Origin of the sequence: Kitasatospora aureofaciens (assembly GCF_019192735.1) — a bacterium.
Classification (GTDB): domain Bacteria; phylum Actinomycetota; class Actinomycetes; order Streptomycetales; family Streptomycetaceae; genus Kitasatospora; species Kitasatospora aureofaciens_A.
The window spans coordinates 222,802-275,492 of the sequence record NZ_JAHTKP010000006.1 but is presented as its reverse complement, the minus strand read 5'-3'; the positions used below and the strand labels follow the sequence as shown (position 1 = coordinate 275,492).

General features: G+C 70.2%; 41 protein-coding genes and 4 pseudogenes (1 of these 45 running past the window's edge). 27 read left to right on the top strand and 18 right to left on the bottom strand.

Annotated features, from left to right (window positions below):
• Positions 1-193: 193 nt before the first annotated feature.
• Positions 194-979, top strand: a complete 786-nt coding sequence (locus tag KV557_RS09755; protein ID WP_218199369.1) for an aminotransferase class IV family protein — start codon at positions 194-196, stop codon at positions 977-979.
• 144 nt (positions 980-1,123) lie between these two features.
• Here KV557_RS09755 and KV557_RS44835 read toward each other — a convergent pair.
• Both KV557_RS44835 and KV557_RS09745 read right to left on the bottom strand, forming a co-directional pair.
• A pseudogene (locus KV557_RS44835) lies at positions 1,124-1,966 on the bottom strand (IS110 family transposase); the annotation flags it as partial.
• Positions 1,967-2,193: 227 nt separating this feature from the next.
• On the bottom strand, positions 2,194-2,943 hold the full coding sequence (locus KV557_RS09745) for a hypothetical protein (RefSeq protein ID WP_218199368.1): 750 nt from the start codon (positions 2,941-2,943) through the stop codon (positions 2,194-2,196).
• A 73-nt stretch (positions 2,944-3,016) separates the two neighbouring features.
• Between KV557_RS09745 and KV557_RS09740 the strand changes: the two genes are divergently transcribed.
• A complete protein-coding gene (locus KV557_RS09740; RefSeq protein WP_218199367.1) occupies positions 3,017-3,664 on the top strand; it encodes an HAD family hydrolase in 648 nt (215 codons plus the stop codon).
• A complete protein-coding gene (locus KV557_RS09735) occupies positions 3,661-4,506 on the top strand; it encodes a DUF1932 domain-containing protein (protein ID WP_218199366.1) in 846 nt (281 codons plus the stop codon). The genes KV557_RS09740 and KV557_RS09735 overlap by 4 nt, the downstream gene beginning before the upstream one ends.
• On the opposite strand, the gene KV557_RS09730 is transcribed toward KV557_RS09735, so the two are convergent.
• Both KV557_RS09730 and KV557_RS09725 read right to left on the bottom strand, forming a co-directional pair.
• Positions 4,503-5,054: a guanylate kinase gene (locus KV557_RS09730; RefSeq protein ID WP_218199365.1), complete on the bottom strand. Its 552-nt coding sequence runs from the start codon at positions 5,052-5,054 to the stop codon at positions 4,503-4,505. The two genes, KV557_RS09735 and KV557_RS09730, sit on opposite strands and share 4 nt — an antisense overlap.
• Positions 5,051-6,091 (bottom strand): AAA family ATPase, encoded by a 1,041-nt coding sequence (locus tag KV557_RS09725; protein ID WP_374106610.1) that lies wholly within the window; start codon positions 6,089-6,091, stop codon positions 5,051-5,053. Before KV557_RS09725 ends, KV557_RS09730 begins: the two co-directional genes overlap by 4 nt.
• 286 nt (positions 6,092-6,377) lie before the next feature.
• Between KV557_RS09725 and KV557_RS09720 the strand changes: the two genes are divergently transcribed.
• From KV557_RS09720 to KV557_RS09705, 4 genes are read left to right on the top strand one after another with little or no spacing between them, the layout of a single operon-like run.
• The gene (locus KV557_RS09720; RefSeq protein WP_218199364.1) at positions 6,378-7,379 is read left to right on the top strand and encodes a hypothetical protein; all 1,002 of its coding nucleotides are present in this window, start codon (positions 6,378-6,380) and stop codon (positions 7,377-7,379) included.
• On the top strand, positions 7,376-8,377 hold the full coding sequence (locus KV557_RS09715) for a hypothetical protein (protein ID WP_218199363.1): 1,002 nt from the start codon (positions 7,376-7,378) through the stop codon (positions 8,375-8,377). Before KV557_RS09720 ends, KV557_RS09715 begins: the two co-directional genes overlap by 4 nt.
• Positions 8,374-9,294, top strand: a complete 921-nt coding sequence (locus tag KV557_RS09710; RefSeq protein ID WP_218199362.1) for an NAD-dependent epimerase/dehydratase family protein — start codon at positions 8,374-8,376, stop codon at positions 9,292-9,294. Before KV557_RS09715 ends, KV557_RS09710 begins: the two co-directional genes overlap by 4 nt.
• A complete protein-coding gene (locus tag KV557_RS09705) occupies positions 9,278-10,321 on the top strand; it encodes an FAD-dependent oxidoreductase (protein ID WP_218199361.1) in 1,044 nt (347 codons plus the stop codon). Before KV557_RS09710 ends, KV557_RS09705 begins: the two co-directional genes overlap by 17 nt.
• A gap of 12 nt (positions 10,322-10,333) precedes the next feature.
• Here KV557_RS09705 and KV557_RS09700 read toward each other — a convergent pair whose 3' ends face one another.
• The gene (locus tag KV557_RS09700) at positions 10,334-11,353 is read right to left on the bottom strand and encodes a tryptophan--tRNA ligase (RefSeq protein WP_218199360.1); all 1,020 of its coding nucleotides are present in this window, start codon (positions 11,351-11,353) and stop codon (positions 10,334-10,336) included.
• Positions 11,354-11,652: 299 nt separating this feature from the next.
• Positions 11,653-12,817: pseudogene (locus KV557_RS42435) on the bottom strand (mobilization protein); the annotation flags it as partial.
• Between KV557_RS42435 and KV557_RS42430 the strand changes: the two are divergent.
• From KV557_RS42430 to KV557_RS09675, 5 genes and pseudogenes are all read left to right on the top strand, one after another.
• Positions 12,793-12,996 (top strand): annotated as a pseudogene (locus tag KV557_RS42430) (hypothetical protein); the annotation flags it as partial. The pseudogenes KV557_RS42435 and KV557_RS42430 overlap by 25 nt on opposite strands.
• Positions 12,997-13,015: 19 nt before the next feature.
• The gene (locus tag KV557_RS09690) at positions 13,016-13,207 is read left to right on the top strand and encodes a hypothetical protein (RefSeq protein ID WP_218199358.1); all 192 of its coding nucleotides are present in this window, start codon (positions 13,016-13,018) and stop codon (positions 13,205-13,207) included.
• Positions 13,208-13,392: 185 nt separating this feature from the next.
• Positions 13,393-13,863 carry a hypothetical protein gene (locus KV557_RS09685; RefSeq protein ID WP_218199357.1) on the top strand — a complete coding sequence of 157 codons (471 nt, stop codon included), beginning with the start codon at positions 13,393-13,395 and terminating at the stop codon, positions 13,861-13,863.
• Positions 13,860-15,434: a multicopper oxidase family protein gene (locus KV557_RS09680; protein WP_308129827.1), complete on the top strand. Its 1,575-nt coding sequence runs from the start codon at positions 13,860-13,862 to the stop codon at positions 15,432-15,434. The genes KV557_RS09685 and KV557_RS09680 overlap by 4 nt, the downstream gene beginning before the upstream one ends.
• 135 nt (positions 15,435-15,569) lie before the next feature.
• Positions 15,570-16,928 carry a DUF2252 domain-containing protein gene (locus KV557_RS09675; RefSeq protein WP_218199356.1) on the top strand — a complete coding sequence of 453 codons (1,359 nt, stop codon included), beginning with the start codon at positions 15,570-15,572 and terminating at the stop codon, positions 16,926-16,928.
• Here the strand turns inward: KV557_RS09675 and KV557_RS09670 are convergent.
• The gene (locus KV557_RS09670; protein WP_218199355.1) at positions 16,906-17,847 is read right to left on the bottom strand and encodes an LLM class flavin-dependent oxidoreductase; all 942 of its coding nucleotides are present in this window, start codon (positions 17,845-17,847) and stop codon (positions 16,906-16,908) included. The two genes, KV557_RS09675 and KV557_RS09670, sit on opposite strands and share 23 nt — an antisense overlap.
• Before the next feature lie 86 nt (positions 17,848-17,933).
• Between KV557_RS09670 and KV557_RS09665 the strand changes: the two genes are divergently transcribed.
• A complete protein-coding gene (locus KV557_RS09665) occupies positions 17,934-18,686 on the top strand; it encodes a helix-turn-helix domain-containing protein (protein WP_218199354.1) in 753 nt (250 codons plus the stop codon).
• On the opposite strand, the gene KV557_RS09660 is transcribed toward KV557_RS09665, so the two are convergent.
• On the bottom strand, positions 18,655-19,071 hold the full coding sequence (locus KV557_RS09660) for a hypothetical protein (RefSeq protein ID WP_218199353.1): 417 nt from the start codon (positions 19,069-19,071) through the stop codon (positions 18,655-18,657). The two genes, KV557_RS09665 and KV557_RS09660, sit on opposite strands and share 32 nt — an antisense overlap.
• 304 nt (positions 19,072-19,375) lie before the next feature.
• Here KV557_RS09660 and KV557_RS09655 point away from each other — a divergent pair, with 304 nt between their 5' ends.
• Both KV557_RS09655 and KV557_RS09650 read left to right on the top strand, forming a co-directional pair.
• A complete protein-coding gene (locus tag KV557_RS09655) occupies positions 19,376-20,296 on the top strand; it encodes a DUF6891 domain-containing protein (protein WP_218199352.1) in 921 nt (306 codons plus the stop codon).
• 3 nt (positions 20,297-20,299) lie between these two features.
• Positions 20,300-20,470 carry a hypothetical protein gene (locus tag KV557_RS09650; RefSeq protein WP_218199406.1) on the top strand — a complete coding sequence of 57 codons (171 nt, stop codon included), beginning with the start codon at positions 20,300-20,302 and terminating at the stop codon, positions 20,468-20,470.
• A gap of 37 nt (positions 20,471-20,507) precedes the next feature.
• Here KV557_RS09650 and KV557_RS09645 read toward each other — a convergent pair whose 3' ends face one another.
• Together KV557_RS09645 and KV557_RS09640 are read right to left on the bottom strand one after the other, a co-directional pair.
• Positions 20,508-21,416: a diacylglycerol kinase gene (locus tag KV557_RS09645; protein ID WP_218199351.1), complete on the bottom strand. Its 909-nt coding sequence runs from the start codon at positions 21,414-21,416 to the stop codon at positions 20,508-20,510.
• A gap of 73 nt (positions 21,417-21,489) precedes the next feature.
• Positions 21,490-23,112, bottom strand: a complete 1,623-nt coding sequence (locus tag KV557_RS09640; RefSeq protein ID WP_374106609.1) for an FAD-binding oxidoreductase — start codon at positions 23,110-23,112, stop codon at positions 21,490-21,492.
• 20 nt (positions 23,113-23,132) lie between these two features.
• Here KV557_RS09640 and KV557_RS09635 point away from each other — a divergent pair, with 20 nt between their 5' ends.
• Positions 23,133-23,732: a TetR/AcrR family transcriptional regulator gene (locus KV557_RS09635; RefSeq protein ID WP_218199350.1), complete on the top strand. Its 600-nt coding sequence runs from the start codon at positions 23,133-23,135 to the stop codon at positions 23,730-23,732.
• Positions 23,729-25,300, top strand: a complete 1,572-nt coding sequence (locus tag KV557_RS09630; RefSeq protein WP_218199349.1) for a glycerol-3-phosphate dehydrogenase/oxidase — start codon at positions 23,729-23,731, stop codon at positions 25,298-25,300. The genes KV557_RS09635 and KV557_RS09630 overlap by 4 nt, the downstream gene beginning before the upstream one ends.
• Positions 25,301-25,370: 70 nt before the next feature.
• Here KV557_RS09630 and KV557_RS09625 read toward each other — a convergent pair whose 3' ends face one another.
• A complete protein-coding gene (locus tag KV557_RS09625) occupies positions 25,371-25,664 on the bottom strand; it encodes a hypothetical protein (protein WP_218199348.1) in 294 nt (97 codons plus the stop codon).
• 239 nt (positions 25,665-25,903) lie between these two features.
• On the opposite strand from KV557_RS09625, the gene KV557_RS09620 reads away from it, so the two are divergent.
• The gene (locus tag KV557_RS09620; protein ID WP_218199347.1) at positions 25,904-26,479 is read left to right on the top strand and encodes a TerD family protein; all 576 of its coding nucleotides are present in this window, start codon (positions 25,904-25,906) and stop codon (positions 26,477-26,479) included.
• A 15-nt stretch (positions 26,480-26,494) separates the two neighbouring features.
• On the opposite strand, the gene KV557_RS42425 is transcribed toward KV557_RS09620, so the two are convergent.
• On the bottom strand, positions 26,495-27,814 hold the full coding sequence (locus KV557_RS42425; RefSeq protein WP_308129825.1) for an FAD-dependent monooxygenase: 1,320 nt from the start codon (positions 27,812-27,814) through the stop codon (positions 26,495-26,497).
• 238 nt (positions 27,815-28,052) lie between these two features.
• Here KV557_RS42425 and KV557_RS09610 point away from each other — a divergent pair, with 238 nt between their 5' ends.
• The 3 genes from KV557_RS09610 (at position 28,053) to KV557_RS09600 (ending at position 31,483) form a co-directional block, all read left to right on the top strand.
• Entirely contained in the window at positions 28,053-30,083 is a 2,031-nt protein-coding gene (locus tag KV557_RS09610) for an NADPH-dependent 2,4-dienoyl-CoA reductase (RefSeq protein WP_218199400.1), read from the top strand.
• 29 nt (positions 30,084-30,112) lie between these two features.
• A complete protein-coding gene (locus KV557_RS09605) occupies positions 30,113-30,646 on the top strand; it encodes a PadR family transcriptional regulator (RefSeq protein WP_218199345.1) in 534 nt (177 codons plus the stop codon).
• A gap of 90 nt (positions 30,647-30,736) precedes the next feature.
• The gene (locus KV557_RS09600; protein ID WP_218199344.1) at positions 30,737-31,483 is read left to right on the top strand and encodes a hypothetical protein; all 747 of its coding nucleotides are present in this window, start codon (positions 30,737-30,739) and stop codon (positions 31,481-31,483) included.
• Positions 31,484-31,567: 84 nt separating this feature from the next.
• Here the strand turns inward: KV557_RS09600 and KV557_RS09595 are convergent, their stop codons facing one another.
• The gene (locus KV557_RS09595) at positions 31,568-36,019 is read right to left on the bottom strand and encodes a LamG-like jellyroll fold domain-containing protein (RefSeq protein WP_218199343.1); all 4,452 of its coding nucleotides are present in this window, start codon (positions 36,017-36,019) and stop codon (positions 31,568-31,570) included.
• A gap of 223 nt (positions 36,020-36,242) precedes the next feature.
• Between KV557_RS09595 and KV557_RS09590 the strand changes: the two genes are divergently transcribed.
• Both KV557_RS09590 and KV557_RS09585 read left to right on the top strand, forming a co-directional pair.
• Positions 36,243-43,973: a polymorphic toxin-type HINT domain-containing protein gene (locus KV557_RS09590; protein WP_218199342.1), complete on the top strand. Its 7,731-nt coding sequence runs from the start codon at positions 36,243-36,245 to the stop codon at positions 43,971-43,973.
• Positions 43,974-43,982: 9 nt separating this feature from the next.
• On the top strand, positions 43,983-44,261 hold the full coding sequence (locus tag KV557_RS09585; RefSeq protein WP_374106608.1) for a DUF6959 family protein: 279 nt from the start codon (positions 43,983-43,985) through the stop codon (positions 44,259-44,261).
• Between the two features lie 344 nt (positions 44,262-44,605).
• On the opposite strand, the gene KV557_RS09580 is transcribed toward KV557_RS09585, so the two are convergent.
• From KV557_RS09580 to KV557_RS09570, 3 genes are read right to left on the bottom strand one after another with little or no spacing between them, the layout of a single operon-like run.
• Positions 44,606-45,925 (bottom strand): tyrosine-type recombinase/integrase, encoded by a 1,320-nt coding sequence (locus KV557_RS09580; protein WP_218199340.1) that lies wholly within the window; start codon positions 45,923-45,925, stop codon positions 44,606-44,608.
• Positions 45,925-46,110 carry a helix-turn-helix domain-containing protein gene (locus KV557_RS09575; RefSeq protein ID WP_218199339.1) on the bottom strand — a complete coding sequence of 62 codons (186 nt, stop codon included), beginning with the start codon at positions 46,108-46,110 and terminating at the stop codon, positions 45,925-45,927. The genes KV557_RS09580 and KV557_RS09575 overlap by 1 nt, the downstream gene beginning before the upstream one ends.
• Positions 46,107-47,837: a replication initiator gene (locus tag KV557_RS09570; RefSeq protein WP_218199338.1), complete on the bottom strand. Its 1,731-nt coding sequence runs from the start codon at positions 47,835-47,837 to the stop codon at positions 46,107-46,109. The genes KV557_RS09575 and KV557_RS09570 overlap by 4 nt, the downstream gene beginning before the upstream one ends.
• 340 nt (positions 47,838-48,177) lie before the next feature.
• On the opposite strand from KV557_RS09570, the gene KV557_RS09565 reads away from it, so the two are divergent.
• Positions 48,178-48,558 (top strand): winged helix-turn-helix domain-containing protein, encoded by a 381-nt coding sequence (locus KV557_RS09565; RefSeq protein ID WP_218199337.1) that lies wholly within the window; start codon positions 48,178-48,180, stop codon positions 48,556-48,558.
• 504 nt (positions 48,559-49,062) lie between these two features.
• Here the strand turns inward: KV557_RS09565 and KV557_RS09560 are convergent.
• Positions 49,063-50,082, bottom strand: a complete 1,020-nt coding sequence (locus KV557_RS09560) for a transcriptional regulator (RefSeq protein ID WP_308129824.1) — start codon at positions 50,080-50,082, stop codon at positions 49,063-49,065.
• Between the two features lie 373 nt (positions 50,083-50,455).
• On the opposite strand from KV557_RS09560, the gene KV557_RS09555 reads away from it, so the two are divergent.
• The 3 genes from KV557_RS09555 (at position 50,456) to KV557_RS09545 (ending at position 52,358) form a co-directional block, all read left to right on the top strand.
• On the top strand, positions 50,456-50,875 hold the full coding sequence (locus KV557_RS09555; protein WP_308129823.1) for a hypothetical protein: 420 nt from the start codon (positions 50,456-50,458) through the stop codon (positions 50,873-50,875).
• Positions 50,875-51,126, top strand: a complete 252-nt coding sequence (locus KV557_RS09550) for a DUF7848 domain-containing protein (RefSeq protein WP_218199335.1) — start codon at positions 50,875-50,877, stop codon at positions 51,124-51,126. Before KV557_RS09555 ends, KV557_RS09550 begins: the two co-directional genes overlap by 1 nt.
• 614 nt (positions 51,127-51,740) lie before the next feature.
• Positions 51,741-52,358 carry a hypothetical protein gene (locus tag KV557_RS09545; RefSeq protein ID WP_218199334.1) on the top strand — a complete coding sequence of 206 codons (618 nt, stop codon included), beginning with the start codon at positions 51,741-51,743 and terminating at the stop codon, positions 52,356-52,358.
• Between the two features lie 82 nt (positions 52,359-52,440).
• On the opposite strand, the pseudogene KV557_RS09540 reads toward KV557_RS09545, so the two are convergent.
• Positions 52,441-52,691 (bottom strand): annotated as a pseudogene (locus KV557_RS09540) (site-specific integrase); its annotated part runs 424 nt beyond the window's last position; the annotation flags it as partial.

The window sequence follows — 52,691 nt, the reverse complement described above, 5'->3', positions numbered from 1 at the left end:
AGGCATCGCCACCCGGTATGACAAGACCCCGGAAAGCTACCTCGCCGGCCTCCACCTCCGTGGCGCGATGATCTGGATCAAGGACCTCACCCGGACCCACTGATCACGACCGAATACGCGCCCTAGGCCGGCGAGCTCCTGGACCGGTGCGCCTCTGGGGAAGCCCTTGGCGGCAGGCTGGCAGACTCGCGCCATGGCTGAGATCGAGATCGACGGCGAGCCCGCCGACGCGGCGCGGGTGGCGGCGCTGGGGCTGCTGAACTACGGGCACTTCACCACCCTGCGCGTCGAGGCGGGCCGGGTCCGCGGCCTGGCGCTGCACCTGGAACGGCTGGTCCGGGACTGCCGGGTGCTGTTCGCCGCCGAGCTGGACCCGGCGCGGGTCCGCGAGCGGATCCGCGCGGTGCTGCCGGACAACGGAACGGCGATCGTCCGGGTGACCGTGTACGACCCGGAGCTCGGCCTGGAGCGACCGTCCGGCCCGGCCGTTCCGCGCGTGCTCGTCACCACCCGCCCGGCCCCGGCCACCGCGCCCGGCCCGCTGCGGGTGCGGACGGTGGCGTACGTCCGGGAGCTGCCCGAGGTGAAGCACGTCGGGCTGTTCGGCCTGATCTGCCACCGTCGGAGTGCCCAACTGGACGGCTACGACGACGCGTTGCTCGTGGACCGGGTGGGGCGGGTGACCGAGGGCGCGACCTGGAACATCGGCTTCTTCGACGGCCGACGCCTGGTCTGGCCGGAAGGCCCGAGCCTGCCGGGCGTCACCGCCGCGCTGCTCGCCGGCGCCTACGGCGGGCCCCAGGGCCGCGAGCCGGTGGGCGCCGCCGGGGTGGGGCGCTTCGAGGCCGCGTTCGCGGTGAACGCGGGGGTCGGCGTCCGCCCGGTGGCAGCGATCGACGACGTCCGCTTCGACCCCGCCCATCCCGTCCTCGCCGAGCTGCGCGCCGCCTACGCGGGGGTGCCGGCCGACCGGGTGTGAGCGGACGGTGGGGATGACCCCACCCCAAGTCCGCCAGCGGCCTCCATAGTTCGCGCGCCTCCGACTTCCTGGCGTGGAACTCGTCGACGACCAGCGACGATCCCCGAGGGAAGGCCCACCATGGCACGCCGCCTTGGCGGGCTGGGCGGCCTCACACAGGATCCACCGCAGCCAGGCGGAGCCCTGCTTGGAGATGTGCCCCTGGTGGACGGTGAGGTCCGAGGCCCGGACGGTGGGGGTCAGGCCGGCCCAGGCGGCGAGCTTGCGCGCGGAGGGGAACCGGGTGACGTCGCCGACCTCGGCGAGGATCACGAGCGCGGTGAGCGTGCCGACGCCGGGCAGCTCCATGAGGCCCTTCACCCGCGGATCGCCCCGGGCGTGCGCGGCGAGCTGCTTGTCCAGGGCGTCGATCGGGACCTGCAGTGCGTCCATGACCTGCAACAGGTCGTCCACCACGCGACGGGAGGCGTCCGGGAGTTCCAATGACGCGAGCCAGTTGCGGCCGGGACCGGTGAAACAGCCGCCGGGCCGGTCCTGGCCGAGGTCGGCCAGGACCGCGTGGACCCGGTTGCGCAGGAGTGTGCGCAACCGCACCAGCTGGAAGCGGTGGCGGAGCAGGGCGCGTTGCTGGCGTACGTCCAGTGGGGCGATCCATGCCTCCGGGAGGAGATCGGCCCGCAGCAACTGGCCCAGGATCGCGGTGTCGACCTTGTCGTTCTTCAGCCTGGCCGAGGCGATCGCCTTGCACCGCAGCGGGTGGACCAGGTGGGACTCGTAGCCGTAGTCCTCCAGGAGTTCGACCAGCCGGCCCCAGCCGTAGGCGGCCTCGAACGCGACCGGGGTGCCGATCGGCAGGTCCCCGATCACCCCGAGGACCGTCTCCACGCCGTTGGGGACGTTGCGGTTGACCCGCACCGCGCCGTCCTTGTCGATCACGGCGATCTGGGACCTTTTGCGGTGCACGTCGATACCGACGTAGACAGACATTGAGGGCCTCCTTCCCGAGCCCGTGTGCATACCCGGACGATAGGCATCGCCCGGCTGAGCAGGGAAGGGGACCCGGCCCCCATATGGTCAGGTCAGAGGCGGTGTCAGGGGTGCTAGCGGTCACTGCCGGACGGCCTGGTTGCTGTACTTTGCTGCTGTACTTTCGCCCTGAGCTGCTGGCTGCAAGGTCGCTCAAGGAAGGCTCACAGACTCCTGGGTAGTGTCGGCTACCGGTTCTTCTTGCGCGATGCCCTTGCCTGCTTCTGCTGCCGCTTCTTGCTCTGCGCCGCCCGCTTCTGTGCCGCCAGCGCTTGCCTCTCCACCGGGCTGAGCATGGCCTGACGGAAGGCGGACTCCAGTAGCTGCTCGTCTTCCCCGAGCCAGGCCGGGCTCTTCCCCGTAACCGTCTCGTCGTTGCTGAGGGCGGCAGCGAGCTCGTCCTGCAGATCTTCGGCCCGGTCGTAGGTGATGATCTCGATGGGCTTGCCATAGACGACTCCAGGCCCGGCAGGGGTCTGCTTGAACTCGTAGTCCTGGTAAGCAACGATCGCGCCTCCGGCACCTCGGGCATCGCCCTTGGGTAGGTTGGCCCCGTACATGTTCGAGGCTTGGCCTCTGCGGCCCTCCGGGCTACTCAGGAACGGACAGACCATGGCCGCGTAGATCATGCATGTGCGGTGGCCCGGAGCCTCACCGGTTGGGGCCGGGTTGAGGAACTCCTTACCTATGCCAAGGACGGCATCGATCATCCCCGCTTCATCGCCGTCGACGACCCTCCAAACCGGCCCAGGGGACATCTCTCGGCCGCAGACCGTGCATCGACGCTCCTCGACGCAGAGGAACACCCGGCGCATGCTGGTTTCGGCGAACTGCGGGGCTCCGCCTTCCCAGGGTGTGATCGCTGGAACGGGGTACCCACGGCCGTCGCGCGGGCGGGTGGCGATGCCGGACGGCATGGTGATGTCGGTGACTCGCATTCCGCGACTATATGACTTTGCTGTGTCACCGAGACGCAGTTCGAACTCCCCAGCCCAGCAGTAGAGTCTCGGTGTGCAGCGACTGGCATTCTTCGACCTGGACGACACTCTCGCTGATCGCACTCTGGGCTTCCGGACGTGCATCCGCAGCTTCTGCTCTGATCTTGGCTTCGCTGAGGACGTTGAGCAGTGGCTGCTGAAGGTGATGTATGAGCGTGCTTACCGCAGCGACTTCGAGAGGCTGCGGGAGCGGTTCGCCGTCTCAGCTCCAGTCGAGGAACTGTGGCAGCGGTACTGCGGCGGAATGGCCGATGCCGTGACCTGTACCCCAGCTGTGCTGTCCGGGCTTGAACGACTTCGTTCGGCCGGGTGGTCAGTCGTCGTGGTGACCAACGGTGCTGGCGATATCCAACGCGCGAAGCTCGCGCGGACGGGAATCGACGTGCGGGTCGACGCTGTCTGTATCTCGGAGGAGGTCGGGATCCGTAAGCCCGAGGTGGGTATCTTCCGCGAGGCGGCCCGCCTGATGGGGGCCGATGGCCTGTGGGGTGGCTGGATGGTCGGTGACAGCGCGCAGAACGATGTCGTTGGTGGCCGGGCCGCCGGCCTGCGGACGATCTGGGTGTCGGACGGCAGCGACGGCGTTGAGGCCGATCACGTCGTTTCCGACGCGGCGGGGGCCATCGATCTGCTGCTCGGCCTGGAAGGGGCTCGTGCATGACCAGCAGTCAGGCCGTGGTGGGGATTCTTCACCCCGGCAGCATGGGGGCGGCGGTCGCAGCCCAGGTCCGTGACACCGGGGCGATGGTGCTGTGGTGTCCAGCGGGCCGTGGTGTGGCTACTCGGCAGCGGGCGGCTGAGGCCGGGCTGACCGAGGTCTCCAGCCTCGGGGAGCTGGTGAGGCGAAGCCAGATCCTGCTGTCGCTCTGCCCGCCGGCCGCTGCCGAGTCCGTGGCCAACGAGGTTGCGGCTCACGGCTTCAAGGATGGCGTGTTCGTCGAGGCCAACGCCATCACTCCCGAGCGGGTGGCCAGGATCGCGGCGGCGCTGGCCGATGCCACGGTGGTGGATGGCTCAGTGATCGGCTCGCCTCCGCGTGGCGGGAAGCGGCCGCGGCTGTTCCTGTCCGGGCCAAGGGACGCGGCCGACCAGGTGGTGAAGCTGTTCGCCGGCACGGACGTTCAGGCACGGGTGCTTGGCACCGAGCTTGGCCAGGCCAGCGCCCTCAAACTCGCCTACACGAGCTACCAGAAGGCATCGCGGGTGCTCGCGGCACTGTCGTACGCGCTGGCTGCCGATCACGGCGTCGAGGACGAGCTTCTGGAGGTGGCCGCTGGCCGTTCAGGGAGCTATCTGCTGGAGACCGGGTACATCGCCAAGACCGCTGCTCGAGCGTGGCGTTGGGCGCCCGAGTTGATCGAGGCGGCCGAGTTGCTGGAGGAGTGCGGGCTGCCGGGTGAGCCGATGCGCGGAGCTGCCGAGGCGCTCGCCAGGTGGGAGGGCGAGCGAGATGCCGAGCTGGGTCTGGCGGAGGCCCTGGCTCGGCTTCACCGCTCGCGTTAGCCGACTTGACCCAGCGTCTTGATGATGGCTTGGGCTGACTCCACCGCCGGCTGCTGCTCGGTTTGCAGGTGCAGGGCCCACTCGACGTCCGGATTGGCCTGGAGATCGGCTGCGGTGGCGTCCCAGGCCGCCAGCCGGGCCAGGGTGTCCGTGTCGCCGCGCAGTACGGAGCGCTGCTCGGTCACCTCGCGTGGGCAGTCCAGGTGGACGGTGAGCCAGGCTGCTGGGTAGCCCGCCACGAGGGCGTTGATGCCGGCGATCTGGCCCAGGTGCACGATCGGTGTGTGACCGGCGGCGAACACGGCATCGAGGCCGGGGCGGTCGACCAGGTAGATGCTGTTGTAGCGGTCGTTGCGGTAGATGACGTCTCCGGCGGCTTCGAGCTGGTGGAACTGCTCGATGGTGCCCATCCGGTAGCCCTGGCTGCGGCCTTCGCCGATCTTGAGCCTGGCGAACTGGACGAGTTGCGGGTCCTGCTCGACGAGGGCTGCCGTGACGGTGTCCTTGCCGCTGGCGGGTGGTCCGTACAGGATGATCCCGGTCTTCATGCGTGTGCCACCCCCAGGGCGAATCGGGCTTGGTCGGCGAGCGCGATGGCGGAGCCGTAGCGGTTGTCCACGACGAGGTGCGGGACTGACGGGCGCAGGCCGAGGTCGAGCCCTTCGAGGTACTGGCCCCAGTTGCTGAGTTTCCAGGCGTCGCGGGCGGCGGAGCGGAAGGCGATGTACTCGCGCATCGAGTCCTCGTCGCAGGTGAGCCAGATCGGGGTGACGTCGACCTGGTAGGCGGCGCATCGGTTGGTCAGTCGCCGCATCCATGCGGGGTCGGTCATCTCACTGATGAACGGCGCGGTGGCCACCGTGGAGATGCCGCACTCGACGTTGACGAGGATCGACTCCATGAGGCACTGGTACTCCAGCGGCCGTACCTGGGTGCGGTAGGTCTCGGAGTGGCGGTCGTTGGGGTCGCAGCCGAGTTCGCTGAGCAGTCGCTCCACCAGCGGTCGGGTGAGCGGGTCCTTGTCCAGCAGTGGCCAGCCGGTCAGCTGGGAGATGAACTTGGCGAACTCCGACTTCCCGCTTCCGGCGTAGCCGCCGACCAGGACGAGGGAGGGTCTGTTCGGGTCACCGCCGGTGTGCCGTCGGCGCCAGGCGTCCAGTATCCGCTGGTGGACGCCCTGGGGGCGCTCAGCGGTCGGCTCAGGCAGAAGCTGCTGCAGTGCCTTCACCACGGCTTGCACGCGGGTGGTGTCCACGTGATCGCGAAACTCGGTGAGCTGGTGTTCAACTTCCTCGCCGGGCAGAGCCTTTCGGAAGCCCAGCTCGGGCTCGGTCGCCTGGTACAGCAGGCAGTAGGCGCGGCGGTAGTGAGGGCCCGGATAGACCTCGCCCTGCTCGTGTTGCCACAGGGTCTGGAAGTTGGCGGCCGGGGCCGAGAGCCCCGCGCGGCGGGCTGTGTCGCGGAGCCGCTCGCCGGCTGCCTCCAGCGTGAGGCCGTGGGCTTCTCGCATCTCTCGCAACTTCTCAGGGCGCCAGCCCGATCGGTCCTTGCTCAAGTCCGCCACCAGCTCACTGTTCGTCAGCACGATCCCGAGCGTAGGGGCGAGGCCGTCGATCGCGTGTGTAAGCGGATGTTGAAAACCCGCTGAACGGGACGGCGAGCAACCTTGGCAACTCGGAGTGATACGGCGATCACGCTATGTCCGCTGTGATGTTCCTGGCAACAGCGCCCACCGGTACGAACGAACTGGAGGATGCACCATGTTCCGTCCCACATCACGCTCTGAGATTCAGTCAGGTGCTCTGGTGCCCCGGCAGATCCGTAGGGTCTCCCCCTCCCCGGGTGCTGCTGATGGCTTGTACTCCGTCGACATGCAGCAGTTCGCCGAGGCCCTTCACGGTGGCGGAGACGACGCCGACGACTGTTGGCGCTCCTGTGCGCGTCGGCTGCTCAACAGTGACGGCCTCCGGCCGGAGCTTCTCGCGAGCGTCTGGGCGGAGGTCGTCGCGTTCGATGAGACGCTCGCGGCGTTCCTGGCCAGCCCGGTGCCGGTCCCGGACCGCACGGTGGTCGTCTCGGGCAGCGGCAAGGAGACGTTCAAGACCTTCAATGTGTCGACGGCCGCTGCCCTGCTGGCCACCGCCAGCGGGGTGAACGTCGTGAAGGGCACCTCGTCGTCGGTCTCGGCCGTCTCCGGCTCGTCCGACGTCCTGGCGGCGCTCGGCATCCCGACACTGACCGAGCCCAGCCGAATCCCGGAGTTCGTCGCCACGTACGGCATCGCCTTCGTCAACTACGCCTCCTTCTGTCCGCGTTACGCGGCCCGCTACGACGGCCGGTTCGACTTTCTCAGCCCGATGAGCTTCTTCATGCCGGCGGCGACCCTGGTCGTCTCGGCCGATGCCTTCCTGCACGGACTCGCCCACGACGACGTGGAAACTGCCGCACTCGGGATCCACGCCGCACGCCCCGACATCGCCCGTGGTCGAGTCGTCACGACCTGGATCGGACCGGGCCAGCGGATCGACGAGCTCGCGTCCTTCGGGACCAGCACCAGCGCTGTGCTGCGGCACGGCGGCGTGCAGCTCCTGAAGCACCACCAGGATGGCGCGGCCGGCCCGTGGCAGCGAGCGGTGCGCCATCGCGCCGATCACGCCTCGAACGCTGCGGCCCTGGTCGAATCGCTCCGCCCCGACGGTGACCCGGCCGCCACCGACCTCGTCGAGCGCAACGCCGCAGCCATCCTCGCCACCGCACACCTGGGGGTCAGCGAGGACGACGCCCTGCAGCTGGTTCGCGAGGCCCGTCTCGACGGCCGGGCTCAGCGCCTCCTCTCCCGCCTTCGCACCGCCACCTCGAAGGGAATCCGATGACTCCTCAGCCCCTGCCTGTCACCGAGGACTGGGTCGCCAAGTCGCTCGGCCCGCTGACTCGCCGGTTCACCCACCACGACCAACTCCAGGACGTCCTCCCGCTCGACGCCGACCGGCCGCTGGCGGTCGTCACCGGCTTCGGCCCCACCAACGCCCCTACGGCAGGCACGCTGTCCGTGATGCTCGGGGTCATCGAGGTGCAGCGCTACCTCCGAGTGCCGATGACCGTCATCGTCTCCGAGCTGGGCGCCTGGAACTCCCGGAATGTGTCGTGGAGCCAGCTCACCGACGTCCGCGACCAGATGCTCGCCTTCATGCGGGTGATCGGCCTCGACTCCCAGGCCGGGATCGCCCCGGTGCAACTGCGTTCGCACATCGACCAGGCCAACCTCGTGCGCTGCGGGCGCATCGCCCGCTTCCTCAGCCGCCAGGACTTCCTTGACCACCACGAGGACCTGGTCGACCTCTACCAGGACCACGGCCTGCTTGGCAGCGAGGTCGGCCTCACCATTGACGCGCTCTACACCGTGGCCGACATCCTCGGCCCGGCCGAGCAGGGCGCCGCACGGGTGCTGATGCTCTCCGGACTGGAAGAGAGCTACTTCACCGAGCTCTCCCGCCTCGTCCTCCAGCGGCAGCGTGAAGCCGGCGACCTCAGTCTGGGCTGGCAGTTGGACCTCGGCGCGCTGTACTTCAGGGTCCTGGAGGGGCTCGGCGGCTACCCCAAGATGTCGAAGAGCATCCCCGCCTCGGGCATCCACCTGGGGATGCCCGACGACGAGATCGCCGGACGCATCCTCGCCGACGACGAGGCCGGCCAACGGCCTCTGCTCTCGGCGATCGAGCTGAGCAGCGGGTGGACCATGGTGGAGATCGACCACGCCCGCGCGACGTACCAGCGCAGGCGACAGGAGCCCGCCGGCTGGACGCTGAGCAAGCAGCGGTTCGCCGAGACGTTCACCACCTACGCCAAGATCTGGCGAGAGTGCGGCCGGTGACTGCCGAACCGGCGTACATCGTGCTCGGAGGTGCCGGCCGACTCGGCCGGCACCTCCTCCCGAAGGTTCGTGCGCAGGGCTGCCGCGTCATCGGCATCTCCCGCGCCCGGCCCAGCGAGCCCGCAGAGCGGTATGCGGACTGGGTACGCGCCGACCTCACCGAGACCGCCCGGTGGCCGCACGTGCAGGAAGCGCTTCGCACGCTGCTCGATGGCCAGGAGGAGGTGGTGATCGCGGACCTCCTGCTCGACCGGGGCAGCGTCACCGCCATGCGCCATTCGATCGCTGCCGCAACCCGGTTCATCGTCCGGACGTGCCAGATGCTCGCTGCCGAGGGACTCGCGGTGAGGGTCCTCGCCGCCAGTACCACGGCCGCGCTGGCACCGCGCGGCCTGCAGACCCCCTACGGAGTGGCCAAACGCGAACAGGCTCTCATCTACTCGCGGTTGGACTGCATCGACCTGGTTCTCCTGCCGCAGCTGGTTGCTGTCGACCAGGCGGCCAGCCCATCAGACGGCGGCGCGACCAGCGGCGGGATCTGTTCCTATGAGGCGGCGGCCGGAGCACTGCGCGCCGTCAGCATCCAACCGGCCCGGCGAACTCTGTGGGTCGTCCGCGGCAGCGTCCCGTACCGACCGTCCCCGCGCGGTCTCGCCGGCCTTCCCAGCGCCGTCGGCGCCCTGATCGCCTCGCGAACCACCGGTAGGGACAGCCCCACCGCGCACCGCCAGGCCAGCCGTGAGCGCCTGGCTCTCCTACCGAACCACATCCGGGGCCGCGTCGACCACCACGGCGCTCCCGAGCAGCTACTTCGCCCGTTCGAGAGGCGCCTGCACATGCCACCCGCCCGAACCGTCATCGCGGGCAGCCCGCCCGCCCCCGATCACCTGGAGGAAGACCTTGCGCACCGCCCCTGAGACCGTGGTCCTCGGCACAGGCTTCGCCGGCCTCACCGCGGCGGTGCGGCTGGCCGAGGACGGCCACCGCCTGCGCTGCCACGGCGACAGTGCGATCGGGGCCTCACAGCAGAACTTCGGCCAGCTCCACTCCGGCGCCGTCTACGCCCCCGTGCTCCCTGAGGTGGCCGCCGCCTGCTGGCAGCACCGGACTCGGTGGTTCGGCCTGCTCGGCTCGGAGGTCTCGCGCTCGCACGGTCTGGCGCTGTTCTCCAGCCACACCGAGGTCGAGCGGTACACGCAGGCGTGGTCGAACTTCGATATCCCCGTACGTCCGTTGTCCACTCGTGAGCTGGACAGCGTCGGAGTTCGCCCGTGGCCCGCCCCGGAGACAGCCTTTGCCCTTCCCGACATCTCGGTGGACGTGACGGCCCTGCGCGCCAGGACCCAGGCACATGCGGCGAACCTGGGTGTCCCCTTTGCTCCGCCCGAGTCGTGCGCTCCCGTGCTGTCCGGCAACGAGGTCATCCTGTGGGGACCGTCCCTCGGGTACTACCGGCCCGGCACTCTGGTCCTCGCCGCAGGGCACCGCACGGTCCATCTGCTCGACCTGCTCGGCATCCAACACCCGCTCACCATCAACCGCCTGCCGTACGGGGTGTTGGAAGGATCGAACCAGCAGCACCCGCTCACCTACTGGCTCGACGGCGACATGCTCGCGCTCAGCCCGCAGCCGAACGGGCTCCACGTAGCTCTGCCCGGCCGCCCCGCGGATCCCATAGACGAGAGCAAGGAGCACTACCGTCTCGCGGCCTCGCTCGCCGAACGCTGGCCGGCACTCCCGGCCGAGAAGCTCCGTCTCAGGTGGGGGCAGGTTGCCGAGCCGGCGGGCGTCCAACCTGACCCGTCGGCCCTTGTGGTCGACCTCAGCAGCCCTCCGCCCGGTTGGGGCCAGGTGGCCAACCTGATCGTCTGCCTGCCAGGCAAGTGGACCACTGCCTGGCATGCAGCCGACCAGGTGGCTCAGGCGGTCGCCGCGAGAATCTGACCAGCAGTCAGATCAGCCGATTCCGATGGCTTTGCGCACCTGCTCAAGCACAGGCTGAGCCCGCTTGCGGGCCTTGGCCGCGCCGATGGCCAGCAGCTCCTCAAGCTCACTTCCCGGCTGCATCAGCGCGTCGTAACGCTCCCGCAGCGGGCCCAAGCGCTCGTTCAGAACAACGAAGAGCTCGTTCTTGAGATCACCCCAGCCCATGCCGCCGGCCTCCAGCCGTGCACGGACCTCGGCCGTCTTCTCGGGGCTGGCGAAGTGGGTGAGCAACTGGAACACCGGGGAGGCGTCGGGATCCTTCGGCGCCTCCGCCGGGGTGCTGTCGGTGGGAATCCGGCGAACGATCTTTCGGATCTCCGCCTCGGGAGCGAACAGCGGGATCGTGTTGCCGTACGACTTGCTCATCTTCCGCCCATCGGTCCCCGGCAGCGTGCGACCGCTGTCCTCGGTGGGGACAACGGCCTTGGGGATCTTCAGCCGGAAGCTGTCGCCGTATACGGCGTTGAAGGCTCCAGCGATGTCGGCCGCGTACTCGACGTGCTGCAGCTGGTCCTTGCCGACCGGGACGAGGTCGGCCTCCATGATCAGGATGTCAACTGCCATCAGGACCGGGTAGTTGAACAGGCCCATGTTGACCCCGGAGTCCAGGTCCTCCACGCCGGCCTCACGGTTCCGGTCCCGCGCGGCCTTGTATGCGTGGGCTCGGTTCATCAGGCCCTTGGCGCTGAAGCACGAGAGAATCCAGTGCAGTTCGAAGATCTCCGGCACGTCCGACTGGCGGTAGAAGATCGTGTGCTCCGGATCGAGCCCTGCCGCTAGCCAGGTGGCCGCGACCGACCGGGTCCATCGACCGAGCAACTCCGGATCGCGCACCGACGTCAGCGCGTGGTAGTCCGCGATGAAGTAGATCGACTCGGCTCCGTCAGCCAGCTCCAGCGCCGGCTTGATGGCTCCGATGAAGTTGCCGAGATGCGGCTCTCCAGTGGGCTTGATACCGGTGAGGGACACCTTTGAATCAGCAGTCACCATGCAGAAAGCCTACCGGCGCGGCCAGGGTGAGGTCGGTGATTTGGCGTGGTGGTGATCCACGTCCGCGTCTGCGCCAGCGCCTGGAGCGGCTCTGATGCAGACGGCAGCAGCGGACCATGCGGGCTACCAGTAGGCCCCCGCGAGAAGGCCGTCGAAGGCGAGGCTGGTCATGGCGTCGTCGAAGTTGTCCCACTCCTGGTAGGGCTCGGTGAAGTGCTGGTCGAAGTCGGCTCGGGTGAGGTCGGGTTCGTGCCACTCGTGGGCGCATCGGCAGTGTATGAAGACTTGGGCGCGGACGTTCAGGAGCAGCCAGTCGCGGCGGGCTCCGCATTGGTCGCAGGTGATGGTGATGCCGCTCGGGTTGAGCTCGTCGGGGTGGGGGACGGCTCGGATGACGGGCTGGCCGGGGTGCGGCGGCGGGCGGCTTCGGCGGTGCGGTTGGGTGCGGGGTTGCGGCTGGTGTGCTGGATGCGGCTGATGAGGACCTTGGCGGGTAGGCGGGCGGTGGTCAGTTCACGCCGGGCGGCGGCGTCGGCGAGAAGGCGGTGAGGCTGGTGGCCGCCGGCTTCGGCGTCGGCGAGGACGGTTGCCAGGGCGGGCCAGTTGGGGTCGGTGAGGATCCTGTCGGCAGGCTCGGGCACGGCGGAGCGGACGTCGTTCGCGAGGGTGTTGCGGACTTCTTCCTTGGGCTGGCGGTGGGCGAGGGCGGCGAGTTGCGGTGCTGCGGCGTTGTCGTAGGCGGTCTGCAGGTGTTTGACGGCCTGGCGGGCGGCTTCGGCCTGCTGGTGGCCTCGGGTCTGGTGCCAGCGTCCGGCGAGGATCGCTGCCCAGACGAGGGTGGCGAGCAGGACTGCGAGGGTGCTGCCGTCCTTGCCGTCTGCGGCGTGGATGATGTCGCGGGCGGCGTGGCGCAGGCCGGCTGCGGAGCGGTGTTCGGCGCGGATCTGCGAGCGCTGGGCGCGGGCGAACGTCTTGGTGGTGGCTCGTAGTTCGGCACGCAGCTCGGCGGGCACGGTCTGGGAGGTGGCCTCGATCAGTTCGCCCAGCGCGGTGATCTGGGCCTGCGCGAGAGCGCCGTCACCGTCGCCGCTCGGGTCGCTGTCGGCGAGGTTGGTGTGGAGAGCGCCGAGGGCATCGGTGGCGCGTGTCCACGGGGGTGCCGGGCCGGTTGCGGCGGGCGGTGGGGTGCTCCTCGGGCTGGTCTTCTTCGAGGAGTGCCTTCAGCTGGGGAAAGGACAAGTCGGGGGCGATCTTGCTGCCGGGGATGTAGTTCGGCTGTCCGTTTTTCTTCAAAACGCCGGGGCAGGCGGCGGAGTAGCCCGCCAGGTCGTCGGAGGGCAGGCTGCGGCGCTTGACCTCGATGCCGTCGGCCTGGAGGTAGGCGAACAGTTCCTCGATGTTGGCGGCGTGGGGGATGGCGGCGCTGAAGTTCCCCCGCCGCCCTGGACGGGATGAAGGCCGCCAACACCGTGCTCGGCGTGGTCATGTGCTTCATGATGGCCGTCGCCCTGCTCGGCCCATGGGTGGCCCGGCTGGCCGCCGCCGTGCTCGGCGCCCCGCTGCGGGCCGGCGGCGCGCCCGGCTCGCTGACCGTCGACAACACCCGCGCCAACGCCCGCCGGCTGGCCTCCGCGATCACCCCGCGGCCTGGCGGTCGGCGGGGTGATCGCCTGGATCGCCCTCGTCCCGATCGCCAGGGGCGTCGCGGGCACCTCGCCGTACGTCCCGCCGGGCCTGGCGCTGCCGCTGGCCGCCGGAGCCGTGCTGCTCTGCCTCGGCGCGACCGGTCTGCCCGCGCGGGCGCTGCTGCGAAGCCGCCCGGTGGCGGCGGACGGCAGTAGTGGAGCCGGGTGACGGCCCCTGGTATTCGGGGGCCGTCACCCGCCTCGTGTCGCTCCTGCGGGTGACGCCACCAGGGCCGAACGGGCGCAAAGGGATGCGCGTTATCCCCAACTCGCCTCATTTAAACCGATTGTGACGTCAGATCAGCTACGCTCACGCCCGCCCATCCCGACCCGCCGAGCAGAAAGTAGCCCGACATGAGCAGTCCTCCCACGGCCCCCGCGCCCCGGTGGCCGCTGATCCTGCTGCGCAGCACCGCGACCACGCTGGCCGTCGTGGCCCTGCTCCAGACCCTGCTGGCCGCGAGCTTCCTCAACGGCACGTACGAGTCCCTCAAGGAGCACGCGGACAACGCGACGATCCTGGCCGCCGTCGTCCTGCTCCAGCTCGCGGCGGCCGTCCTGGTCCGGTGGCCCGGGCGCGGCCCGCTCTGGCCGCTGTGGACCACGGCCGTGCTGGCGGTCGCGGCCACCGGCCAGATCGGCGCCGGCTACGCGCGGGCGCTCGGCCTGCACGTCATGCTCGGGGTGCTGCTGGTCAGCGGCGTCCTGTTCGGGCTGGTCGACACCTGGCGGGTGCCGCTGCCCGTCCGGGCGGACACCGAGGCCGGACCGGACAGTGCCGGGCGGCTGCCCCGGCCGGGCAGGCCCGTGGAGGTGGCCCAGTGAACCGCCGCCGGTTTCTCGGCCTCGGCGCCTCCGTGTTCGGCGCGGGCGCGCTGGCCGCTGTCGCAGTCCCCTCGGCCGCCCGGCTGCTCGCCGAGGGCCGCCCCGGCCGGTTGCTGAGCAGCGAGCTCGACCTGCCGCCGGCGTTCCAGGTGCCGCTGCCGGTGCCGCCGGTGCTCGAGCCGTACAGCAGCGACGAGACCGCCGACTACTACGAAATCGTCGAGCAGGTCGCGAAGTTGGAGATCCTTCCGGGCGTCAGGACCGAGGCCTGGACGTACGGCGGGAGCTATCCCGGGCCGACGGTGGTCGCCCGCTCGGGGCGGGCGGCGGTGGTCAAGCACCGCAACCTGCTGCCGGTGCCGACCGTGGTGCACCTGCACGGCGGCCACACCCCGGCCGACAGCGACGGGTACCCGGTGGACCTGCTGCTGCCGGTGGGGTCGACCGGCGGCGGGGACATGGCCGGCATGCCCGGGATGCCCGGCATGGCCCACCGCGCGGCCGGGAGGTCCGTCACCGGCGAGCGCACCCACACCTACCCGGGCCGCCAGCGCGCCGCCACTCTCTGGTACCACGACCACCGGATGGGCTTCACCGGCCCCGGCGTCTGGCGCGGCCTGGCCGGCTTCCACCTCGTCCACGACGACGAGGAGGCCGCCCTGCCGCTCCCGTACGGCGACCGGGACCTCCCGCTGATGCTCGCCGACAGGTCCTTCGCCGCCGACGGCTCCTTCCGCTACCCCGCCACCGACCCCACCCTCGCCGCGCCCGGCGTCACCGACGACTACGCGAACGGCGTCCTCGGCGACGTCATCCTCGTCAACGGCGCCCCCTGGCCCCGCCTCGACGTCGACTGGGCCCGCTACCGGCTGCGCCTGCTCAACGCCTCCAACGCCCGCGCCTACCGCCTCGAACTCGACCCCCAGCCCTCCGGCGGCGACGCCCTCGTCCAGATCGGCTCCGACGGCGGCCTGCTGGAGGCCCCCGTCACCCACGACGCGCTGGAGATCGCCCCCGCCGAACGCTTCGACGTCGTCGTCGACTTCTCCCGCTACGAGCCGGGCACCTCGGTCCGCCTGCTGAACCGCTTCGGCAGCGACCGGACGGCCGAGGTGATGCGCTTCGACGTCTCCTCCCGCCGGGTCACCGACGACGCCACGGTGCCCGAGGAACTGTCCACCATCGAGCGCCTCGACCCCGACGCCGCCGTCACCACCCGCCAGTTCGCCTTCCGGCGCAGCCGCGGCGACGGCTGGACCATCAACGGGCGGCCGTACGAGCCCGGCCACGACATCGCCCGGCCCGCGCTCGGCAGGACCGAGCTCTGGCGCTTCTCCAGCGACCTGCACCACCCGGTCCACGTGCACCTCAACCAGTTCCAGGTGCTGACGCGCGACGGCAGGGCCCCCGGCCCGTACGACGCGGGGTGGAAGGACACCGTCGACCTGCGGCCGGCGGAGGTGGTGGAGGTGCTGGTGCGGTTCACCGACTACGCGGGGACGTACATGCTGCACTGCCACAACCTGGAGCACGAGGACATGGCGATGATGGCGGACTTCGTCGTGGAGTGATGTCCCGCGGGAGGGGGGATCATCCGTTCGGCGGAGTGCCGGAGGGCGCGCCGGTGCGTCCTCCGGCGCCGGTGGCCCAGCGTCGCCAGAAGGTGTCCTTCGTCAGTAGGTTCCCGTCCGACCGAGGAGGCGCGTATGACCACCCTCGCCGAACGCCGCCGGCGCGGCCGGGCCGCCCGTGAGCGCGTCTCCCGCTCCGCCCACGGGCGGTGGATCCCCGCCGCCGACCGGCCCGACCCGGTCGCGGTGCTGGAACGGCAGGGCGAGGACCGGGTCGCCCGGCTGCTGCCGATCCGCTACGGCCGGATGGCCGACACCCCCTTCACCTTCCTGCGCGGCGCCGCGGCCGTCATGGCCGCCGATCTCGCGGCCGGTCCCGACACCGGCCTCACCGTCCAACTCTGCGGAGACGCCCACCTGTTGAACTTCGGCGTGTACGCCTCGCCGGAGCGCGCCCTGCTCTTCGACGTCAACGACTTCGACGAGACCTACCCCGGACCCTTCGAGTGGGACGTCAAACGCCTCGCCGCCAGCGTCGCCGTCGCCGCCCGCGACAACGGGCACGACGACGACCGCGCCCGCCGCGCCGCGCTCGCCGCCGCCCACGGCTACGCCACCGCGCTGCGCCGGCTGGCCGGGATGGGCGAACTCGACGTCTGGTACGCCCGGATCGACCCCGACGAACTGCTCCCGCTGGTGCGCAAGCCCAAGCAGCGCAAGCGCGTCGAGGCCGACCTCGCCGGCGCTCGCCGCCGCACCAGCCTGCAGGCCTTCGGCAAGCTCACCGAGGAACGGGACGGGCAGCGCCGGATCATCAGCGAACCGCCGCTGATCGAACCGCTGACGAAGACCGAACTGCGCGGTATCGGCAAGGTGTTCAGCGACTACCGGGCCACCCTCGCCGAGGACCGCCGGGTGCTCCTCGACCGCTACCGGTTCGTCGACGCGGCGACGAAGGTGGTCGGCGTCGGCAGCGTCGGCACCCGCTGCCACATCGTCCTGCTGGAGGGCCGGGACGGACGCGACCCGCTCTTCCTGCAGCTCAAGGAGGCCGGCCGGTCCGTCCTGGAGGACCACCTCCCGGCCACCCGGGTGGACGCCGAGGTCGCCGCCCACCACGGCGGCCGGCGCGTCGTCACCGGCCAGCACCTGATGCAGGCCGCCAGCGACATCTTCCTCGGCTGGACCACCGGCCCGGCGGGCCGCCACTTCTACGGGCGGCAGCTGCGCGACATGAAGGGCTCGGTGGAGGTCGCCGACATGACGCCGTCCAGCCTGCGCGCCTACGCCGAGCTGTGCGGACGCACCCTGGCCCGCGCCCACGCCCGCACCGGCGACCGGCTCGCCATCGCGGGGTACCTCGGGACGGCCGACACGTTCGCCGAGGCGATCGCCGACTTCGCGATGCAGTACGCGGACCGGACGGTGCTCGACCATGCGGAGCTGCTCGCGGCGATCGACGCCGGGCGGATCAAGGCGACACGGGGAGTGTGAGGGCCGCGAGGAGCTCCAACTGCTCGCGCTGGTCGGTTAGTTCGAGAGCCCCCAAGCGGGCTACGACGTGTCGGGCGCCGGCTGCGGTGTAGCGGTGGAGGGTGGCGGTGACGTCCTCGGGCGTGCCGAGGGCGAAGGCCTGGATCTGCTCCGCCTCGTCCAGCGGCAGGCCGTAGTTGGCCAGTGTGTAGGCGTCCATGACCCGGCGGGCACTCTCGACGTCGCGGTCGATGCGGACATTGACGAAGAGGGCGGGGGTGAGGGCCTCCGGGTCGCGTCCGGCCTGCTGTGCCGTGGCCCGGACGGCTTCGAGGCCGCTGGCGTAGTCGGCCGGATCGGGCGGGTACGGCAGCCAGCCGTCGTAGTGCCGCCCGGTGCGGGCCAGTGCCGCCGGGGTCGCGCCGCCGAGCCAGATCGGCGGCCCGCCGGGCTGGAAGGGCGCGGTGGCGGGCGGGATGGCGTCGAAGGAGTGGAACTCGCCGTGGAAGGCCGTCGCCCCGGCCCAGAGCGCCCGCCAGAGGGCGACCGTCTCGTCCAGCCGGGCGAACCGGCGCTCCCACGGCACCTGGGACAGTTCGTGCAGGGGCTTCCCGAAGCGCCCCGGGAAGCCGGCGCCCACCGCGACCGTCAGCCGGCCGCCGGAGAGCAGGTCCACCGAGGCCAGCGCCTGCGCGGCCTGCACCGGGCGGCGCAGGACCGGCAGCAGCGCGCCGGTGCCCAGGCGGATGCGGTCCGTCACCGGGGCGACTGCGGCCAGCATGGTGAGCGGTTCGATCCGTGGGCTGAGGAGGGAGTCGTTGACGAAGAGCGAGGAGAAGCCCAACTCCTCGGCCCGGCGGGCGAATCCGATCAGGTCGCGAGGGTCGCCGGCGGGCGCCCACTGGGCCTGGCCGGTAGGGAGGAAGACGCCGATGTCCATGCCGTCGATCCTGTTCGTTCCGGTGAACGGTCTCAATTCCCGTCGGGGAATGGCGGGAGAGATGCCGCAGGGTTAGAACTGGTGGTGTGGACTTCCCCCAGGCACTACGCGAGCGCCGGACCGGCCGCCGCCTCAGCCAGCTCGACCTCGCCACCCGCGCCGGCACGACCCAGCGCCACCTGAGCTTCATCGAGTCCGGCCGCTCCGCCCCCGGGCGGGGCATGGTCGTCCGGCTCGCCGAATCGCTCGACCTGTCGTTGCGGGAGCGCAACGAGCTGCTGCTGGCGGCCGGTTACGCCCCCGTCTACCCCGAGACGCCGCTCGACGGGCCGGCGCTGGCCCCCGTCCGGGCGGCGATCGACCACATCCTGGCCGGCCATCTCCCGTACCCCGCCCTCGTGGTGGACCGGCGCGGGGGCGTGATCGCGGCGAACGACGCGCTGGAGCTGATCACGGAGGGCGCCGACCCGAGCCTCGTCGGCCCGGGCACCAACGCGTACCGGCTTGCCCTCCACCCGGACGGCCTCGCGCCGCGCATCCTCAACTTTGCGGCGTGGGCGCGGCACATCCTGGAGCGGACAGGGCATCTCGGCGAGCTGCACGAGGAGTTGTGCTCGTACGTGCCCGAAGTGGAGGTGTCCGAGCACCACTTGGGCTTCGCCGTACCACTGCACCTGCGTACGGCGCTCGGCGAGCTGCACCTGATGACGACGGTGACCACCTTCGCCACCGCCGTCGACGTCACGCTCGCCGAGCTGAAACTGGAGGCGTTCCTGCCGGCCGATGCCGAGACGGCGGAGGTGCTGCTCAGAGCCCGGGGAACTGGTGGTCCGCGGTGATCCGTCCGTCGATGCCGAGCACGACGAACTCCAGCCCGCCGCCGACGGGTTCGCCCCCGGAGGTGGGCACCATCTCCCAGGTGAACTTCACGACGTTCTTCAGCCGCACCGCATCCTGCCGGGCCCGAAAGGTGAACTCCCCGGGCGCCACGAACTCCTCGTGGGCGCGGCTGACCCGGACCTCCAGCGCGTGGTACCCGCGCGCTTCGAGCGTGCTCTCGTCGAACCCCACTCGCGCGGCGACCTCGCGAATCTCCACGGGCGGGTGCAGCACGTGCACGGCATCCTCGCCCCACAGTTCCTCGATGGCCTTCCGTCGCCGTCCCGGGTCGGCCTCCATCCACAACGCGGCATAACGGTCGGCGAGTTGCTGTGCAGTGGTCATGGTGCTCTCCTTGCGGTGATGTGGAATGCTCCTCATCCTGCGAGGCGGTGCGCGGGCCGACAATTCCCGGCAGGGTATGACCCGGTCGACTCGCGCCGGGCCGCTGTCGTGTGAATTGGGGTTGCCCGGCATGACCTACGACCCGACCGCAGACTTCGAGGACCTCGCCGCCCCTGAGGGCCTGCTGCGCCACAACGTGGTGTTCCGCATCCGCCCCGAGCTGCCCCGGGACTGAGCCGGGCGCGTACCGGGCCGAGTGACGCTGTGACGGCTGTTGTCAGTGGGGTGTGCCATCGTGTGCCCCATGCTGGCGATCATGGTGCAGGACAACGACGGGACGCGGCGCCCCTGGGTGCACGCGGAGGATCTGGCTGGGCTGGTCCGGCGGATCGGGGCGCCGGACGACCGCTTCCTGGTCGTGCAGCGGATACCCGACCTGCCCGACATCTACATCCAGGTCTGGCACGCCGACGGCGGTGACTACTCCCTGGAGTACCGGGACGGGGCCGCCGACCGGCACTTCGAGGTCAAGCTCGACGGGCCGGACGCGGTGATCGCCGCCATGGTCGGCTGGGCGCGGCGCGAGCCCGGCTGGAGTGACGGGCTGGACTGGAAGGCGCTCGACATGGGGCCGGCACCCGAACCAGTCCCGCCGCTCGACCTGCCTGCGGACGAGCGGCGCACGCTGGAGGAGCGCCTGCGCCTCACCCTGGCCTGCGGCTACACCACCCGGGCCGAACTCGCCGAAGAGGCCGAGGAGTACCTGGTCTCCGCGGACCGCCGTCCCGTCTCGCGCGAGCAGGCCGAGCAGCTGGCCGACCGCCTGTGGCTGGAGCGGGTCGGCGAGCAGACCGCCTGGGTGGGCGAGACCGACCCGGAGCGGCTCGCCCGCGCGTTTGCCGCCCTGGAGGAGGCGGGCATCACCGCCCGGGAGCACTTCACCTGCTGCCGCTCCTGCGGCGAGACCGAGATCGGCGCGGCCGGCGAGCCCGAGGCGCGCGGCTTCGTCTACTTCCACTCCCAGTGCACCGAGTCCGCCGCCGAGGGCCGGGGCCTCTCCCTCCTCTACGGCGGCTTCGACGGCTCCCCGCTGACGACCACCGCCGTCGGCCACGAGGTGGTGGCCGCCCTGACGGAGGCCGGCCTCCCGGCGGTGTGGAACGGCGAGCCGTCGCACGCCGTCGAGATACGCCCCCTGACCTGGCGCAGGCGCCTGGTGGGCTGACCGATGAGCGACGACGTGCTGTCGGTGATCCCGACCGACCCGTCCTGGCAGCCGGCACCGGCTGCGGCCGAACGGGCCGTCGCGCTGGTGGCCGAACTGCTCGGCGACGACGACGGTGCCGAGCAGATCCGGGCGCACCTCTGGTGCAGGCACCTCTGGTGCAGGCAACTCTGATGCGGGCAACCGGCCGGGGTGACCCGGCCGGCGCGCGCTACGGGACGAGCAACCGCAGGGCGCCCCGGTCCACCGACACGTCGATGGGCAGGGGAGCGATGAACTCGCCGTCGGCGTAGGACGTGATGCCGGGGGAGTCGATGCGCAGCGACGGTGTGCGGTGGGTCTCGACCTCGGGGTGCTGGATGTGCGTGCCCTTGAAGATCGTCGGGAAGAAGCGGGCGATGCGCAGCCGGGGCATGGCGGCCACGACGGTGAGGTCGAGCAGGCCGTCGTCGGGGAGTGCGCCGGGGCAGATGAGCATGCCGCCGCCGTAGCTGCGGGTGTTGCCGACGGCGGCGAGGGTGAGGTCGCGTTCGATGACGGTGCCGTCGGCGAGGGTGATGCGGAAGGGGAGGGGGCGGAGGTTGGCGAACTCGGCGAGGATGGCGAGGTTGTAGCGCATCCGGCCGCGGGGCCAGCGCAGGCGGTTGGCGCGGTCGCTGACCAGGGAGTCGAAGCCGGTGGCGAGGACGGAGCCGAACCAGCGGGTGGTGCCGTCGGGGGCGGTGATCCGGCCGAGGTCGACCGTCCTCGTCCGCCCGGCGGCGATGACGTCGGCGGCGGCTTCGGGGGTGTCGCGGGGGAGGCCGTACTCGCGGGCGTGGTCGTTGCCGGTGCCGGCGGGGATGACGCCGAGCGGGACGGCGGTGCCGGCGACGGCCTGGAGGGCGAGGTTGATCATGCCGTCGCCGCCGACGACGACCACCGCGTCGACGCCGTCCGCGACGGCCTCGCGGGCGAGGCGGACGGCGTCCTCGGGGTCGCGGCCCTCGCGCAGGTCGACGTCGACGCCGAGGGCGCGCAGGCGGGCGACGGCCCGGTGGGCGGCGGGTGCGGCATGGCCGGCGCCCGCCGCCGGGTTGCTGAGTAGAGCAACCCGGCGGATTCTCGGGCCCCCGCTCATGCGCCCGCCTCGCTTCGCTCGGCAGGCGCTTCGCGGCACGCGCACCTCTCGATGGTGAGCTCGCTCCGCTTGCTCACGGGATCAGCTTGCCCGGGTTGAGGATGCCCGCCGGGTCGAGTTCGGCCTTGACGGCGCGCAGGATGCGCACGCCCAGCTCGCCGATCTCGTCGGTCATCCAGGGCCGGTGGTCGGCGCCGACGGCGTGGTGGTGGGTGATGGTGCCGCCGGCGGCGAGGATGGCGTCGCACGCCGCGTGCTTGGCAGCGGCCCACCGGGTGAGCGGGTCCTCGCCGAGGGCGGCGACGACGGTGAAGTAGAGCGAGGCGCCGGTCGGGTAGACGTGCGAGATGTGGCAGAGGACGAGGGCGCCGGGCAGGGCGGTGGTGAGCGCCTCGGTGACGGCGACCCGAAGATGCGGCAGCCGGCTCCAACTCGTCGCCGTCTCCAGGGTCTCGCAGAGCGCACCGGCGCGGATCAGCGAGTCCCGCAGGTAGGGGGCGCTGAACCGGCCGTGCTCCCAGGCCCGGGCCGGCGTCTCGCCGAGCGAGGTGCCGCCGGCGGCGAGGAGCACCTCGCGGGTGAGCCGGTGGCGGGCGGAGACCTGCGCGGCGGTGCCTTCGAAGACGGTGACGCCGAGGCAGCCGCTGACGGCGGGGGCGCCGCCGATCTGCTCGGTCATGGCCAGGTTGACCATGGTCTCGGCCTCGTCGGAGAGGCGGATGACGGTCGGGCCGGTGCCCTGCTGTTCGACGGCGCGCAGCGCGGCGCTGCCGGTGGCGAAGTCGGGGAAGCTCCAGGCCTCGTAGGCCTTCTCGGCGGGCAGCTCGTGGACGCGGACCCGGACGGCGGTGATCACGCCGAGGGTGCCCTCGGAGCCGAGGAAGAGCTCGCGCAGGTCGGGCCCGGCGGCGGAGGCCGGGGCGCGGCCGAGGTCGAGCACGCCGACGGGGGTGACGACGCGCAGGCCGCGCACCATCTCGTCGAAGCGGCCGTGGCCGGCCGAGTCCTGGCCCGAGGAGCGGGTGGCCGCGAAGCCGCCGATGGTGGCGTAGCGGAAGCTCTGCGGATAGTGGCCGAGTTCGTAGCCGCGGTCGGCGAGCAGCGCCTCCGCCGCCGGGCCGGTGAGGCCGGCGCCGAGGAGGGCCTCGCCGGAGGTCTCGTCGAGGTCGAGCAGCTGGTCGAGGCGGCACAGGTCGAGCGAGATGACGGCGGTGAGCCCGCCGCGCTCGGGGTCGAGGCCGCCGACCACGCTGGTGCCGCCGCCGAACGGCACGACGGCGATGCGGCGTTCTGCGCAGAGCGCGAGGACGGCGGCGATCTCGTCCTCGCTGCCGGGCAGGACGACGGCGTCGGGCGCGTCCTGCGGTTCGCGGCTGCGGCGGCGCAGCAGGTCGGGGGTGGACTTGCCGCCGGCGCGGGGGAGGCGGTCGGCGTCGGCGGCGCTGACGTGCGCCTCGCCGACGGCGGCGGCGAGCGCCTTCAGGTCGGCGTCGCTCAGCCGGGAGGGGCGGAGCACGACCTCGTCGGCGGTGGGGCCGGGTGCGGCGTCGCCGGTGACGCCGAGGGCGGCGGCGAGCAGTCCCTTGATCTCCGCGGACAGCTCCTTGGCGAGGGCCGGGTCGCCCCAGGCGTCCCACTTCATCGGGGGGAGCGGCAGCGCGGCGCCGGCCGGTCCCGCTTGCGTCTCAGGTGCCATGCGTTACAGTTTCACACATCATGTCAAGTAGTAACGCCGAGTCCTCGGCCATGCAGACGCCGCGCAGCACCGATGACGCGATCCTCGACGCCGCCGCCGAGCTGATCGTCCATCTCGGCGTGCGCCGCACGCAGTTGGCGGAGATCGCGCGCCGCGCCGGGGTGAGCCGGCCGACCGTCTACCGGCGCTGGCCGGACGTGAAGGCGGTGATCGGGGCGCTGCTCACCCGGGAGATCCTGGCCACCCTGGACGGCGTCGCGCTGGACGTCCGCGACCGCGAGACCGTCGTCGAGCGGGTCGTCGAGGTCGCCGTCCGGCTGCGCGACCACCCGGTGCTCGGCGCGCTGCTGCACTCCGCCGACTCCGACCTGCTCCTGGAGTACGTCGTCGAACGGCTCGGCACCAGCCAGCGCGGGTTGCTGGAGGCGCTGCGCACCGGCATCGAGCAGGGCCAGGCGCACGGCTCGATCCGGGCCGGCGAGCCGGTCGAACTGGCCGCCATGGTGCTGCTGATCGCCCAGTCCACCGTCCAGTCGCACCGCATGGTCGCCTCCCTGTTGCCCGAGGCTGCCTGGCGTCGCGAACTGGCCAGAGCGCTGAACGGATACCTCGCGCCATGACCGCACCGAATTACGGACTGATAGCGGGACCCTTCGCCGGATCGAGTCAACTCAACGCGGCAAGACGGCAGTTGGAGCTCGAAGCGCTCGCCGGTCGGCCGCATGTCGACCTGCTGGTGATCGGCGGCGGCGTCACCGGCGCCGGGGTGGCCCTGGACGCCGCCGCGCGCGGGCTGCGCACGGTGCTCGTCGAGTCCCGCGACCTCGCGTTCGGCACCAGCCGCTGGAGCTCCAAGCTGGTGCACGGCGGCCTGCGCTATCTCGCCTCCGGACGGATCGGGGTGGCCCGGGAGAGCGCCATCGAGCGCGGGGTGCTGATGACCCGGACCGCCCCGCACCTGGTCCGCGCCCTGCCCCAACTCGTGCCGCTGCTCCCGGGATTGCTGCGCCCCGGGCAGGGCGCGCTGATCCGCGCGGGCTTCCACGCGGGCGACGCGCTGCGGCTGAGCGCCGGCACGCCGGGCGCACTGCTGCCCCGGGTGCGCCGGATCGACGCGGAGCGGACCCGTCGGCTGGTGCCGGGCGTCCGGACGGCGGGGCTGCGCGGCGCGCTGGTCGCGCACGACGGCCAACTCGTGGACGACGCACGGCTGGTGGTGGCGCTGGCCCGGACTGCCGCGCAGTACGGTGCGACGGTGCTGACCCGGGTGCGGGCCGAGGACGTCACCGGCGACTCCGCCCGGCTGACCGACGTGCTGACCGGCGAGTCGCTGACGGTCGCCGCGGGCGCCGTCGTCAACGCCACCGGCGTGTGGGCGGGCGAGGTCGACCCGTCGATCCGGTTGCGGCCCAGCCGCGGCAGCCACGTGCTGGTGGACGCCGCCGCACTCGGGCACCCGGCCGCCGCGCTCACCGTGCCCGTGCCCGGCTCCACCAGCCGCTTCGTCTTCGCGCTGCCGCAGCAGCTCGGCCGGGTGGCGATCGGACTCACCGACGAGGACGCGCCGGGCCCGATCCCGGACGAGCCGGTGCCGACGGACGGGGAGATCACCTTCCTCCTCGACACCGTCAACGCCGCCCTGAGCACCGCGCTGACCAGGGCGGACGTGCGCGGCGCGTACGCCGGGCTGCGGCCGCTGATCGACACCGGGGGCGGCAGCACCGCCGACATCTCGCGCGAGCACGCGGTACTGGAGTCGCCGTCCGGGGTGGTCACCGTGGTCGGCGGCAAGCTCACCACCTACCGGCGGATGGCCGAGGACGCGGTGGACGCCGCCGTCCGGCTGCGCGGCCTGCCGGCCCGGGCGTGCTGGACGGCCCGGCTGCCGCTGGTCGGCGCCCCCGGGCACCGGGACAGCCGGCCGCTTCCGGCGGACGGGGTGCCCGGCTCGCTGCTGGCACGGCACGGGGGCGCGGCGCAGGAGGTGGTTGCGGCGGGCGAACTGGTCCCCGTTGTGGAGGGGATCGACGTGACGCGGGCCGAGGTCGCCTACGCCGTCACCCATGAGGGCGCGCTGGACGCGGCGGACGTGCTCCACCGCCGGACGAGGATCGGCCTGGTCGAGGAGGACGCGGACCGGGCGCGCGAAACCGTCGAGGAGATCCTGACGGAGTGTCAGAAGGCCTAGCCGCACGCCGGACAGCGGCGAATAGTACGGTTTCGGAGTATTTACGGGCAAACCGTCCAGTCGGTGAACCTCAGCGCGCCGCGTGCTCCGGCATCGCCAGCTCAGCCCCGTCCACCTCCAGCACGCACGCGAGCGGGTGCTCCGCCGCTCCCGTGCGCTCCAGCCGCACCGCGAGCGGCAGCGGCGGCTCCACGGCGAGCTGTGCGGCCAGCGTCAGCGGGTAGACGCCGTGCCCGTGCACGCGGTGGAAGGCGCACTCCTTGCCGTCCACCAGCAGCTCGGTCTCGGTGATCCAGCCGGAGCGGACGTTGACGGTGACCGAGTGGCCGGCCCGGTCGAGGTGGAAGCTGTACCGCTGGCGCATGGGGACCTCCCGTGCGGGGGGCGCCCGGGGACGAATCGGGCCCGCCCGCACGGCCAGTCTAGGTCGGCGGCACGGCCCCGGCGCGCCTGCGGGAATGCGCGGGAATGTGCGGGAATGCGGTCGTCGGAGGGCTGGGCACCCTGAGAAATCCCCGGGGCAGGGCCCGCCCGCAGGTGGATTCTCGCGATCTCTACAGTGTTGTAGATTGCGTCGGCAGGGAGAGATCCGAGGAGGGCATTGTGGGAGTTTCGCTGGCCAAGGGCGGCAACGTCTCGCTGAGCAAGGAGGCGCCCGGTCTGAGCGCCGTGATCGTGGGGCTCGGCTGGGACGTGCGCACCACCACCGGGGCCGACTACGACCTGGACGCCAGTGCGCTGCTCTGCAACGCGCTCGGCAAGGTGGTCTCGGACCAGCACTTCGTGTTCTTCAACAACCTGCGCAGCCCCGAGGGTTCGGTCGAGCACAGCGGCGACAACCTGACCGGTGGCGGCGACGGCGACGACGAGCAGATCAAGGTCGACCTGTCCCGGGTGCCGGCCGACGTCGCCAAGGTGGTCTTCCCGGTGTCGATCTACGACGCCGACGCCCGGATGCAGAACTTCGGCCAGGTCCGCAACGCGTTCATCCGGATCGTCAACCAGGCCAACGGGCAGGAGATCGCCCGCTACGACCTCTCCGAGGACGCCTCCACCGAGACCGCGATGGTCTTCGGCGAGCTGTACCGCAACGGCGTCGAGTGGAAGTTCCGTGCCATAGGCCAGGGTTACGCCTCCGGCCTGCGCGGCATCGCGACCGACTACGGCGTCAACGTCTGATCGGTCGAGGAATCGCTACGGGGTTTCGGCGTCCGTGTGCTCGGCTGTGCGCCTGGCCGTGTCCGGCCATACGTCCGGCCGTACGGTCGACCGCGCACCGAGCGGGCTGCCGCCGAAACCCCCGCTGCCGGTGAGCTGTTGGTGCCACCAGGCGACCATCCCGGGCTCGTCCATCGTCGACCAGTCCGGCGCGGCGCCGACCTGCGCCCGGCCGAGCCGTCGGCCCAGGTCCACCAACTCCCGCCCTGCCAAGCTGCGTTCGCGGTCGTAGGCGGCGAGCGCGCCCGCCCACGAGTGCCCGGCGCGCCAGGCCTCCTCGAAGGCGTGCGCGTCCTGGAGCGCCTTCACCGCGCCGCTGGTGTTGTGTGGGCGCACGACGGTGGCCGCGTCCCCGGCGAGGAGTAGGCGGCCGGCCGTACGGCGCGGGGTCGCCAGGTCGTAGATGGGCTGGAGGAAGGTCCGCTCGGGCGGGGTCAGGGCGACCAGGGCGGCCCAGTAGGGCGGCAGTTCGCGCTCGGCGAGGTCCGCGAGTTCGTCCGCCCGGCCGTCGTCGAGCGCCCCCGCGGGGATGCTGGTCGGGCCGTCGAGGCGCAGCCAGGCGGGCGTGGGCGCGTAGAAGACCCAATTCACCTGCGTGCTGCCGGGGTTGACGCCCGGGATGCGGTAGAGCACGACCTGGCCGCCCGGGTAGCAGACGGTGGCGCACTCGTCCTCCGGCCACGCCTCGGCCCCGCCGGGCAGTTCGGCCAGCCGCGCGGCGTCGAAGCTGCCGCGCCAGCACACGTACCCCGCGTACTCGGGCCGGGCCTCCGGGCAGAGCGCCTCGCGGACCACCGAGCGGTAGCCGTCCGCGCCGATCACCAGGTCGTACGGTTCGCGCTTGCCGCTTGCGTCGGCCACCCAGGCGCCGTTCCCGTCTCCGCCGCCGCTTCCGTCCGTGCCGACGGCGGTGACCGTCGTGCCGAGGCGGTACTCGACGTTCCCGGGCATCCCTTCGCGCAGCGCCTGCCAGAGCACGCCCCAGTGGAAGGAGTGGAAGGGCATCGGCTGGGCCCAGAGCAGCCGTCCGCGCGGATCGCCGCCGCCCGACGTATCCCGGGTGGCCCAACGGCGCACGGTGAGGCGGTGGCGACGGACGCCCGCGTCGAGGTGCCCGCCGTCGACGAGTTCGGCGAAGCGGTCGTCGTGGATGCAGATGCCGACGCCGCGGTCCTCCAGCCGGCCCGGGCTGCGTTCCAGCACCACGACCCGCTCGGCGCCCTGCCGGGCGGCGGCCCGGGCGAAGGCGCTTCCGGCGATACTGCCGCCGACCACGGCGATCGAGCCACCCCGCACGTCTGTCCCCTCCCCATGTACTGCCCTGTGCAACGACGTCGCCAGGAACGACGTCGCCCGCAACGATGATGTCGCTAGGACGATACGCCGACCGGGCGGGCGGCCGGAACGCTTTCGGTCGAGCGGGCGCGGCCGAGCCGGCCGAGCCTTTATGCAACTAGTTGCATAGCCGCCTCCCCGTCCCCTACCCTGCGGTAACCAAGAGCCCCGCCGCCCCCAGGAGACGTCGATGAGCGCCATGCCCGGCAGCCCCTACCCCCGCCTGCTCAGCCCGCTCGACCTCGGCTTCACCACGCTCCCCAACCGCGTGATCATGGGCTCGATGCACGTCGGCCTGGAGGAGGCCCCCGGCGGCTTCGACCGCATGGCCGCCTTCTACGCCGAGCGCGCCCGCGGCGGCGTCGGCCTGATCGTCACCGGCGGCATCGCCCCCAACGAGGCCGGGCGCCCCTGGGAGGGCGGCGCGATGCTCACCACCGAGGCCGAGGCCGACCGGCACCGCGTGGTCACCGACGCCGTGCACGCCGCCGGCGGGAAGATCGCCCTGCAGATCCTGCACTTCGGCCGCTACGCCTACCACCGCGACCTGGTCGCCCCCAGCGCCCTCCAGGCGCCGATCAGCCCGTTCGTGCCGAACGCCCTCACCACCGAGCAGGTCGAGCAGACCATCGAGGACTTCGCCCGCTGCGCCGCCCTCGCCCGGCGCGCCGGCTACGACGGCGTCGAGATCATGGGCTCCGAGGGTTACCTGATCAACGAGTTCATCGCCGCGGCCACCAACCACCGCGAGGACGAGTGGGGCGGGCCGTACGAGCAGCGGATGCGCTTCCCGGTCGAGATCGTCCGCCGGGTCCGCGAGCGCGTCGGCGAGGACTTCATCATCGTCTACCGCCTCTCCATGCTCGACCTCGTGCCCGGCGGCTCCACCCTCGACGAGGTCGTGCGGCTCGCCCAGGCCGTCGAGGCGGCCGGCGCGACCGTCATCAACACCGGCATCGGCTGGCACGAGGCCCGCATCCCCACCATCGCCACCTCGGTGCCGCGCGGCGGCTTCGCCTGGGTCACCAAGAAGGTGATGGGCTCGGTCGGCATCCCGCTCGTCACCACCAACCGCATCAACACCCCGGAAATCGCCGAGAAGTTGCTCGCCGACGGCTACGCCGACCTGGTCTCGCTGGCCCGCCCGCTGCTCGCCGACGCCGACTTCGTCGCCAAGGCGCAGGACGACCGCGCCGCGTCCATCAACACCTGCATCGGCTGCAACCAGGCCTGCCTGGACCACACCTTCAGCGGACTGATCACCTCCTGCCTGGTCAACCCGCGCGCCTGTCACGAGACCGAACTCGTGCTCTCGCCCACGCAGTTGCGCAAGCGCGTCGGCGTCGTCGGCGCCGGACCGGCCGGGCTGGCTTTCGCCGTCTCCGCCGCCGAACGCGGCCACGACGTCACGCTCTTCGACGCTGCAGAGACCATCGGCGGGCAGCTGAACATCGCGCGACGCATCCCCGGCAAGGAGGAGTTCGACGAGACGCTGCGCTACTACCGCACCCGGCTCGCCGAGTTGGCCGTCACCCAGCGCCTCGGCGCCGTCGTGACCGCCGAGCAGCTGGCCGCCGAGGGCTTCGACGAGCTCGTCCTCGCCACCGGTGTCAGCCCGCGAACTCCCGCCGACATCCCCGGCGTTGACCACCCCAGCGTGCTCGGCTACCTCGACGTGCTGCGCGACGGCGCGCCCGTCGGCGAGCGCGTCGCCATCCTCGGTGCGGGCGGCATCGGCTTCGACGTCGCCGAGTTCCTCACCGACCAGGGCGACGCCGCCAGCCTCAACCCGCCCGTCTTCCAGGCCAAGTGGGGCATCGACCCGGAGTACCGCGAGCGCGGCGGCCTGCGCCGCCCCGAGCCGCCCAAGCCCCCGCGCCAGGTCCACCTGCTCCAGCGCAAGACCACAAAGGTCGGCGCCGCGCTCGGCAAGACCACCGGCTGGATCCACCGCACCGAGCTCAAGCACCGCGGCGTCACCATGGTCGCCGGCGTGACGTACGACCTCATCGACGACGCCGGCCTGCACATCACCGTCGACGGCGAACGCCAACTGCTGCCCGTCGACACCGTCGTGCTCTGCACCGGCCAGGAACCGCGCCGCGACCTCGACACCGACCTGCGCGCCCTCGGCCTCACCCCGCACCTGATCGGTGGCGCCGACGTGGCCGCCGAACTCGACGCCAAGCGGGCCATCAAGCAGGGCACGGAACTCGCCGCGGCGCTCTGACCTGCCTCCCGCTGTCTAGGATCGACGGTATGTCGCTGCCCCACGCCATCCTCACCGCCCTGCTGGAGAAGCCCTCCTCGGGGCTGGAGCTGACCCGGCGGTTCGACAGGTCGATCGGCTTCTTCTGGTCCGCCACGCACCAGCAGATCTACCGCGAGCTGGGCCGGCTGGAGGCCTCCGGACACATCCGGGCCCTCCCGCAGGCCGGCCCGGCCCGCGGCCAGAAGAAGGAGTACGAGGTGCTGCCCGCCGGCCGCGCCGAACTGGAGCGCTGGACGGCCGAGGGCGCCGACCCGCGGGCCGTCCGCGAACCCCTGCTGCTGCGGCTGCGCGCCGCCGCGGTCGTCGGCACGGCGGGCCTGGACACCGAGCTGCAACGCCATCTCGCGCTTCACCGTGCGAAGTTGGACGACTACCTGGAGATCGAGCGGCGTGACTTCCCGCCCGGGCGGGCGGCCGACGAGAACCGGCTCCAGCATGCCGTGCTGCGGGCGGGCATCGGCCTGGAGACGTTCTGGGTGGAGTGGCTCACCGAGACACTCTCTGCCCTCCCAGAGTACTGACCTGCACCTTTCCCCTTCCCCGCGCCCCGGCCGGACCCCGGTGGGACACTGGTCACCTGTCCCTGCCCGACCTTTCGACCGGGGGCCAGCATGTCCCTCCCGAGGCCTCTCCACGCCCTCACCGCCGCGGCCGTCGCCGTAGCGGTCACCTTAGGCACCGCAGGCCTCGCCGCCACTGCCGCACCGGCACAGGACCTGCCCTCCGCCGACCAGCTCAAGGCGGCGCTGCTCACCGTCAACGACCTCGGCCCCGGCTACACCGAGGCCCCCGCCGGCAGCCCCAGCCCAAGCCCCGGCGAGAACCCCGCCCCGGTCAGCGGCTGCGACGCCCTCAGCGCGCTCATCAACCAGCACGCCAACGCCTCCCCGACGCCCGCCACCCCGCACGCCGAGGTCGAACTCGACGGCCAGGACGGCAACCCGGTGGTGACCGAGAACCTCACCGCCGAGGACCCCGGCAAGCTCACCACCGACTTCAACACCGCCACCGACGCGCTCAAGACCTGCCACCGGATCACCTTCACCGCGGACACCGGCGACTCCGTGACCTTCGACGTCACCCCCATCACCCTCGGCGACCGCCCCGACGCCCCCGCCGTCCGCCTCGACGGCACCCTGGCCGGCGTCCAACTCAACGCCTGCATCGGCATCGAACGCTTCGGCACCGTCGCCATGGTCTTCGGCTTCTTCCAGCGCGAGGGCTCGTCCTCCCAACTCGCCTCCATGCAGTACCGCACTGTCGTAGCCAAGGTCGAACACACCCTCGGCACCACCGCCGGCAGCACCACACCCCCCGCGCCCCCCGCCACCCAGGGCACAGCCGTCGCCTTCCAGTAGGAGGCATACGGCGGGGAGACAACAACCGGCCTCTCCCCGAGCGGGGCTCGGAGAGAGGCCGAAGCGGTGCTGGTGGATCTGTGGCTACTTCGTCTGGGCCTCGTAGGTCCAGCGCTGGTTGGCGCTGCCGACGCAGTCCCATATGTCGAGCGCGCTGCCGTTGGTGGTGTCCCAGCCGTGTACGTCGATGCAGCGTCCGGACGCCGGGTTGTAGATCGAGCCGTCGTACTGGCGGATCCATGTCTGGGCGGCCGGGTCACCACAGGGCTGGGCGGCGATCTGCGTCCCGTTGACGGCGGGCGTGCTCGCCGTGCCCAGGCAGGTGCCCGTGACCGGGTTCTTGATCTTGTTGTCGCTGGTCAGCAGGAGGTGCTGGCTGTCGCCGTTCCAGCAGTCGTAGATCGCCGCGAGGGCGCCCGCGTTGCCGCCCCAGTTGTCGACGCACTTGCCGGGATTGATCGCGCTGTGGATCTGGACCAGCGAATCCGTGGTGGCGACCGTATTGACCTGCGGGTCGGTCAGCGCGTACGGGTAGACCCGGACGTCGCTGATCGCGCCGTTCAGCGCGGTGCCCGGGGGGTACAGGTTGGCGACGTCATTGCCGACGTTCAGGCTGCCGTTGGTCTTCCAGACGGTCGACACCTTGGTGGAACCGACCGCGCGGCCGTTGACGAACAGCGTGGCGGCGCCCGTGTCGGCGTTGTAGGTGCCGACCAGGTGGGTCCAGACGCCGGCCTGGGCCTTGGTCCGGCCGGTCTGGTCCACCGCGGAGTAGTAGACGTTGGTGTTGTAATGGTCGTCGCCCGGCAGGACGAACGCCCAGTTGCCGAACGCGCCCGAGTACTGGAGATAGAACGGGCTGCGCTCCTGACCGGTGAGCGACACCACGGTCTGGTAGTTGGTGGTGCTGTTGAGCTTCACCCAGGCCGCGACGCTGTAGCTCTGCGTGGTGTCGAGGCCTGGGGTGGTGGCGGTCGAGCCGACGGTGTTGGTAGAGCGGTAGGTCGTGGCTCCGTCCATGACGGTCGCCTTGTTGGGGGCGCCGGTGTGGTCGGTGGTGAGCATCGCCTTCTTCGGGTAGGTGCTGTCGGCGACGCTGTTCTGGTAGAGCGGGTTGTTGTCCCCGGTGTCGCCGCTGCTCCGGCCGTCGAGTGCCCACCAGAGCGGGTTCACTGCGGTGTTGGCGATCGTGTTGGGGCCGGCCTGCCAGGTGTAACCGGCGGTCGGGTTGTTGGCGGCGGTGGGCTGGCCCCACCAGATGCTGATCGTGCCATCCGGTTTCCTGCCCCACAGGCTCGCGTTGCCGTTGCCGGTGAGGTCGCCGTCGGAGCCCGTAGCCGGCCAGCCGTCTATCGGGATGTTGCCGATCTTGGTGGTGGTGGTGACCTGAGTCAGCGTTGGCACCATCAGGATCTGGCCGTTCTTGTCCACGATCGGCTGGCCCTGGTTGGTGGTGCCGACCACGGTGCCGGTGGTGAAGGTGTAGGCGAGCAGGTCTCCCTGAGCCGCGTCGGCGGAAGGCGCGAGGTTGCGGCTCCAAAGGCCCGGGTGGCCCTGCTTGGCCCAGTCACCAGGCGTGATGAGCTCCTTGTCCTTCCAGCCGGACGCGGCCAGCTGGACGGGCTTGCCAAGGGTGTTGGTGTCGGTGGCCGGGTAGTACCAGAGGGCTGCGTCGGTGCCGTTGTTGAAGCTCTCGACGGTGAGCAGGCCGGTCTTGTTCTTGAAGCCCAGTTTGGGGTCGAGGTTGCTGTTCACCGGGTCGCCGAGCGCGGCGACCCGGAGCGTGTTGGACCAGTCCTTGGCGTTGTAACCGGAAGTCGTGAGCCAGGAGCAGTTCTCGGTGGTGGTCTGGACACACGCGGGCTTGGCGAGTGTCTTCCTCCCATCGATTCGGCCGTAGGCGCCGGTGTTCCCGGGGTTGGGGTAGAGGTTGAGCTCGGGATCGCCGGGCGCGTGCGCGATGACGTCGTCGATGTTGTTGCCGCCGGTCAGAGTGCCACGGTGAGCGAGCTGGATGTTGTTCCAGCCCTGCCCGCCGGGCGCGTTTGCGGGGGAGGCGACGGTGGTGACGGACGGGTTCTTGACGTTCGGGTTGCCCGGGGCGTTGTACGTACGCAGATAGCCGGCCTGGTCGGGCAGCAGGATGTCGGGCGCGCCGTCGCCGGTGACGTCACCGAACACCGGTGGCGGGCCGTCCGGGTTCCACGGCACGTAGAACGCGTACTGGGCGACGGGCGAGATGTTGCGGGCGTTGTCCATCACCTGGATGTAGAGGATGTTGGTCCCCCAACGGCCGGGCGTGACAGGGATGGCGCCCTGCGGCATCTGCGAGCCGCAGGCCCAGCCGGCGCCGGAGAACTGCGGGTCCCAGGACCAGCGGGCGCAGGCCACACCGGAGGCGTTGCCGCCGCCGGCCGGAGTCGAGTCGGAGGCGGTGAACGGGACGAGGCCGGTCTCCCCCACGCGCTTCTTGGTGACCTGGCCGTTGCCGGACGGCGGGTACCTGGTGGCCAGGTCGGCGTCGGAGAGCTGGGAGTAGATGTCCGGGACCGAGAGGGTCGGCGGGGTCAGGTCGACGCCGAACCGGCAGACGGGGGTGGAAGCCGACATGCTGACAAACCCGTCGGTGGCCATGGCGCCCCAGCCGTAGACGTGGCCGTCCTTGATGACACCCGGCTTGACCTGGAAGACAGCCACGCCATTGTTGGGCGTCAAGGCAGAAAGGCCCGAGTCGGCGTCGGCGCTGAGGTCGGCGTAGTCCCAGATGTGGGTCCAGGAGTACAGCGAGTCCTGCGCGCGGCTGCTGACAGTGGCGTTGAGGGTGACGGTGCCGTTGAAGCCGGCGGAGGAGTTCATCCAGCCGATGGAGTTGCCGTCGCAGCCCTGGTTGGTCGTTTCCGGGACCTTCGTGGTGGGGGCTGGGGAGGCGTAGGGGTTGCTCGGGGTGTTGGGGACGCGGTCGTACTTCACGACGACGACCGGATTGTAGTCGAGGCGCTTGAACGCCATCTTATTCGTTTCGTCGTGGGCGAAGAGACCGAAGGCGAGACTGTCCCGCGTGGGCGCGTAGTTCTGGTACACGGACGTGACGTCGTAGTCGAACTGCCTGTTGACGGAGCATCCGTCGTGGTTTGCGCCGGGTACGGGCTTCGAGCCGACCAGGCCTCCGATGATGCCGGGGGAGTTGTTCCAGGTCGTGCTGTTGTCGATCGGGTTGGTGAGGTAGAGGTCGACGTCGTACGGGGTGGTGCAGGAGTAGTCGGAGGACTGGGTTTCCCACACCGACAAGGTCGCGTTGTTGATGACGATGTCGTTGTACCAGCGGGTGTCGAACTGGAAGTAGGAGCGTTCGACGCCCTTGGTGGTCCGGTAGCCCTGGTATCCGACGCCGGGAATGGCGTACGGGTCGTTGGTGTTGGCTACGGTCCTCCCGATGTTGGCCGTGGTCGGATAGGCGGATTGGGTCCAGGTCCACGCATTGGCCGAGCGGCTGTCGTAGAGCCAGCCCGGGTCGATGAACCAGGGACCCTGGCCCTTGCCGAGGATGGTCTCGTCGGTGGTCAGCTCGACCGCGTCAGGGGTGGCTGTGGTGACCATGGTAGCGATCTTGGCGCCGGGGCCGGGGCTTTCGGCGGTGCTGGTCCGGTCGGACCCGCCTGGTGTCACGTCATCGGAGGCACCGGCGGCGTCCCGCTTCGCGGGTGCGGTTGCCGCCGGGGTTCCGGTGGAGCTGTCCCACATCTGCGGAGCGGAGGCGTGCCAGCGGACCTTCCCGTCCGTGGTGGTGGCGGTGAGGTTGTTGTCGGCGTCGGCCTTGACCGTGACGCCCTTGGCGGTGGTGGGGAAGCGGACCTTCTTCAGTGCCGGGTTCTTCGCTGCCTCGGCGGTCTTGACGATCAGGACCGTGCTGAGGCTGCCGAGCTTGGACGTGGTCACCTTGAGGTCGACGCCGGGCGCGACCTCCGGATAGATCAGCGCCTGGCCGCCCGGGTCGAGGACCGGCCTCGTGAGCGGGAACGGGGAATCCATGCTCAGCGACTCGCCGTCCGGGCTGGTCAGGGTGGCCAGCGGCCCGGCACCTCCACCGGACAGGCGCACGCCGGAGACGGCGGCCTTGGGCCGGTAGCCGCCCGAGCCGTCCGGGATCAGTGTGCCGTCGAGAGCGGTCCACGCCCCGTTCTGCTTCACGCGCTGCGGGTCGGTGTGCATGGTCCGGGAGAAGTGGCCGTCCGGAGTGGCGACGGTCTCGCTCGACTCGTCGGTCAACTCCGGAACCGGGACGGACTTTCCGGTTTTCTTCGCCTCGGCGATCGCCTTGTCGCCGGACAGGACGGGCTTCTCGCCTGCGAACTTGGCGTCGCCGGCGGTGATCGCGCCGGACAGGCCTGCCGGGAGGCCGGACGAGGCAGCGGATGTCGAAGGTGGCGCGGTGTCGGCGAAGGCGCTGGGCGCGATCGGCCCGACCGAGGCCAGCGCGAGAGCCAGACCGATCGCGGCGGCTGACGAGCGCCGTGACGGATACCTGTTTCGGCGCATGCCGGAGGAAGCTCCGGGCGGAGCGGTAGACATGGTGTAGTCCCCCCACGAGAGATGCACGTGTCGATGCGTGCGAGCAACCTGCCCGTAAACGTCGGCAGGGCCAGAAGGCAAGCTGTCGCAGGGGCAAAGGCTTCGTCAACCACCTTTCACTGGCTGGATGTCCGATTTGCCATCGGGGCTCCCCGTTTACCCAACGTGTGAGATCCGTCACTGTGGGCCTATGTCGACAATCCGCTCGACCGCCCGCTGGTTTGCACGCTACCCTCCGCCCCAGTCGTTCGTCCGCGCCGTGTCGCGGTGCGGCCAATTCTGCTGGGGGGCAGTCACTTTGGTTCTTCATGCTCGTTTACGACGATCGGTTGGGCGGGTGGACCCGCCTCCGACGTGGGGGAAGTCCCGAGTAGCACTCGTCAGTTCGCTGGCACTTCTGGGAGCGCTGCTGTCGCCGGTGGCGCCGGCACTTGCCGCACCGCTGGCGGACAGTGGCAAGGACAAGATCTGGTCACCGCCGAACACGCCGCTGCCCAAGACGGCATCGGTGCCCGGCAGGCACGACGCGCCCAAAGCGACCCCGCGGGTGACCGGTTCACCGGACTGGGTGCCGCCGAAGCCTCCGACGGGATCGGTGCACGGCAGCGCAGTGGCAACACTGGCAGCACCTCCGGCCGCTGGCTCGACGGCGACCCGCAAGGGCGCGGACGGGGCTGAGATTCAGGAACCCGCTGCAGGGGCATCGCAGCGGGCCGGCGATCTGCCGGTATGGCTGGCCCCGATTGCCACGTCCGGTGAATCCGCTCCGGCCGGCGCTGACGCGGGCTCCGCACCCGTGAACGTCCAAGTGGCCTCATCGACTGTCGCTGACGCCGCCGGCGTTCAAGGTCCACTGGTATCGCTCTCGCGGACCACCGAAGCCGACGCGGCCAAGGTCAGGATCGGCCTGGATCTGAGCGCAGTGGGGTTCGGCGGGGATTACAAGAACCGCGCGCACCTGGTCGCGCTCCCGGCGTGTGCGCTGACCACGCCGGACGCCGCCGGCTGCCTCACTCGTACACCGGTTCCTTCGCATTACGACGAACAGACCGATCGCCTGCTGGCCGATGTGGACCTTCCCGCCACGGCATCGTCGACGAGCGCGCGCCAGCGAGCGCTGGCGAAGTCGTCCGACCTCGGGCCCGTGGGCGTGGCGGCGCCGGTCGTCCTGGGCCTGGACGGCACGCCGTCCAGCGGGACCGGCACCTTCAGCGCCACGTCCCTCTCGCCCAGCCAGGCCTGGTCCGCCGGAAGCTCCTCGGGATCGTTCGCCTACAGCTACCCGATCCAGTCGCCGCCCACCCTGGGTGGGGCGGTACCGTCGCTCGCCCTCGGCTACGACTCGGCTTCGGTGGACGGCAAGACGGCCTCCACCAATGCCCAGGCCTCCTGGATCGGCGACGGTTGGGACCTGAGCTCCGGCTTCGTCGAGCGCTCGTACAAGTCGTGCGACAAGGCCGGCATCGCGGGTTCGGCGGACCAATGCTGGGGCGGCGCGAATCTGACGCTGTCGCTCGGAGGCCACTCCGGAGAGCTCGTCCCTCATGACGCCTCCTGCGTCGCGGGCAACGCCGCCGACGAGCAGTCGAGGTGCACCTGGCGCCTGAAGAACGACGACGGCACGAAGGTCGAGTACCTCACCGGTGCCGCCAACGGCACCTGGAACGGCTCCTACCTGAAGGTCACCGACTCCTCTGGCACGGTCTACTACTTCGGCCTCAACCAGCTTCCCGCCGCCGACGGCACGCCGAGCAAGGTCGGGCCCGAGAGTAAGTCCGCCTGGACGGTGCCGGTCTATTCACCCAACCCCGGCGACCCGTGCTACGACGGTTCCAAGGGCAGGGGCTCGTGGTGCCAGACGGCATGGCGTTGGAACCTCGACTACATCGTCGACGTCCACGGCAACCTGACCACCTACACCTACGCGCCCGAGACCAACTGGTACGCCCGCGGCGGCGGCCAGAACGGCGCCGCCGCCGCAGTGAACACCGCGTACACGCGTGCCGGCACCCTCGCCTCGATCGGCTACGGCCAGCTGCTGTCCGACCAGCTCACCGCCGGCGGCACCTACCAGCCCGCATCCCGGATCGACTTCGAGCCCGGTGAGCGGTGCACGTCGACCACCTGCGACCCGTCGCAACGGACCTCGCACCCCGAGAACTGGCCGGACGCTCCGCTCGACAAGCAGTGCCTCGACCAGGGCCGCTGCTCCAACTACGGGCCGAGCTTCTGGTCGACGAAGTGGCTCAACACCATCACCACCTCGATCCGATCCGGCGGCACCTACCGGCAGGTCGACCGCTACGTCCTGACGCACGTCTTCAAGGACCCGAACAACGCGGCCCAGCAGGACCCGACGAATCCCACGAAGCCGACCGAGAACGCGCCGGTCGCCTGGCTCCAGTCGGTCAAGCGGTTCGGTGAGGACAACTTCAACGGCCAGACCGAGAAGGAGCTGCCCGAGGTCACCTTCGCCGGCCTGATGATGCCGAACCGGGTCGACGGCCTGGTCCCGGCACGTGCCCACTACAACCGTCCGCGGCTCGTGGGCATCACCACCGAGACCGGCGGCTCCATCCTGGTGGACTACACCCAGGACTCGTGCTCACGGGTGTCGGGCCGGATGCCGGCCTCGCCCGACAGCAACGCCATGAGCTGCTACAACGTCAAGTGGTTCGACACGGGCGTACAGAAGCCGGTCGACGACTGGTTCCTGCGCTACCCGGTCAAGTCGGTCACCGTCGACCCGAACGCCGGGCTCATCAGCGATTCGGTGCCGAAGACGACCACCTACACCTACGGTCCGGCGGCGTGGCACCGCAACGACGGTGCCTTCACCGACAACGACTACCGCACCTGGGACCAGTTCCGCGGGTACGCGAGCGTCACCGTGGTAACCGGCTCCGGCAAGGACGGTCCGCAGTCCAAGACGTCCACCAGCTACTACCAGGGCATGGACGGCGACTACAAGGCGGACAACAACCCGCGGCCGGCATCAGTGTCCGGGCCTACGAGCGGAAGCCGACCGGACACGGACTGGCTCTCCGGCCGAGTACTGGAGACCGACACCTACGCCGACGCGAACGCCGCCTCGCCCGCCGCGTACGCGGTGAACACCTACGAGAGTCCGAAGGACACCACCGCCACCCACACGCGGACCGGACTTCCCGACCTGGTCGCACGCTACGCCGTCGTCAAGACCACCGGCGTCAGCACGGCGGCGACCACGACCGGCACACGCACGGTCTCGACGGTCACCACGAGCGACCCGTCGAACGGCAATCGCGTCCTCACCGCTCTGAGCACCGCCGACGGCACCCCGGACGAATGCACCCGGACCTCGTACGCCACAGGTGCGAACCCCCAGATGACCGGCCTCGTGTCGGAGGTCCTGACCGTCTCCGGCAGCAACGCCTGCAGCGCGGCGCCGACGGCGGCCAACACCCTCTCCGACAAGCGCACGCTCTACGACGGCCTGGCCTTCGGTACGGCGGGTGCCAAGGGCGAGGTCACCGGCGCCCAGGTACTCGACAACTACGACGCCTCGGGCGCGCCCACCTACGTGACCGTCGGCACCAACACCTACGACGCCTACGGCCGCACCGCCACCGTCACTGACCCGACCGTCAGCGACAGCGCCAACCCCAACGGCGCCGTGGTCACCACCGCGTACAGCTCAGCCAACCCCGGCGAGCTGCCCAACCGCACGGTCACCGGCACCCCGGCGCCGACCGGCGCACCCGACGCGGGCGGCCGGCGCGAGACCGCGGTCACGCTGAACCCCGCACGCTCGCTGCCCATCACCACAACGGACCTCAACTCCCGTACGCTCACCCAGGCCTACGACTCGCTCGGGCGCCTCAAGGCGGTCTGGATACCGGGTCGCGACACGGCCGCGGGCGCCAACTACACCTACGACTACGCCGTGAACGGGACTTCGGCGCCGTCCACGATCACCACCAACTCCCTCTGGCCAGGTGGCTACAAGTACGGAGCGGCGACCCAGATCCTTGACGGCCTGGGCCGAGTGGTGCAGACCCAGAGTCCCCCGGCGATCTCTGCCTACAAGGGCCGGATGGTCACGGACACGTTCTACGACTCCCAGGGACGTGTCAACTCCACCTACAGCAGCTATTACGACGACACCAACCAGCCGAACACCAACCGCTGGATCCCCGACGCCGCGAAGGTCCCGAACAAGACGACGGTCCAGTTCGACGGTGTCGGCCGACCCGTCAGCAGCCAGTTCATCGCGCTCGGCACACTCCAGACCACGACGACCACGTCCTACCCGGGCGCCGACCGCGTCGACGTGACGCCCCCGGCAGGGGCCACCGCAACCAGCACCGTCACGGACGCCCGCGGTCGTACCGCACAGCTGTGGCAGTACCGGACGCCGACAGCGACCGGGAACCCGGCGGATGCGGACGTCACCACCTACACCTACACACCGGCGGGCCAGGCCGCCACCCGCGTCGATGCCGCGGGCAACACCTGGAGCTACGCCTACGACCAGCGCGGGCGGCAGGTTCGAGCCGATGACCCCGACACCGGTGTCTCCACCCGCACCTACGACAGCGCGGGCCGACTCGCGACCACCACGGACGCGCGCAACCAGACCGTGGCGATCACCTACGACCTGCTCGGCCGCAAGACCGGCACCTACAACGGGACGGTGAGCCCGGGCAACCAGCTCACCGGTTACACCTACGACACCGTTCTCAAGGGCCAGGCGTCGAGCTCGACCCGGTATGCGGGCGGTGCCGGCGGCACCGCGTACACCAAGGCGGTCACCGAGTACGACGTGGGCTACCGGCCGACCAAGAGCACCGTCTCCATCCCCGGCAGCGAGATCGGCAAGACCGGGCAGGCGACTTTCGAGTACTCCGCCGCCTACAACCCGGTCACCGGCTCGGTCATCAACGAGGGGCGTGCCGCGGCAGGCGATCTCGCCCAGGAATCGATCACCTACAACTACGAGGCCAACGGCCTCCTCAGCGACATGGGCGGCGCGGGCATCACCTACCTCCGCCAAGCGGACTGGGACGCCTACGGGCGCAACATCCGCTCCACCATGAACCCGTGGGGCACCCAGATCGTCGCGACCAACACCTACGACGAGCCGACCGGACGCCTGCTGACCCAATACGTCGACAAGCAGACCGCCACCACCGGCACCGTCCAGAACACGACCTACGCCTACAACCCGGCCGGCAAGGTCACCGCGATCCGGGCCATTCCCGACAACACCCCGGCCGCCACCGACCTGCAGTGCTTCACCTACGACTACCTGGGCCGCCTCACCACCGCGTGGAGCGACACCGGGCAGCTCAACCAGCCAACCCCGTCGCTCGGCGGTCAGGGCGCCTGCGCCAATGCCACGCCCACCAGCGGGGCGACCGCGCCGGCCAAGACCACCGTCGGCGGCAGTGCCGCCTACTGGCAGGACTACACCTACGACACTGCCGGCAACCGCACCAAGCTGGTCAACCACAGCCTGGTGGGGGATCCGACCAAGGACGCGACGGTCGACCAGACCTTCCCGGCCCCTGGCACCCGCAATGCGCCGACCACCGCGGCCGGCACGGGCGGCGGAACCGGAGGCCCGCACGCGCTGGCCACCGGCAAGTCCACGTTCGCCGGCGGCTCCTACAACCAGGGCACCGACCAGTACGACGCGGCCGGCAACACCACGCAGATCAGTAACCCCGGCGGTAACAAGACGCTGGGCGCCGGCTTGGTCCTCAACTCCGGCGAGTCGGTGCGCTCCAACAGCGTCCAGCTCGCGATGCAGGCCGACGGCAACCTGGTGCTCAGCTCCCTGCGCACCGGCCAGGCCATCTGGTCCACCAACACCCAGAACCACCCGGGCGCCTGGGCGACCATGCAGGACGACGGCAACTTCGTGGTCTACGACCCGCAGCGCACCATGCTGTGGTCCTCGCAGACCGTGGCCGGTGCTGGGAGCGGCTACTTCGCGGTCGTCCAGGACGACGGCAAGTTCAGTGTCTACGCACCGAACTGGCAGGAGAAGTGGTCGAGTTCCACCTGGAACGCGACGGACGCCGCGAACGGCGCAACACTGGCCTGGGACATCGAGGGCAAGCTCGCCTCGCTGACTCAGGGCGGGCAGACCACGACGTACGTCTACGACGCCGACGGCAACCAGATCGTGCGCCGCAACCCTGGCAAGACCACCGTCAACCTCGGCGGCGGCGACGAACTCACCTACGACACCAACAGCAAGACCAGCACCGGCACTCGCTACTACAGCATCCCGGGAGGCGTCACCCTGGTCCGCCAGGGCCCGGACAAGCTCACCTATCAATTCGCCGACCGCCACGGCAGCAACGCCCTGTCCATCGACTCGACGACGACGAACGAGTCCCGCCGCTCCTTCGACCCCTTCGGCGCACCCCGCGGAGCCGGCTCCCTGGCCAGCTCGTGGTCGGGCGACAAGGGCTTCGTCAACGGCCTCAAGGACGACACCACCGGCTTCACCAACCTCGGCGCCCGGCAGTACCAGCCCACCACGGGCCGCTTCCTCAGCCCCGACCCGATCCTGGACGCAGGCGATCCACTCCAATGGAACGCCTACGCCTACGGCAACGACGACCCGGTCAACCGCTCTGACCCCAACGGCCTCAAGTCCGAGGAGTGCGGCACGCTCTACGACTGCGGCTCGGCCGGAACGATCACCATGAAGAACGCAGCTGAGACGACGGCGAACTACGTTTCGGATTCTGCTCTGTATCGGCTGATCGACAGCGCCCCGGGCTACAAGCCGATCAGGCCAATTGCTCCGCCACCCCCGAAGCCCAAGAAGCGCGGATTCTGGGATGGCTTCAAGGACAGCATCGTCGGGACCGTCAAGGGAGCGCTCCAGCCACTCGGTGACCTCAAGGGCTGCGTGATCGACTGGAGCGGGGACGCCTGCAAGTCGGTCGCCACGTCGGCAAACCCGATCGCGATGTCGATCAAGGCCGGTGCCGCGCTAGTTGACACCGGAAACCAGATCTACAACCAAATCCAGAACGGTGAGTACGCTTACACAGGTGGCGAAGCCGTTGGAATGCTCCTCATGGCGATCGCGACACGGAGGGTAGCGAAAGGGCTGGCGCCGGAAGAAGCGGCAGCTGCAGCATGTGAGTTCAACAGCTTCCCGCCGGATACACCCGTCCTGATGGCTGATGGAAGTGCCAAGCCTATCGGTGATGTAAAACCCGGCGATTCCGTCATGGCGACTGACCCGAACACGGGCCGGACGGCAACAGAACCGGTCATGGCCAAGATAATCGGCCGTGGTGACACCCAGTTCACGGAACTAACACTCGCAACTCCGGGCGAGAAGGTTGCTCCTCGCGTAGCGGACCCGCTGGTCTCGACTGCTCATCACCCTTACTGGGACGAAACAGCTCGGACCTGGGTTGACGCTCAGGATCTTCAGGTGGGCCACCGGCTCTATTCCCCTGGGCGTGGCGTTGTCCTGGTGCTCGCAACCCGTACCTACACCACCGCACCGCGAGTTGCCCACAATCTGACCGTCGCCAACCTTCACACGTACTATGTACTCGCCGGGGACACGCCCGTCCTTGTACATAACAGCGATCAGCCTGGCCCGGAGGTCGGCCCGGGTGCGAGTCTGGACAACCTGACGCTATCGGAGATCCGTAGGATCCAGAACGCGGCGAATAGGATCGGCCAACCGATCTCCGTCGTGGGTAGTCGGGCGGCCGGAACCCCTGGACCCACGTCTGACTGGGACTATGTCATTACTGGGATCAACAGTCGCGTCAAACATTCGGTCTCGAGTTCACTGCCGAAGGCTGACATCACCGTGGGCCTCGGACGTCAGCAGGATATCTTCACTGGCCCGCTGGTTGACACGGAGCCTTACATTACGTTCCATCCGACTTGTTAAGGGTGAGTTATGGCGGATCAGACTGCGCAGCTGTTGGGAAGCGCTGGAAACCTCGCTCTCGTGCAGCTGCCAGACAGGAAGTACCCGGCGTTGTCGATCCAGGGCGATTCTCTGAAGTGCCTGCAGGAGACAGTGGAAGAGCTCTCCAGGGCCATCGAGAGTGGGGATGCGGAGGAGGTCTCCTATCCCATGCGTGAGCTGGTGGAGCAAGTCGCTTTGATGGTCGCGTCGTACGAGGAGATGTCAGCTCGAGCGGAGCGAGGGCTTCCGTACTTCAAGGCAACCTAGCTTTCATTGACGGCGAGATCCTGGCCGGCCGGGGTCTCGCCGCCTCTATTCGCGAGCGGGTATGGAGAGCCCCGCCGGGTGATGGTCATCCGGCGGGGCCTCATGGCTACTACACCTCGTTTATCGGAAATTCCTCGAGGTGGGCCGCCCGCGTGAGTAGCGAAGTCACCTTCCTCCGTACCGGCTGGCCTGGGGAGGCAAACGCTTCCGGCAATACCCGGCGGTCCTGATGGAGCTTGCCTTGCAAGGCTGAGAGTAATGAGGCCGGGTTTAAATTCGGAGGGCCCGCCGGGCTTGTTCCCGGCGGGCCCCTGGGTGTCTGACGGCAGTAGTTGACGGCAACGTCAGCGGACGGGTGCTGCACAAACTGGCGGTTCGTCGCCGTCGTCCCGCTCGGTGGCGGGGTCGATGGCGTCGCGGAGGGCCTGGCCGAGGAGGTCGATGGAGTCTCGTTGGAGGCGGAGCCGGACGTGGGCGTACACGGTGGCGGTGACGCCGATGTGGGCGTGTCCGAGAAGCTCCTTGATCACGACGAGTTCGACGCCCTGTTCCAGGAGGAGGGTCGCCGCCGTGTGCCTGAGGTCGTGGAAGCGGATACGGCGAAGCGTTGCCCGGCGGAGCAGGGTGTTGAAGTGCCGGGTGAGGGTGGCCCCTTCGATCGGGCCGCCGCCCGGGGCGGTGAAGACGTAGCAGCTGTCCGACCAGCCTTCGCCTGCCGCTTCGCGCTCCTGGGCCTGTCGGTCGCGATGGTCCCGCAGCGAGTGCAGGCATTCGGTGGGCAGGGCGATGCGACGCTCTGAGCTCTGCGTCTTGGTGGGCAGGGCGGTGAGACCACCACTGTTGGTGCGCTGGAGGGTTCGGCGGATGCTGGCGGTGCCGCCGATCAGGTCGAGGTCTTCCCAGCGCAGGCCGAGGAGTTCGCCCTTGCGCAGGCCAGTGCGCAGGGCGAGCTCGAAGAGGGCCTGAAGCCGGTGACCGCGCACAGCGGTGAGGAGGTCGCGGGCCTCGTCGACGGTCAGCGGCTCGAAGCGGCGGGGGCGGGGTGTGCCCATGCGCACGTTGCGGGCGACGTTGCGAGGAATCTCCTCCTCCCGGACGGCGTGCTCCAGCGCGGATTTGAGCACGGAGTGGACGTAGGCGAGGGTCAGCGGGGAGAGCCGCTTGGAGCAGCACTTGCCGGCGGCGCAGCACTGGGGCTGGTCGCGGGCGGTGTCGAGGCCACGTGCGCAGCACTGGCAGGTGGTGCGGAGTTGGTCGAGCCAGGTGCGGACGTCCTTGGCGGTGAGCTTGGAGAGCTTCTTCTTGCCGAGGCCGGGGATGAGGTAGAGGCGGGTGCAGGCGGTGTAGCGGGTGTGGGTGTTCTCGCGGAGGCGATGGACGGCGACGGTCTCCAGCCAGTAGGTGAGGAATGCTGCGACGCTGCCCTGTGCAGAGGGGGCGGGGACTCCGCGGTTGCTGGTGGCGATCTTCTCGGTGAGCTTGGCGAGGGCGTCCTTGCGGGTGGTGCCGTAGACACGGACGCGCTTGCGGGTGTCGCCGACGGCCAGGACGTAGCCGGCGGCTTCCCAGCGGCCGTCCTTGCGCTGGTAGACGGTGCCGTCGCCATTGGCGCGGACCCTGCGCGAACCGGCGGGGGCGGGGTTGGTGTCGGGGGTGGTGGTCATCAGGCTGCCTCTGCGAGTTGATGGTGGACGAGGGCGGTCAGGGCGTGGGTGGGGATGCGGCGGGCGCGGCCGATGGTGATCGAGGCCAGTCGCCGGGTGCGGATGAGGTCGTAGACGGTGGAGCGGCTGATCTTCAGGCGCGCCATGACCTCGGGAACGGTGAGGAGTTCGGCGTCGACGGTCACGCGACCGCCTCCGCCTGGACAGTGGCGGTGACCGGGCCGGTGGAGTGACCGGCTCGGTCACCGGGGCGCCGCGCATGCCGGGGGCGGCTCGGGTGCTCGGGTCGAGGGCGCGGTGTGGTGGCCAGGAGGTCAGTGAGGTGGGCGAGTTCGGGCAGGAGGCCGGTTCCCGCGTACTGCCAGCGCGAGATCACCAGAGTCGTGTCCGCGCCGCCGGATCGCCCGTCCTTCGCTCGGTGACCGGCGCGGTGACCGGGACCGGGGTCGGTGTGACCGGCGGTCAGGTCAGCGCGGTCATCGCGGTCACTGTGCCGGTCAGTGACCGGCTGGCCCTCACCAGTCGGTTCCTGACCGGCGTGTCGGCCGACCAGGGCCGGGTCGAGCGGCGTCGAGGCAGAGGAGGCGTCGTCTTGACGGGTGCGCCAGGTGGTGCGTTCGGCTCGGAGGTGGGTGAGGGTGGTGGAGTAGCGGCGGGTGCGGGTGGAGAAGTGGCCTCGGAAGCCGAGCATGTGGGCCCACTGGCGCAGGCGGAGGTGGGCGTGCTCAGGGCGTGCGCCGAGGTGCCAGGCGGTGTGGATCATGCGGCGGGCGTGGTCGGCGAGGTCGTACTGGGCGAGTTCGGCCAGGAAGCGCAGTCGGCGGTCGAGGGTGCCGGTGGTGGTCTCGGCTCCCTTGGTGGCGTACTTGGCGATGTAGGCGGCGACGTGCCGGTCGGTGACTGGGCCGTCGCCGGTGAAGTCGGTACTGCGGATCGCGCGGACATCGATCTGCCGCCCGAACCGGAACACCGAGGGCTCCGGCGGCTGTGCCCGGTCGGCCTCCCCAGCCCCGGAGAGGTGTTGGTGCTGGACGCGGGTGCGCTTGGCAGCGGCGCGGACGGCGTGATCAAGGAGTTCGGTGGTGGCCCAGGCGGGAGGGGTGCTGGCGGGGCCGGTGGGTCCGTCGAGGCGGATGACGGTGTGGAAGTGGATCTGGCCGCGCTTTTGGTACTCGGCGACCTTGGCGTAGGAGAGCGTGGCGTGGTGGCGCAGGGTGCGCTGGGTCAGTCCGGCGGCGTTGGCGATCTCTCGGCGCAGGTGGGTGGTGAAGCGAGCCCACAGGGCGGGAGCGTGGGCGTTCCACAGGACCGCGCCGGTGTAGTCGTACCGCTGCGGGGTCAGCGGCGTGCCGAGGAGCGGGTCGCCGTCGGGGTGGCGGGTGCCGCAGGTGCAGGGGGCGGTGCCGGGTTGGTTGTGGACGGGGCCGAAGCCGGGGGCGGTGAGGGTGGCGAAGACGCGGGGGTGGGTGGCGACGCTGACCGGGACGGTCTTGCCGCCGCGTAGTCCGGCGGCGATGAGCTGGTAGGTGTCGTAGCGGTAGAGGGTGGAGCAGGCCGGGCAGCGGGTGGTGCGGCGGTTGCCGCAGCGCACCAGGAGTTCGCCGGCGGGCAGGTGGCGGGTGTCGAGGTGGTCGAGGATCTGGCCGGTGGCAGTGTCCAGGCGGGTGCGGTGTCCGGTCATCCGGATCGGGCGGGCGCAGCCGCCGAGGGAGCCGATCTGCCGGGCCAGGGATGCGAGGTGTCCGGCGGCGGCGAGCTTGGCCAGCCTGGCGGTCAGTCGCGCCCGGCGTTCCAGCGCCGAGTCCCTGTTCGCGGACACGTTGGCGCTCCCCGCGTCCGCCGGTGCGGCGAATGCCCCGCTTGCGGGAGCGGACGTGGGTGCGGGGGCCAGGAGTTGGAGCTGCGCGGGCATGGGGGACAGACCTCCGGCAGGGGGTGAGAGAAGAGGAGAGGTGACTGAGGGGCGACCCGAGTGGTCGGCGTGCGAGGGAACCGTGCGCGTGGGTGGTGGGCCGGGGGCGTCTGACCTGGTCAGCGATGGTGATCACCGGCGGTGCGTGAAGGTAGCATCGCTTCAAGGGCGCATTCAAGTGCATCCCTCCTCATCTGTTTCGGTGGGTGGTTGGGATGCGGGTACTGTGGCCCTGTTTTCCGGTTTGGACGGGCCGGGTTTCGGTGGTAGTGGCGCAGAGAAGGCGGGGTGACCTGCGGTGACGGTGGGGCGGCGGGGGCGTGGACCGGGGGGTGGCACGGTGCTGCTGACGTTCGAGGTCATCGCCGAGGCCCTGCGGGAGCGGATCCGCTCCGGTGGGCTGAAGCCGGGGGACGCGCTGCCGACGCAGGCCGTGTTGATGGCGGAGTACGGGGCCTCCAGCCTGTCCGTGCAGAAGGCCATGGCACTGCTGAAGCAGGACGGCTACGCGATCTCCCGCCCCGGCAAGGGAGCCTTCGTCGCCCACCCCGACGCCGACGGTGACTCAGGTGACGGGGAGGCGGGGAACGCGCCCGTCGGCGGGACGGCGGCGCGCGTCGAGGCATTGGAGCTGGCACTGGCCGAGACGCTCGAACAGCTCACCGCCCTGCGTGCCCGCGTCGAAGCTCTGGAAGCGGGCGGCACCGAGCGAGGCCGCTGACCCGTCGGCCCCTGGACGGCCAGGGAGCTGTGCGTCCAGATTTTCTCTACGAGGTTCAAGGCGGGCTCCGCCCGTTGGAGCTGGCCCGACATCGCCGACCGACCCAGACCGGACCAGCACCCGAGGCCCTCGCGGATGCCGGAGGTCAGCGGTCAGTCGCATCGTGGGCGGGTTCGACCGGTGCCCGATGGGAGCAAGTTGTGCGGTAAGCGCTGCTTACCCCAGCACCGACCAGGTCGGAGCAAGTTATGGGGTAAGGACTCCTTGCGCCTTGCGGAGCAAGTTGTCGCCTGCGACCGTCCTACGGTCGGATCGCGGGCATAGGGTCGGCCAGGGGTCCGACCCTCCGTTTCCACCGCCAGGCCCGGCCGTGGGCAGTGTCCGACGCCGCCCCGGCTCCGCAGCGCAGGCTCTTCGCCGACCCGCAGACCGTGCGCAAGCCCGCCGAGTGCCGAGTCGCCCGCAAGCAGCAGATCCGAACTCGCCCCCGCCCGATCGGGACGGTCAGGACACCAGCAGCTCGGCGACTTCGGGAACGTCCCGGAACGCTCGCAACCGGTCCAGCACGATCCGTGCGCGCTCGGTGGTACGTTCGCTGCCGCTCTGCCCCAGGGAGAGCATCCGGCCAGCGGTCCCGGCTGCGGCCTCGGGCTCGTTCGCGTCGGCGTAGGCCACGGCCAGCCAGGAAAGGTACAGTGCCAACTCCCTCGCGTGACTGGCGTCGTAACGACTCAGGACGTCCGTCAGCAGCGGTACGGCACGCAGTGGCCGGTGCAGCTCGGTGTAGACGCGGGCCTCCATGACCTGCAGTTCCCCGGCGTCCATCCAGTACAGGTACGACGGTGACTCGACGCCGGCCGAGTCCTTGGCCAGGGCCTCGCCGGCTTCCCCAAGGGCATTCATCGCAGGGCGGTCCTGGCCGGCGCGAGTGTGCGCCCAGGCCACCCGATCCAGGTACAGCGCGCGGGCCTTCGCCGGAGCATCGGGACCAGCCTCCTCCACTGCGGCGGTAGCCAGGTCCACCGCGTCGCGGGGGCGTCCGGTGTTGCTCCACTGGTAGGCCAGCGAACCCGCCACGTTCCCCGACAGCACCCCGTCCCCGGCGGCACGGGCGGCACTGATCCCGAGCCGGTAGATCCGCTCCGCCTCGGCGTGCTCGCCCGCGTCGGAGGCGACCCAACCGGCGATCTGCGCCAACTCGCCAATCGCCCGTAGCAGTTCGCGGCCCACCTGGTCGGTGTGGGTGCCCTCGCGGTAGAGCGTGACCGCCGCCCGCAGTTCCCGCAGGGCCGGGGCGATCAGGTCCTTCCCGTACACCACATCGTCGGCCAGCCGCAGGCCGTGCACCCGGTGGACCAGGTCGGTAACCTGCCCGGCACCGATCCGACGACCAGTTCGCGCCGTCAGCGCGGACAGCGGGTCGCTCTCGGGCAGGAAGTCGGCGACGGTCAGCGCACGCGGCACGGACTCCGGGAACTGGACAGCCTTCGCAGCCTCCAGCAGTTCGCGGGGAACCTCCAACACTCGCGCGAGGAAGGGCAGCCACTCCCGGGGGGAGCGAGTGCCGATCTCCCATCGGGACACGTCGTTTCGCGTCGGAGGAACCCGCCCGGGAGCAGCATCGGCCAGCGCCTCGGCCAGCCGCCGCTGACTCCAACCGCGCGTCAAACGCAGTCGCCTGACCAGTTCCCCGACCGTCTCCCGCACCAAGTCAGCTTGGCAGACACAGAGGCAGACACGCTGGCTACTCCGCAAGGTTCACGCCAACGGGATCCTGATCAAGAGATCTGGCCAAGGAAGGGAAAACAGCATGGCCCAGGAGGCGACACAGCGGCGGGAGCGCCCCGGCTCCGCATGCGCGGAGTGCGTCAGGCTCCGCAGGCGGGCGCGTGCAGCCGTGCGCAGCCGTGACCGGTCCCGGCTGGCCGATGTGCGGGCGATGCAGGACAGCCACCGCAAGACCGACCACGAGCAGGCGCCGACGAACCAGAAGGGCAGTCACGCGGAGCGCACGATCGACGGGCTGCGGCTGCTTCCGTGGACCGCCTCGGACGGTCGCCTCTGCTACCTGAGCACCAACGGTCAGGGCTGCCTCTCGACGCTCGCCGACGGCATCGAGACGATGCAGCTCAGCATGGGCGAGGAACTGTTGGAGTACGCCCGGAGTGTCTTGGACCCGGGAGAGCGGGTGCCGTCGAGCGTCGAGTATCGGTGGCTGGCCTGCCGGCTGACCGAGGCCCTGTCGGATGCGCTCAGGGTCGCGGACTCACGCGGGCAGCGCATCCCGGCGCCGCAGGTGCAGGACGGGGAAAGCTGATGGGCAAGACCAGCCGCTACCGCTTCCGCAGCTACCACGTGACCACCGTGACCGACCCCTTGGCTCTGCCGACCTTCGAAGCCCTATGCGTCACCGGCGAAGAACGGGACTGCGCTGCCGCGTCAGGCGAGCTGCACACCCCCGAGGAGCTGACGCGCTGGATCGCCGGACACTGCGCGCAGACTGGTCACCAGTCGTACGAGCAAACCATGCGCACCGTCGTCCGCGCCGAGCCCGGAGCTTGGCAGTAGGATCGCGCGCGGCCGACGACAGCAGCACTGGTCTACACCTCTGACGCAGTAGCGACGGCAACAACCACGGACTTCGGCGCACATCCACGGACACCGACGGACCGTCAAACCACCGTTGACCTGCGAAAAAGCAGGTGGAGAGGGGTCGCGTAGCACACGTACTATGTACTCGCCGGGACCACGCCGGTACTCGTGCATAACAGCACTTGCGGGCCGGTCGCGAATAACAAGCCAGGCGATCTGGCCCTTGAGATGATGGAGGCTGACTTTGCGGGAGTAACTCCCATGACGGCGGGAACTCCAGAGTTTGCCCAGGCCGCCAGCGGTGGCGGCCGCTTCTTGTGGGCGGTCGGAGGGAACGGCACCTTGCACATAATTCCGGACGCACCTGGAATCCATCACACGGTAATGACCGGTGGGGATTCTGTCATCGGTGCAGGTCAGGTCACAATCACAAGTCGCGGCGTTGTCTCATCAATTGACAACATGACTGGCCACTACACTCCGTGCCCTGAATGCGCGGCGCAATTTTTGCAGCAGGGCGTTAGTGCATTCGAGCAGGCAGGGATTCGGGTACCCTTGTCGGCCATCAAGGACTACGGCGGGAGGGCCCCGTGACACGAACCGAGCAGGAGTACCGCGAGCTCTGGCAGCTCTCTCACGATGAGCGGCGGTCGTGGGTGCGTGGACGGTTCCCGGAAGGCGCGTCGCCTCAATGGTGGCTAGCCATGGTGGAGTCTGCCGAGACGGGTGTGAGCCCTGTACGGGAGCTACCGGATGATCAGCGCCGAGAGGGTCTTGAGTTTGCGGTGTCTTTAGTGGAACTCGCCCTCGACGAAGGGGGAATGAGTCCGTGCTACTCCGCTTACTGGACGGTGCGGCTGGCAGCGCTAGCGTTGCGATTCCGAGCCCCCATTGATCGCTTGCCGGAGGTTGTGACGCCGGATGGCGCGGCGCGGCTGGCACTGCGGCGTCTTCCTCTTTCGCGGGAGGAGTTGCTAGCGGCAGCATCCCGTCGCCGCAATGATCTCCAGCAAGGCGAGGATCGGTTCTACGTGCCTGGCGAGGACATCTCTGAAAGCCTCCATCAGCCCAGCGAAGAGGTCAGGCTACTGCAGGAAGTCGAGCGGGTTTTATCGTCTCTTGTATGGATTGCTGATCACATTGTTGACGAGCAGCTCTCCAGGGACATCCAGATTTGGCTTGACCTGCGATCGGCGCTGGAGATCTAAAAGAAGATCCGAATAAGGGATCGACCGTTTACCAGTCAGAAGCCCTCGCCAGAACGAATCTGGGGAGGGCTTTTGGGTGCCTTCACGGCAACGGTTGACGGCAACGTCGGCGGACGGGTGCTGCACAAAGTGGCGGATCGTCGCCGTCGTCGGGCTCTGCGGTGTCGTCTGTGGGCCGGCGAAGGGCGTTGCCGAGGGTGTCGATGGCCTGGCGCTGGAGGCGTCGTCGGACGTGGGCGTACACCGTGGCCGTGACGCCGACGTGGGCGTGGCCGAGAAGTTCCTTGATGACGACGAGTTCGACGCCGTGCTCCAGAAGCAGGGTCGCTGCCG

What these genes read in the sequence shown, in the direction of transcription:
- KV557_RS09755 (WP_218199369.1), top strand. Translation starts at nt 194, where the DNA reads ATGGCTGAGATCGAGATCGACGGCGAGCCCGCCGACGCGGCGCGGGTG.
- KV557_RS09745 (WP_218199368.1), bottom strand. Translation starts at nt 2,943, where the DNA reads ATGCGAGTCACCGACATCACCATGCCGTCCGGCATCGCCACCCGCCCG.
- KV557_RS09735 (WP_218199366.1), top strand. Translation starts at nt 3,661, where the DNA reads ATGACCAGCAGTCAGGCCGTGGTGGGGATTCTTCACCCCGGCAGCATG.
- KV557_RS09730 (WP_218199365.1), bottom strand. Translation starts at nt 5,054, where the DNA reads ATGAAGACCGGGATCATCCTGTACGGACCACCCGCCAGCGGCAAGGAC.
- KV557_RS09720 (WP_218199364.1), top strand. Translation starts at nt 6,378, where the DNA reads ATGCAGCAGTTCGCCGAGGCCCTTCACGGTGGCGGAGACGACGCCGAC.
- KV557_RS09715 (WP_218199363.1), top strand. Translation starts at nt 7,376, where the DNA reads ATGACTCCTCAGCCCCTGCCTGTCACCGAGGACTGGGTCGCCAAGTCG.
- KV557_RS09700 (WP_218199360.1), bottom strand. Translation starts at nt 11,353, where the DNA reads ATGGTGACTGCTGATTCAAAGGTGTCCCTCACCGGTATCAAGCCCACT.
- KV557_RS09685 (WP_218199357.1), top strand. Translation starts at nt 13,393, where the DNA reads ATGAGCAGTCCTCCCACGGCCCCCGCGCCCCGGTGGCCGCTGATCCTG.
- KV557_RS09675 (WP_218199356.1), top strand. Translation starts at nt 15,570, where the DNA reads ATGACCACCCTCGCCGAACGCCGCCGGCGCGGCCGGGCCGCCCGTGAG.
- KV557_RS09670 (WP_218199355.1), bottom strand. Translation starts at nt 17,847, where the DNA reads ATGGACATCGGCGTCTTCCTCCCTACCGGCCAGGCCCAGTGGGCGCCC.
- KV557_RS09660 (WP_218199353.1), bottom strand. Translation starts at nt 19,071, where the DNA reads ATGACCACTGCACAGCAACTCGCCGACCGTTATGCCGCGTTGTGGATG.
- KV557_RS09655 (WP_218199352.1), top strand. Translation starts at nt 19,376, where the DNA reads ATGCTGGCGATCATGGTGCAGGACAACGACGGGACGCGGCGCCCCTGG.
- KV557_RS09650 (WP_218199406.1), top strand. Translation starts at nt 20,300, where the DNA reads ATGAGCGACGACGTGCTGTCGGTGATCCCGACCGACCCGTCCTGGCAG.
- KV557_RS09645 (WP_218199351.1), bottom strand. Translation starts at nt 21,416, where the DNA reads ATGAGCGGGGGCCCGAGAATCCGCCGGGTTGCTCTACTCAGCAACCCG.
- KV557_RS09640 (WP_374106609.1), bottom strand. Translation starts at nt 23,112, where the DNA reads ATGGCACCTGAGACGCAAGCGGGACCGGCCGGCGCCGCGCTGCCGCTC.
- KV557_RS09635 (WP_218199350.1), top strand. Translation starts at nt 23,133, where the DNA reads ATGTCAAGTAGTAACGCCGAGTCCTCGGCCATGCAGACGCCGCGCAGC.
- KV557_RS09630 (WP_218199349.1), top strand. Translation starts at nt 23,729, where the DNA reads ATGACCGCACCGAATTACGGACTGATAGCGGGACCCTTCGCCGGATCG.
- KV557_RS09625 (WP_218199348.1), bottom strand. Translation starts at nt 25,664, where the DNA reads ATGCGCCAGCGGTACAGCTTCCACCTCGACCGGGCCGGCCACTCGGTC.
- KV557_RS09610 (WP_218199400.1), top strand. Translation starts at nt 28,053, where the DNA reads ATGCCCGGCAGCCCCTACCCCCGCCTGCTCAGCCCGCTCGACCTCGGC.
- KV557_RS09605 (WP_218199345.1), top strand. Translation starts at nt 30,113, where the DNA reads ATGTCGCTGCCCCACGCCATCCTCACCGCCCTGCTGGAGAAGCCCTCC.
- KV557_RS09600 (WP_218199344.1), top strand. Translation starts at nt 30,737, where the DNA reads ATGTCCCTCCCGAGGCCTCTCCACGCCCTCACCGCCGCGGCCGTCGCC.
- KV557_RS09595 (WP_218199343.1), bottom strand. Translation starts at nt 36,019, where the DNA reads ATGCGCCGAAACAGGTATCCGTCACGGCGCTCGTCAGCCGCCGCGATC.
- KV557_RS09590 (WP_218199342.1), top strand. Translation starts at nt 36,243, where the DNA reads ATGTCGACAATCCGCTCGACCGCCCGCTGGTTTGCACGCTACCCTCCG.
- KV557_RS09585 (WP_374106608.1), top strand. Translation starts at nt 43,983, where the DNA reads ATGGCGGATCAGACTGCGCAGCTGTTGGGAAGCGCTGGAAACCTCGCT.
- KV557_RS09580 (WP_218199340.1), bottom strand. Translation starts at nt 45,925, where the DNA reads ATGACCACCACCCCCGACACCAACCCCGCCCCCGCCGGTTCGCGCAGG.
- KV557_RS09570 (WP_218199338.1), bottom strand. Translation starts at nt 47,837, where the DNA reads ATGCCCGCGCAGCTCCAACTCCTGGCCCCCGCACCCACGTCCGCTCCC.
- KV557_RS09550 (WP_218199335.1), top strand. Translation starts at nt 50,875, where the DNA reads ATGGGCAAGACCAGCCGCTACCGCTTCCGCAGCTACCACGTGACCACC.